Here is a 55,370-nt window from a genome sequence, read left to right on the forward strand (position 1 = left end):
ACATAGTCGTCACCGTCACGGCGGGCGCGGGTCTTGATCGCGGCCACGTCGGAACCCAGATCGGGCTCCGACATCGAGAACGCGCCCCGCACCTCCCCGGTGGCCATCCTCGGCAGGTAGTGCCGCTTCTGCGCGTCGGTGCCGTGGCGGGAAATCATGTGCGCGACGATGAAATGCGTGTTGATCACACCCGAGACGCTCATCCAGCCGCGCGCGATCTCCTCCACCACCAGCGCGTAGGTGAGCAGCGACTCGCCCAGACCGCCGTATTCCTCGGGAATGGTCAGCCCGAACAGGCCCAGCGCCTTCATGCCCTCGACGATCTCCGCCGGATAGGCATCCGCGTGCTCCAGCGCCTGCGCGTGCGGGACGACCTCCTTGTCCACGAACGAACGCACGGTCGCGAGGATCTCGGACTGCACATCGGTCAGACCGGCGGTCCGGGCGAGGCGGGCCATCACGGGCTCCTTCCGCAGGGTTACCGCGGAGTATGGACGGCCGGGCGGGTACGCGCCTATGAGGGTGCTCACGCCGTGACCGCGGTTGCCCCGTTACTGTGCCGATCGTTACCAATCCGGCCACAGTCACGGCCGAACGGCTTCGGGGCAACGGTTACGTGCCGCGTGGGGGTCGGCCTGCTTTCGGCCGAATCAGTAAAGTGCGGTTCCGGGCAACCGGTGGCTGGGAAGGAGCGTGATGAACGAGAGCTACGAACACCCGTCATTCGAGCACCAGCCGTACCCGCCGCAGGGCCCGCCGCCGGGCGCGGGTCTGGCGATCGGGTCGCTGGTGTGCTCGATCGCGGGCTTCATCGTGTGCGCGCCCGCGGCGATCGCCGGGGTCGTGATGGGGCACATCGCCTACTACCGCTCGCGCCACGGGAGGGCGACCGGCGGGGCGCTGGCGATCGCCGGGTTCGTGATCGGTTACCTGGCGCTGGCCGTGTGGGGGATCATGATCCCGCTCGTGCTGCACGAGCTCGACAAGTACGGCGCCTTCGGCTGAGAAGGCTCGCGGTGGGCGACCACCAGAACCGAGGGGGAACCCGATGACCAACCCGTCCGAGCCGCAGGACCGGCCGAACGAGACCACGGCGTACGAGCCACCGGCGACCGCCTACCCCGGCTCCTACGAGCCGCCGGCCACCGCGGACCCGGCCCCGTACGACCCGCCGGCGGGCGACGCGACGGCGTTCAGCTCGCCCGACAGCGTCAGCTCGGCGAGCGACCAGCCGACGAGCTTCGCCGCGCCGGACAGCACGGGGGCCTCGGGCGAGACCGCTTTCGCCGCGCCGGGCTCGAACGACACCGCGTCGCCGTATGCGGCACCGGGCAGCACGACCGGTGAGCAGCCGTCCCCCTACGCCGCGCCCGGCAGCCAGCCCTCGGGCGGCTTCGCGATGCCCGGCCAGCCCGAGCCCGCCGCGTACCCCGGCGTCCAGCCAGCCGGTGCGTACGCGGCCCCGGCCTACCCCGGCCAGCCGTACCCGGGCCCGACCGCCTCGTACCCGGGCGCTCTCGCTGTTCCCGGTACGCCGGCCGCCGCGCCGTACGGCCAGCCCTACCCGCAGCAGCCCTACGGCCAGCCGTACTCGCCCTACGGCCCGCAGCAGTCCAACGGCCTCGCCATCGGCGCGCTCGTCTGCTCGCTGCTGGGCCTGCTCACGTGCCTGATCGCGATCCCCGGCATCGTCATGGGCCACATCGCGCTCGCGAAGGCCAACCGCGGCGAAGCGGGCGGCCGCGGCATGGCGCTGTCGGCCGTGGTGATCGGTTACGTGATCGTGGCGCTGTACGTGGGCTTCTTCGTCACGATCGTGATCCTCGGGACCAACGGCTACCTCGACAACTGACCGGAAAAGAACACTCGCGCGGCCCGTCTGGCGAGGCGGGCCGCGCGTGCGTCACTCGGTCAGCGCGTCGCCTTCCTGGCGCGGCTGCGGCGGGCCCAAGAACCCGTTGGTCTCGGACTTGTCCAGCGCGGGCCGCTCCGGCGAAGCCGCCTCCTCAGTCGCCGATTTCCCGGCCTTCGGCGTGTTCGAGTCGAGGAACCGCAGCAGCTCCACGGGGAACGGCAGCACGAGCGTCGAGTTCTTCTCCGCCGAAACCTGCACCACCGTCTCGAGCAGGCGCAGCTGCAACGCGCCCGGGTGGTCGCTCATCGCCGCCGCGGCCTGCGCGAGCTTTTCCGACGCCTGCAGCTCACCGTCGGCGGAGATCACGCGCGCGCGGCGTTCGCGTTCGGCCTCGGCCTGGCGGGACATCGAGCGCTTCATCGACTCCGGCAGGGCCACGTCCTTGATCTCGACGCGGTCGATGTGGATGCCCCAGTCGATCGCGGGGCTGTCGATCATGATCTCGAGGCCCTGGTTGAGCCGTTCCCGGTTCGACAGCAGGTCGTCGAGGTCGCTCTTGCCGATGATGGACCGCAGCGACGTCTGGGCCACCTGGCCGACGGCCGCGCGGTAGTCCTGCACGTTGACCGCGGCCAGCACCGGGTCGACCACGTTGAAGTACACGACGGCGTCGACGCGGACCGTCACGTTGTCGCGCGTGATGCCGTCCTGGCCGGGCACCGGCATGGTGACGATCTGCATGTTCACCTTGTGCATGCGGTCCGCAACCGGTACCAGGAGGGTCAGGCCGGGCCCGCGCACCTCCGGGCGCACCCGCCCGAAGCGGAACACCAGGCCACGTTCGAACTGTTTCACCACGCGTACACCGGAGGCGAGCCAGACTCCGCCCACGACGACCACCGCGCTGAGAATTTCAACGATCATGGCAGCTCCCCGGGATCGCAGAACCCCTGGATTTTTACTGTACGCGCGCTTGGTGCCCAGGGAAATGACTCGACGTGACTGCCACGATGGTCAAGTGCCCCGACTCGTGATCCCGCCGTCGTTCGCCACCCGCGCACCGCGGGCCCTCGGAGCGGCCTGCCTGCCGTGGCTGGCGTCGCTGCCCGACCTCGCCGACCGCTTCGCCCGCGAATGGGGCCTGGAGTTCGAAAGCGAGGCGATGCACGGGTTCGTCGGCGTCGTGCAGCCCGCGCGCCGGGCCGACGGCACGCCCGCCGTGCTCAAACTCGGCTGGCCGCACGAGGAATCGCGCGACGAGCCACTCGCACTGTCCACATGGGCCGGTCGCGGTGCTGTGCTGTTGCTGGAGTCCGCGCCCGAAGAAGGCGTGCAGCTGCTGGAACGCCTCGACCACACGCGGACGCTGCACACCGAGCCGGTGCTCGAAGCCGTGGAGATCATGAGCGAGCTCGCGCGCCGGCTGGCGGTGCCCGCGCCACCGGAGCTGTCGCGGACATTGCCCGGCGAAGCCGAGCGTCTGCTGGAGGAGCTGCCGAAGAGCTGGCACGACCTCGGCGGCCCGTTCCCCCGCCGCGAGCTCGACGCCGCCCTCGACGTGTGCCGCGGCCTCGGCCCCACCGCGGGCGCGCTGCTCGTGAACGAGGACCTGCACTACGAGAACGTGCTGGCCGCCCGGCGTGAACCGTGGCTCGTGATCGACCCCAAACCGATCGCCGGCGACCTCGAGTACGGGGTGTTCTCCTTGCTGTGGAACCGGTTCGACAAATCCACAGTGGACGCCAAGCTGGCCGCCACCGGGCTCGACCCCGAGCGCGCCCGCGCGTGGACGCTGGTGCGCGCGGTGCAGAACCGGCTCTGGTTCGAGTCGGATCTGCGTGACTTCACCGATCTCGGCGACGAGCAGCCCTCCTCCGAGGCTCTGCCCGCTTTGACCGCCTGGGCCTGGGAGTCCTAGCTGAGAGGACGCTGGCAAGACACGGTTCCCTGACGCGGGCGCCGGGGCCTGCTTGCGGATAGTGTCTGCCCCATGGCTGCCGTGAACAGGGTTTTCGTGGCTCGGCTGGCGGGTCTGCCGGTGTTCGGGCCCGACGGCGAGTCGATCGGGAAGGTCCGCGACGTCGTCGCGGGCCTGCGACTCGACCAGCAGCCGCCCCGCATCCTCGGCCTGGTGGTCGAGCTCGCGACGCGGCGGCGCGTTTTCGTGCCCATGCTGCGTGTCACCACGATCGAGCCGACGGCTGTGACCCTGGCCACCGGTTCGGTGAACATGCGGCACTTCACCCAGCGCCCCAACGAGGTCCTCGTGTGCGGGCAGCTGCTCGACGCGCACGCGTCACTCGCCGGCACCGAGACGCGCGTGACGGTGGTCGACGCCGCGATGGAACCCACCCGGACGCGCGACTGGGTGCTCGCGAAGCTCGCCATCCGCGAACGCCAGACCCGGCTCGGGATCGCACGCCGCCGTGCCGCGATGCACGTGCTGGCGTGGAACGAGGTCGCCGGGCTCGGCCTGACCGACCTCACCGGACAGCCGCAAGGCGCCGGACAGCTGCTGATGCTGTTCGACACCATGCGGGCCGTCGACATCGCCGCGACCGTGCGCGACCTGCCGCTCAAACGCCGGCACGAGGTCGCCGACGCGATGGACGACGAACGCCTCGCCGACGTACTGGAGGAGCTGCCCGACGACGACCAGAAGGAGCTGCTGGCCTACCTCTCGGAAGAGCGCGCGGCCGACATCCTCGAAGCGATGAGCCCGGACGACGCCGCCGACCTGCTGGCCGAGCTGGCGCCCGCCGACCAGAGCCGGCTGCTGGCGTTGATGGAGCCCGAGGAGTCGGAGCCGGTCCGGCGGCTGCTGGCGTACTCGTCCGACACCGCGGGCGGCCTGATGACCCCGGAGCCCGTGGTGCTCACGCCCGACGCGACCGTGGCCGAGGCGCTCGCGCACATCCGCAACGCCGACCTGCCTGCCGCGCTGGCCAGCATGGTGTTCGTGTGCCGCCCGCCGACGGCGACGCCGACCGGCCGGTTCGTGGGCGTGGCGCACTTCCAGCGCCTCCTGCGCGAGCCGCCCGCTGAGCTCGTGGCGAGTGCCGTGGACACCGACCTCACGGCGCTTCGGCCCGAGGCCTCGTTGGCCGAGGTCACGCGCTACTTCGCCGCGTACAACCTGGCGTGCGGTCCCGTGGTCGACGCCGAGGAGCACCTGCTGGGCGCCGTCACCGTCGACGACGTGCTCGACCACCTGCTGCCCGACGACTGGCGCGAAACCGGCCTGCACGACGTCGCCGACGTGCCCGCCGAGGTTCACGACCAGTCCAAAGCCCACCACCAGGAGGCCGACCGTGCCTGAACTCACCTCGGGCCGCCGGCTCGACCAGCCGCGCAGCCAGGCACGGTTCCGGCTCAACATCGACCCGGACACCTTCGGCCGCTTCACCGAGCGCATCGCCCGGTTCCTCGGCACGGGCAAGTACCTGTTCTGGCAGACGCTCATCGTCATCGTCTGGATCGTGCTGAACCTGGCCGCGGTGTCGCTGCGCTGGGACCCGTACCCGTTCATCTTGCTCAACCTGGCGTTTTCCACGCAGGCCGCGTACGCCGCCCCGCTGATTCTGCTGGCCCAGAACCGGCAGGACGACCGCGACCGCGTCTCGCTGGAAGAGGACCGCACGCGCGCCGCGCAGACGAAGGCCGACACCGAGTACCTGGCCCGCGAACTGGCGGCGCTGCGGCTCGCCGTCGGCGAGGTCGCGACCCGCGACTACCTGCGCAGCGAGCTCGACCGGCTGCGTGAGGACCTCGCGATGAGCCCCAAGTCACGCAAGCCGAAGCAGGCGGCGAAATCGGACGTGCCGACCGGTACGTAACATGGGGCAGGTGACGAGTACACAGCAGCTCCCCAGCGTCGACGACGTCCGCACCGCGCTGAAGGACGTGTACGACCCCGAAATCAAAAAGCCGATCACCGACCTCGGCATGGTCAAGGACGTCGTGGTCGGCGAAGACGGCGTGGTCGCCGTCGGCATCTACCTCACCGTGGCCGGCTGCCCGCTCAAGGCGACGCTGACCGAGGACACCACCAAGGCCGTCAAGAAGCTCCCCGGCGTCGCCGACGTGCGGGTGGAGCTCGACGTGATGAGCGACGAGCAGCGCACCGAGTTGCGCAAGTCGCTGCGCGGCGACTCCGCCGAGCCGGTGATCCCGTTCGCGCAGCCGGGCTCGATGACCCGCGTGTACTGCGTCGCGTCGGGCAAGGGCGGGGTCGGCAAGTCGTCCGTCACCGTGAACCTGGCCGCCGCGATGGCCGAGCGCGGCCTTTCGGTGGGTGTCGTGGACGCCGACATCTACGGCCACTCGATCCCCCGCATGCTGGGCGCGCGCGAGAAGCCGACCAAGGTCGAAACGATGATCATGCCGCCGCAGGCGCACGGCGTGAAGGTGATCTCGATCGGCATGTTCACGCCGGGCAACGCGCCGGTGGTGTGGCGCGGCCCGATGCTGCACCGCGCGTTGCAGCAGTTCCTCGCCGACGTGTTCTGGGGCGACCTCGACATCCTGCTGCTTGACCTGCCGCCGGGCACCGGCGACATCGCGATCTCCGTGGCGCAGCTGATCCCCAACGCGGAGATCCTCGTGGTCACCACGCCGCAGCAGGCCGCCGCCGAGGTGGCCGAGCGCGCGGGCGCGATCGCGATGCAGACGCGCCAGCGCGTGGCCGGCGTGATCGAGAACATGTCGTGGCTGGAGACGCCTTCGGGCGAGCGCATGGAGATCTTCGGCTCCGGCGGCGGCCAGGCCGTGGCCGACTCGCTGTCGAAGTCCGTGGGCTCGACCGTGCCGCTGCTGGGCCAGGTGCCGCTCGACCCGCGCCTGCGCGAGCAGGGCGACGAGGGCACGCCGATCGTGCTGGCGGAGCCGGACGCACCGGCGTCGCTCGTGCTCAAGGAAGCGGCGAAGAAGCTCACCGTCCGGGCCCGCGGCCTGGCGGGGATGATGCTGAACGTCAGCCCCGCCGGCCGCTGAGCCTGGCCGTTCGAACCGCTGGGTCCGCGCCTGCGATCAGGAGGCGCGGACGGTCGTCAGGAGCGTCTTGCCGGCACCCAGCGTCACCGCGGTGGCGCCGGGCTGCGTGACGGCCCAGTCGATGTTCGCGGCGTCGCCGGGGCCGACGGCGGTGGCGGCTTCGGGGTGGCCGTCGACGTTCACGTCGACCTGCTGGTCCGAGGTGAGCACGACGCGGACGCGGTCGCCGACCTGCACGTCGACGGTGCCGGCGGGCGGGTTGACCTTGCCCTTGCTCCAGTCGAGCGTGATCAGGACATTGACGTCGGGCACGCCGGTCTGGGCGCCGCGCTTCACGTAGGTCTGGTCGCCGGCCGGGGCGTTCAGCGTGCTGCTCGGGGCCGGGGAACCGGACGGGCCGCCGGTCGTCGCGGGAGCGGGCACCGACGTGTAGGTGGCCGGCGGCTGGGTGCTGGGCTCGTCGTCCGCGGTGCACCCGACGGCCAGGACACCCGCTGCGGCGATGATTGCGGCCAGGGCGCCCGCACGGCGTGACATGTCAGAGACCTCCAGGGTCGTTATGGGCGGTTCGCCCGAGGCTACCCAGGAAGTTCGTTTCGTCTTGCGAGAGGTCGGGTCACGTCGGGCCGGCAACGCGCCACAGCCAACTCGCCCGCTCCCGGCGCCGCAAGTCGGCACGCACCCGATGCGGCATGGTCCGGCCTAGGTCACACCCTGACGGGTCGCAACCGGACGGACCCGGCGCTCAGGTGGCGTCGGGGTCGACCGGGGGCCGCTCGCCCGGCTTGAGCGGTTCGGCCTGCGGCGTGGCGCTCTGCGGCTTCACGGCGTGGGAACCGTTGGACCCGTTCGTCCCGTTCGAACCGTTCGTGGAGTTGAAGCTGTTGAGCCCCAACGGATCCGCGTCGCCGTCGAACAGGTGCTGGGTCACGACCCGCTTGGGGTCGAAGTTGCGCAGCCCGCGGAGGTCTTCCAGCGGCTTGCGGAGCTGGTCGAACTCCGGCCCCATCTCCTCGCGCAGCTGCGCGCGCGCACCGTTGGCGAACTCGCGGACCTTGCGCACGCTCTTCGCCAACCACGACGCGGCTTCCGGAAGCCGCTCCGGGCCGAGGATGAAGAGACCGGCGACGATGAGCACGAGGATCTCGCCCCATCCGACACTGTCGAACACCCGTGAACCTCCGCTCGGTGCTTCCCCCGTCAGAGTACCCGGGCCGCCCCGCGTTCCGGCAGGCCCGAAGGGCGAAGCGGGGCTTAAGACGATGTGACGTCGATCAGTCGGACCCGAGAGTCACGTCGACGACCAGCACCGCGCCGGCTCGCGCGAGCTGCACCGGCACGACCTCACCGACGTCGTGGTTGCGGACGGCCACGGTCAGCTCCGCGGAGTCACGCACCAGCCGGTCGCCGATCTTCGTGATCACGTCGCCCTCCTTGATGCCGGCGGCGGCGGCCGGACCGCCTGCCTCCACGTTCTTCACCTGCGCACCCATCGTGGACGAGCCGGCGACCGTCGAGGAGGCGTTGATGCCGATGTCCGCGTGGACGACCTTGCCGTCCTTGATGAGCGCCTTCGCGATCTTCATCGCGTAGTCGCTCGGGATGGCGAAGCCGATGCCGATGCTGCCGCCGTCGGCGCTCGACGAGCGGATCGACGAGTTGATGCCCACCAGCGCGCCGGTGGAGTCGACGAGCGCGCCACCGGAGTTGCCGTGGTTGATGGCGGCGTCGGTCTGGATGGCTTCGTAGGTCACGGGCGGCTCGCCGCTGTCGCCGCCGGCGGTGATCGGCCGGTCGAGCGCGCTGACGATGCCCGACGTCACGGAGTTCTGCAGCGCCAGCGGAGAACCGACGGCGATCACGGCGTCGCCCACCTGCAGGTCGGACGACTTGCCGATCTGCATCACCACGGGGTTGGTCACGTTGACCTTCACCACGGCGAGGTCGGTCTTCTGGTCGGAGCCGACGATCTTGGCCTCGGTGCGCGTGCCGTCGTTGAAGATCGCGGTGATCTTCACGGTCGGGTCGGCGACGGCGGTGGTGACGACGTGCTCGTTGGTGAGGATGTAGCCCTGCGGGTCGATCATCACGCCCGAGCCCTGCTCACCGGAGTCGGCGCCGGGCTTGAAGACCTCGAGCGACACGACCGCGGGCGAGACGCGCTTCGCGATGTCGGCGATCGACCCCGGCGGGCGTTCCTTCGACGCTTGGGCCTCGGAGATCGTGGCGCTGCCGGTAAGCGCCGAACCCGTGTCGGCGATCCACCAGCCGACCAGCCCGCCGACCGCACCCACCAGCAGCGCGACCACACCGAGCAGCGCCAGCGCCTTCGGCTGCACGCGACGGCCGAACAGCACCTCGGGCAGGCTCAGCAGCGCGCCGGACGGACGTTTACCGGGCTTCTCCTCGTCTTCCGCGGGCATCGCCGGGCCGGCCAGCACGGCGCCGGCCGCGGGATCACGCCACGGGTCGCGCGGGTCCGTCCACAGGGGATCCTCGGGCGCGGGCTGCTCGCCGGTCGCCTCGCGCGGGCGCTCCAGCACCACCCCCTCGGCACCCGGCGGCCGGCGGAACGCCTCCGCGAGCGACTCGGGCGTGGGCGGCGCCAGGTCGAGGTTGCCCTTGCCGTTGGTGGCGGGCGTGTAGAGCTTGTCGAACGCCCCGTCGACACCACGCGGCCGGCCGAACACCGCTTCCTGCGCCGGGTCCACGGCGGGGCGGTCGAGCGGCCGGGGTCCCAGCCGGTCGTCGCCCGCGGCAGGCGGCTGGGCGGAGTTCGCGTTCGGCTGCTCGGTCATCATTCCCCGGGGCTGAGATCAGGTGGCTGGGCGTGACGATACCCAAGCCTCGACGTCCGAGTCTGCCCAGACGACGGTGAAATGGCTGTTGCCCCGCGCTCGCCATCCGTTCTGCCGCGGTGGTCGGAGCCGCTCGCCAGGGCAGGTTGGCAGCTATCCCACTGCGGCGCCGACTCCGAGAGCTGGAGCGCCGGCGACCGTTCAGCCGACCGGCGCAGCGGGACATGGCTGTTGCCCCGCACCGCTACCTCCCCCTGGAGAAGCGGTGCGGGCGGCTCAGCGAGCCGGAACCGGGGTCAGCCGGTCGACCACCGGCGTGGCGGTGGTCGACGTCGGGGACGGAGGCGGCAGCGTCGGCTCGGAGCGGGGTACGGCCATCTGGGCGGGCAGCAGGTTGGCGTTGGGCTGCGGCACGCCGCCGGTGTCCGGGGCGCCCTCGCCGCTGTCGGCGGTGGTGCCGACGAGAGCCAGCGCGCTCAGCACCAGCCCGGAGACGACGACGCCCGCGCCTTGGGCGGCGCGTTTACGGGTGAGGGTGAAACGGCCGCCGCCGAGCACGTGGGACGAGTGCCCGAGCGGCGTGGACGAGCCCAACGGGGCAGTACCTCCGAGAACCCCCGCGTCACGCAGGCCTGCGACCCGGTCCGGGCGCTGGATGGCGACGAGCTGGCCGTCGGCCGTCATCGCCAGGTTGTCGGGAGTGCCGGGCAGTTCGGTGTGGTCCGGGATCGACCGCAGGCTCGCGAGGAAGCCGGCCGACATCGACGGCTCACCGGCGCGCTTCACGGCCTCGACGGCCTGCCGCTGGGCGGCGACCTCGGCAGCGCACCCCGGGCAGCGGGCGATGTGGGCCGACGCGCGGTCCTGCGCGCCGAGCGACAGCTCGCCGTCGACCAGGGCGACCACGACGTCGGGAAGCAAGTGCGACTCGGGGAGACCCCACCCTCGCGCAGCGGTCATACCGGCACCTTCACAGACTCGTCCCGAAGCGCACGGCGGCGCTCCAGCGACGCACGCAACGCCTGCCGGCCGCGGTGGATGCGGCTGCGGACGGTGCCGAGCTTGACACCCAGCGTGGCGCCGATCTCCTCGTACGAGAGGCCTTCGACGTCGCAGAGCACCACGGCGGCCCGGAACTCCGGAGGCAGCTCGTCGAGCGCCTCCTGCAGGTCGGGGTCGAGGTGCGTGTCGGTGTAGACCTGCTCGGGGCTCGGGTCGTCGCCGACGATGCGGTCGGTGTCGTCCGGCAGCCCCTCCATGCGCACGCGCGAGCGGCGGCGCGCCATGTCGAGGAACAGGTTCGTGGTGATGCGGTGGAGCCAGCCCTCGAAGGTGCCCGGCTTGTACGACGCGAGCGAGCGGAAGACGCGGATGAACGTCTCCTGCGTGAGGTCCTCGGCGTCGTGGCTGTTGCCCGTGAGGCGGTATGCCAGGCGATAGACGCGGTCGGCGTGTTCGCGCACGACCTCGTCCCATGACGGGGGCGTCCAGGTGGCCTCGCCCGAGTCCACGGTCACCAGCTCGGGTTCCGACTTGTCAGCGGTCTGCATCAGGGGAGCAGGCACCTCCATCTGCGACTCTCCTCTTCTGCTCAGCCAACGCTGCTCTCGGGCACGGTGTTCCCGCACGGTCGAGATTGAGTTTGTCGGGTCTCCTTATGGTTCTAGTGAGACAGGACTGAGAGCAGGCTGAGAAGTTATTTCGGCGGGCTTACCAGGGAGCCTTCGCTGATTTATCGACAAGCAACGCTAACCTTCGCGCGTGAGTTCCGGGACGCATGCGGCCTCGGCGGCCGAGCCGGTCGGCGCCGAGTACGTCGACGGGTACCTTCCCGACGACGACGTACTGGCCGCGGCGCGGGCGCGCGCGGCCGACCTGGGCTGCGCCCCGCTGGCGTCGGGGGCGGGCGCGACCTTGCGTTTCCTCGCCGCGACGCTCGGCGCGCGGGCCGTGGTGGAGGTCGGCACGGGGGTCGGGGTGAGCGGCCTGCACCTGCTGCGCGGGATGGCCCCCGACGGCGTGCTGACGTCGATCGACCTCGAGCCGGAGTACCAGCGCGCGGCGCGCAAGACGTTCCTCGAAGCCGGCATCCCGCCCGGCCGCACGCGGCTGATCGTCGGCCGAGCCCTCGACGTGCTCCCCCGGCTCACGCCCGGCGGCTACGACCTGGTGTTCATCGACGCGGCGCGCCTCGAGTTCCCCAACTACTACGAGAAGGGCGTCTCGCTGCTGCGCCGCGGCGGGATCATCGCCTTCCACAACGTGCTGGCCGGCGGCCGCGTCGCCGACCCGTCGCGGCGGGACCCCGAGACACTCGCCCTGCGCGAGGTCGCGCGGGCGATGCGGGAGGACGAACGCCTGGTCCCGGCCCTGTTGCCGGTCGGCGGCGGGCTGCTGGTGGCGGCGGTCGGCTGAGGTTCTACGTGTGCGCCAGCTCGCGGGTGCGGACGTGGACCGTGGTGCCCACGCCGACGGCGGCCGCGGCCAACGCGAGCCACACGGCCACGGCGGCGATGAGCCAGGCCCAGCCGGCTTCGCCGTAGATCACCGCGCCGACCGCGCCGCCGACGCTGCTGCCGAGGTAGTACATGAGCGTGTAGCAGCCGCCGGTCTGGCCGCGGGCGTTCTCGGGTGCCTCGGCGGCGGCCCAGCTGTTGGCGATGGCGTGGGCGGCGAAGAACGAGCAGGTCAGCACCACAAAACCGACCGCGACCATCGCCACGGATTCCGGGATGGTGAGCGCCGCGCCGACGGCCATGAGCAGCAGCGCGCCGATGATCGCGCGGCGGCGGCCGATTCTCGTCGCCAGCCGGTTGGCCGTCGCCGAGGAGACCGAGCCCAGCGCGTAGGCGAGGAAGACGAGTGACGCGATGGCCGGCGAGAGGTGCAGCTCGCCGGTGAGGCGGAAGCCCGCGGCGTTGTAGAGCGCGACGAACGAGCCCATCGCCAGCAGCGCGACGGCGTACTGGGCCAGGAGCACGGGTTTGCGCACGGCGTGGAGCAGGCCGACGCCGACGTCACGCAGGGATTGGCGGTCTTCCTGGTGCTGCCGGCCCCTCGGCAGCACCACGACGGTGACGATCGCGCAGACCAGCGAGATGCCGGCCACGACGTACAGCGCGCCGCGCCAGCCCAGCGGACCCGCGGTGAAGCCCGTCGCGAGGCGACCGGTCATGCCGCCGATGGAGTTGCCGGCGATCATCGCGCCCACGGCCGCCGCGACCCCGACCTTGCCGAGCCGTTCGACGAGGTACGCCGTGGCGACGCCCGGGAAGCCCGCGATCGCCACCCCCTGGACGGCGCGCAGCACCAGCATCACCGAGTACGACGGCACGAGCGGCAGCAGCAGCCCCAGCACCGCCGAGATCACCACCGAAGCGATGATCACCGACCGCCGCCCGACCACTTCGGACAGTGCCGCGATGGGCAGCACCGAGATCGCCAGCGCACCCGTCGCCACGCTCACCGCGAGCGACGCGCCACCGGGGTCGAGGTGGTACTGCTGCGCGAGCTGCGGCAGCACCGGCTGCGGCGCGTAGAGCAGCGCGAACGACGTGAACCCGGCAGCGGCGACGGCGACCTTGACCCGGACGGTGGTGCTGGCTGTAGTGGTCACGTCTGCCGAAAGTAAGGAGAGCTAACCAATACGTCCAATACGGTCATGCGCGATAATCCATACTGTGACGCATGAACGCCTGACTTCCCAGCTCGCACCCCACCTGCTGCTCCTCGCGACCCTGCGGAGCACGAGGAACGTCACACGCACGGCCGAGCTGCTGGGTGTGCCGCAGCCCACGGTGAGCCGTCGGCTGGCGGCGCTCGCGGAGTCGTTGGGGGCGCCGTTGACGGTGCCGGACGGGCGGGGGATCCGGCTGACGCGCGCCGCGGAGTTGCTGGCGGAGGCTGCTGAGCGGGCGTTGGCTTCCGTGGACGCCGGGGCGCGGCTGGCTCGGGAGGAGATCGAGCCGGAGAGCGGGCGGGTGGTGCTCGGGTTCCTGCATCTGCTGGGGAGGTCGTTGGTGCCGTCGTTGCTGCGGGGGTACCGGGCGCAGGTGCCGGGGGCGCGGTTCACGTTGGTGCAGGGGTCTCGGCAGGAGATGGTGGATCGGCTTGCCGGTGGCGAGCTGGATTTGGCGTTGCTGGCGCCGGTTCCTGACGATGTGGTGTTCGAGACGGCGGTGTTGGCGACGCAGCCGATTTTGCTGTCGGTGCCGGCGGGGCATCGGCTGGCGGGACGTCGTGGGGTGCGGATGGAGGAGTTGGCGGAGGAGGAGTTCGTGTTGCTGGAGCCCGGGTACGGGCTTCGGCGGATCACGGACGAGTTGTGTGCGGCGGCGGGGTTTTCGCCGAGGATTGCGTTCGAGGGGCAGGAGTCGGACACCGTGCGGGGGTTGGTGGCCGCTGGGTTGGGGGTGGCGTTGCTGCCGCATTTCGAGCCGGGGGCGCCGGCTGGGGTGGCGGAGGTGCCGATAGAGCCGCCGGTGGGGAGGACGATCGGGTTGGCTTGGCGGAGGGGGGAGCCGGTCAGTCGGGCTGTGCGGGTTTTTCGGGAGTTTGTGTTGGGGATGGATTGGTGAGGTTCTTCGGGTTGTTTGGTTCGCGGTTCTTTGGGTTCTTCGGTCCTTCGCGGGGGCGTGTTGCGTTGGGGGTGCACCCCGAAGCTGGATTGTGTTGACGGCCGGTGAGCCGTTGTCAAGGCGGGAAAGCGTGCCTTGACAACGGCTCGCCGGCCGCAAGGAGGCTTCGGATCGGGGTGCCGGGGAGGGGCTGGGTGCAGGGTCTGCCGGGTGGGTTGGCGGCGGTTGGTGAGGGTGGATGCGGCCAGGGTGCAGGGTGCGGTCGCGCGGGTGCGTGGCGGTTGGTGGGGGTGGCGCAGCCTGGGTGCAGGGTCCGCTCGGTGGATTGGCGGCGGTTGGTGAGGGTGGATGCAGCCTGGGTGCAGGGTGGGGTCGCGCGGGTGCGTGGCGGTTGGTGGGGGCGGCGCGGCCTGGGTGCAGGGTGCGGTCGCGCGCGTGCGTGGCGGTTGGTGGGGGCGGCGCGGCCTGGGTGCAGGGTGCGGTCGCGCGCGTGCGTGGCGGTTGGTGAGGGCGGCGCAGCCTGGGTGCAGGGTGCGGTCGCGTGGGTGAGTGGCGGTTGGTGGGGCGGCGCGGCCTGGGTGCAGGTTTCGTCGCGTGGGTGAGTGGCGGTCGGTGGGGGCGACGCGGCCTGGGTGCAGGGTGCGGTCGCGCGCGTGCGTGGCGGTTGGTGAGGGCGGCGCAGCCTGGGTGGGTGGTGAGTTGGGCAGGCGGGTGGCGGTTGGGTGGTGGCGAGAGCGCCCCAATGTGGCGTTCGGTGCGGTGAGCGCAACGAACGCCACATTGGGGCGAGGCGTGGGGCGGGGGGGTCAGGCCGAGTAGGAGGCGGCCAGTTCCACCAAGGTGCGGGCGGCGAAGCCCGAAGCGCCGGGGACCACGTCGTCGTACGTTTTGTCGGCGCGGGCGGGGCCGGCGATGTCGAGGTGGGCCCAGGGCAGGCCGGCCGTGAACTCGCGGAGGAAGAGGGCGGCCATGATGCCGCCGGGGCCGCCGGGGGCCTGGCGGACGTCGCCGAGTTCGCCTTCGATGCCGGGGGCGTAGTCGTCGACCAGGGGCATGCGCCACCAGGACTCGCCGGCGCGGGTGCCGGCGGCCACGACGCGGGCGGCGAGGTCGTCGTCCGTCGAGAACAGGCCGCCGGTGCGCAGGCCCAGGGAGACCTTCATGGCGCCGGTCAGGGTGGCGGCGTCGATGACGGCGTCGGGCTTGTACGTCCGGATCCCGTAGGCGAGAGCGTCGGCCATGACCATGCGGCCCTCGGCGTCGGTGTTGCCGACCTCGGTGGTGCGGCCGCCGTAGTGGCGGACGATGTCGCCGGGGCGGTACGAACCACCGGAGACGTGGTTCTCGGCGGCGGGCACCAACGCCGTCACGCGCACGGCCAGACCCAGCGCGGCGATGGCGCGCACGGAGGCGATCACGGCCGCGCCGCCCGCCATGTCGGTGCGCATGAGGTGCATGCCGTCGGCAGGCTTGACCGACAGACCACCGGTGTCGAAGGTGATGCCCTTGCCCACGAACAGCAGGTGGGTCTTGGCGCCGCGCGGAGAATACGAGAGCTCGATCAAGCGCGGCGGGGCGTCCGAACCTCCCCCGACCGCGAGCACGCCGCCGAAGCCGTTGTCCGCGAGCCACTTCTCGTCGCGCACGTGCACGGTCACCGCGGCCGAGCCGACGACCTTCGCGGTGGTGTTCGCGAGCCACGCGGGGTTCTTGATGTTCGACGGTGCGTTGGCCAGGTCCCGCGTCAGCGCGGCGGCGGCCGCCAGCTCACGTACGCGGGCGACCTCGTCCGCGTACGCCGCGGCCGAAGGGCCCACCAGCCGGACGGTCTGCACCGCGGGCTTCGGGTCCTCTGTGGTCACCACGAACCGGTAGCCGCCCAGGAACAAGCCCATCGCGAGCTCGCCGACGTGCGCAGCGGTCACGTCCTCGGGCAGCCCCACCTGGACCGTCCGCGCCGGCTGGTCCACGGAGGACACCGCGCGCGCCAGCGCCGCCCCCGCGCGGCGGTAGTCGCGCGGCTCGCCCGCGCCGAGGCCGGCGACCCAGCGCACCGCGCCGTCGGCGGGGACTTCCTGCACGTCACCCGCCTTGCCGGTCGCTTTCACCCCGCCGAGTTCCACCTCCGCGGACGAAAGCGCCAGCACCACTTGCGGGGCACCGCGCCGGAACGCGTCGGCGACCTCGATCTCGGGCAGTTTGGTCGGGACAGGCGGTAGCGAGTTACGCACAGTGAGCAACCTTCGGGCGCAGATGAACCGCGACCCCGGCCTCCATGAGGAGACCGGGGTTCGGTGAGCGGATGGGGAGGGGAGCCGGAATCAGCCGGTGACCTCCTGAAGTGCTGCGCCGAGGTCCTTCGCTTCTTCCGCGGAGAGCTCGACGACGAGACGGCCGCCACCTTCCAATGGCACCCGCATCACGAGGCCCCGCCCCTCCTTGGTCACTTCGAGGGGACCATCTCCGGTCCGGGGCTTCATGGCCGCCATAGCGTGCTCCCTCCGTCTCAACCGGCGCGCCCGGGTCGCGCACTCCCATGCCAGCCGGGTCTTGACCCCCATTGTCCCTCATCAGCGGCCGGGCGCGAACGCGGACCGATCATTTGCCGCCGTATCGGTGCTGGTATGCGCCACGCGGGGCTGAAAGACTCGGCGGAGGACCCACGATTACGCCAAGAGGAGCACCACAGTGACCACACCCGACGTCCTCCTGACCGCCGACGCCGACGGCGTGCGCACCCTGACCCTGAACCGGCCGGAGGCGTACAACTCGCTGACCGTCGAGCTCAAGGAACGGCTGCTCGCCGAGCTGCGCGCCGCGGCCGACGACGCGGACGTGCGCGCGGTCGTGCTCACCGGCGCGGGCAAGGCGTTCTGCGCGGGCCAGGACCTGAAGGAACACGTCGGGCTGCTGCAGGCGAACGACCCGGCCCCGCTGCACACGGTGAGCGACCACTACAACCCGATCGTCAAGGCCATCGTGGACATGCCGAAGCCGGTCATCGCTGCGGTCAACGGCACGGCCGCCGGCGCGGGCGCCGCGTTCGCCTACGCGAGCGACCTGCGGATCGCCGCCGAGTCGTCGTCGTTCCTGATGGCGTTCGCGAACGTCGGGCTCGGCCCGGACTCCGGCGCGTCGTGGACGCTGCAGCGGCTCATCGGCCTCGGCCGTGCCGCCGAGCTGATGCTGCTGGCCCGCACCGTCGACTCCGCCGAGGCGCAGCGCATCGGCCTGGTCGGCGAGGTCGTGCCCGACGAGGAGCTCGCCGCGCGCGCCCAGGCCGTGGCCGCGAAGCTCGCCGCCGGCCCGACGGTGGCGTACTCGAAGATCAAGCACGTGCTCGCCGTCTCCGCGCAGTCCTCTCTGGACGAAGCGCTCGCGGCCGAGGACGAGGCCCAGACCGCGCTCGGCGCCACGGCCGACCACACCGAGGCCGTGGAGGCCTTCGTCGGCAAGCGCAAGCCGAACTTCCAGGGCAAGTAGTCCGCGTGGGTGTTCCGTCCGGCCGAAAACCGGACGGAACACTCACGAGCGTTCGGCCCGGAAGCAGCCCGACACGTGGTCGTCGACCATGCCGGTCGCCTGCATCAGCGCGTAGCACGTGGTGGGGCCGAGGAACGCGAAGCCGCGCCTCTTCAGCTCCTTCGCCATGGCCTTCGACTCGTCGGTCACGGCCGGCACGTCGGCCATCGTCCGCGGCCGCTTGTGCTTCGCCGGGGCGAACGACCACAGCAGCTCGTCGAGCGGCGAATCCAGGCCCGCGATCGCGCGCGCGTTGTTGATGGCCGCCAGGATCTTCGCGCGGTTGCGCACGATGCCGGCGTCGGCCATCAGGCGCTCGATGTCGGCGTCGCCGAAGCGCGCCACCTTCGCGGGCTGGAACTTGCGGAACGCTTTGCGGAAGTTCTCCCGTTTGCGCAGGATCGTGATCCACGAAAGTCCCGACTGGAACGACTCGAGGGTCAGCCGCTCGTACAGCGCGACCTCGCCGTGCAGCGGCGTGCCCCACTCCTCGTCGTGGTAGGCCGTGTAGTCCGGCGTCGAGTTTCCCCAGGAGCAGCGCTTGACGCCGTCCTGGCCCAGCAGCTCCGTCACCGCTCACCGACCGAATAGTCCTGCACGAACTTCGCGAACCTCTTCATCGAGTGGTGCACCCCCAGCGAGAACGCCGGGCGCACCGCGGGCCAGCCGAGGCGCCCGATCAGCCCGAACGGCAGGTCGAGGTGCTCGGCCCAGACGAACGTGGAACGCGTCGGCCCGTTGGCCACGACCTGGAACGCCGCCGTGCCGCGCACGAGGCTGCCGAGGTGGCGCATGGTCACCCGCAGCGGCGGCTCCCACGCGGTGACCTCCATGGTGTCGGTGAACCCGATGCCGGCGATCCCCGTGGTGGCCGCGATCTTCGAACCGACGCTGCGCCCATTGCCTTCGAGTACACGCACGGTCGTGCCGAGCACCCACTCGCTCTGGCGCGGCCAGTCGGTGAGCGCCAGCCACGTCGTGCCCGCCGGGGCCTCGACCTCGACGGACAGGATCAGGTCACTACTCACCCGCGGGCCTCGGCTCCGGCTGGGCCGCCTCGAGCTCCGCGACGCGGCCGCGCAGCTCGTCGAGCTCCACGCCGAGCCGGCGCATCACCCAGTCCACTTCGGACATCTTGTAGCCGCGCAGCACGAGCTGGTAGCGCACGTGACGCACGTCCTCGCCCGTGATGTCCTCGGCGGGCAGGCGCGTGGGCGAGCTGCCCGGCGGCAGCGGGGCCAGCTCCTCGCCCCGGCCGAACACCACGGCGGCGAGCAGGAACACCACGGCGGCCACCAGCAGCATGACTACGAGGTAGATCAGCGCGGTCGTCACGCCACGATCGTGGCACACCGGCCCCAGGAACGTCGCGCGAGCACGACCAGACGCACCGACAGCAGTACATACGCCACCATCAGCAACACACACGGAACGGACAGGAACAGCCGCGAGACGTCCACGAAACCGGTCGCCACCACGAGAGTCAGCACCGAAGCGAGGTTCACGCCGACCGCGCCGGCGATGAAGAACCCGCACGTGCGCGCCAGGCGGACGCCGTCGACGCGGCGGCTCAGCCAGCGCGCGCAGACCAGCGCGATGAGGCCCACGGCCGGGACCACGAACACCGCGCCGTGGGAGAAGTGCGTGGCCACGCGGTACCACTCGGGCGTCGGGGTCGACAGCCGCGTCCAGTCGCCGAAGGTGAGGATCCGGGCGAAGTCCCAGGAAAGCTGCATCGCGGGCACGCCGAGCACGAGCTTCCACAGCGTGCGCACGCCGCTGTGCATGGACAGCTCCGCCTGGTAGTCGTCGGCCACCACGTCGACGCCGCCGAAGTCGGCCACCGCGCGGCGCTCGGCCTCCTCGGCCGGCCAGCCGCCTTCCCGGTACGCGTCGGCGGCGTCGTGCAGGCCGTCACGGGCTTCGGCGAGCAGGTCGTCTTTCGTCGACCGGCAGCCGACGAGCCGCCGGTCGAGGTCGGTCAGATACCCCTCGATCGCATTCACGCGGACCTCCCCCGCCGTCATGCCTCCGCCCGCAGGACGCCGCCGATCACCGTGGTGAACTCCCGCCACTCGGCTCGTTCGGCGGCGAGCGCCTGCTGCCCGGAGCGGGTGAGCCGGTAGGTGCGGCGCTTGCGCCCCGACACCACGTCCCACTCGCTGGCCAGGTAGCCGGCCCGCTCCAGCCTGCGCAGCGCCGGGTACACGGTCCCGGTCGGCAGGTCGAGCGCGCCGTCACTCCGCAGCGAGAGCGCCTCGATGATCGCGTAACCGTGCAGCTTCCGGCCGTCGAGCACAGCCAGCAGCAGCGCGTCGAGGTGCCCGCGCAACGTGTCCGCCTTCATAGGTGGGCAGTCTACTCATGTCGTCCTCGGAAGCGTAATCCCCCGTTCCGCACCGGGGACCCGGGGAAAACCCTGAGATGACCCGGATCTCATAGATTTCTCTACTACATGTAGCCGCGCTACATATACACTCGCTCGCCATGGACCCCCTACCCATAGCGCGACTCCAGTTCGCGACCACGACGTCGTTCCACTTCTTGTTCGTGCTGCTCACGCTGGGTCTGGTGACCGTGACCGCGGTCATGCAGACACGCGCGACGATCAGCGGCACCCCGCAGATGCTCCGCATGACCCGGTTCTGGGGCCGGCTGTATGTGATCAATTACGCGCTGGGCATCGCAACCGGAATCGTGATGGAATTCCAGTTCGGGCTCACCTGGACCGGGCTCTCCGCATTCGCCGGCGACGTATTCGGCGCGCCGCTCGCGATCGAGACGCTGGTGGCGTTCTTCCTCGAGTCGACTTTCCTGGGGCTGTGGATCTTCGGCTGGGGCCGGCTCGGCAAGTGGCTGCACCTGGCGCTGATCTGGCTGGTCACGCTCACCGCATACGCGTCGGCCCTGTTCATCATGGTCGCCAACTCGTTCCTGCAGAACCCGGTCGGCAGCCACCTGCAGGGCGGCGTGCTGCGCCTCGACGACTTCGGCGCGCTGCTCACCAACCCCGCCCTCGTGGCCTCGCTGCCGCACGTCATCGGCGGCGCGCTGATGACCGGCGGCTTCTTCGTGACCGGCGTGAGCGCCTACCACTTCCTCAAGCGCACCGCGGAGGTCGACTTCTTCTCCCGGTCGATGCGGTTCGGCGTGGTCACGGCGCTGATCGGCAGCATCGTCACGATCAACCAGGGCTTCGAGCAGTTCGGCGAGCTCGCGAAGTACCAGCCGGACAAGCTCGGCGAGAGCGCCGTCGGGGTGCCGCTGGCGGCGATGATCGGGATCGGGTTCGTCGCGCTGCTGTGCTCGCTGGCCGGCACGATCCTGCTGATCCGCAACTGGCTGATGCGCGCGCGGTTCCTGCACTACCTGATGGTCCCGGCGATCGCGCTGCCGTTCGTGGCTGCGATCTGCGGCTGGCTCGTGCGGGAGATCGGCCGCCAGCCGTGGCTGATCTGGGGCAAGCTGCGCACGGCCGACGCGGTCGCCGCCGTGCCCGGCGGCCAGGTCTTGTTCTCCTTCATCGCGTTCGGCGTGTTGTTCGCGGCGCTCGCCGTGGCCGACTGGGTGCTGCTCTCGCGGATCGCGCGGCGCGGGCCGGAGCCGGAACAAGCGCCCGTCGAGCCCGAACTTCCCATACTGAGCGGAGTCTGACGATGACGACCATCTGGTGGGGTGTGCTCGGGCTGCTGCTCGGCGGGTACTTCGCGCTGGCCGGCTACGACTACGGCGTCGGCTTCCTGCTCCCCGGCCTCGGCCGCGACGAGGCGAAGCAACGGCGGGCGCTGGGTGCGCTCGGGCCGTTCTTCCTGGCCAACGAGGTGTGGCTGATCGCCGCCGTCGGGGTGCTGTTCGGTGTGTTCCCGCACCTGGAGGGCCGCGTGTTCGCCGGGGCGTACGTGCTGGTGGTGGCGCTGCTGCTCGGGCTCGTCACGTTCACCGCGTCGGTGCAGCTGCGCAGCCGCAGGCCCGACTCGCGCCGCGGGCCCTGGTCGTTCGGCATCACGGCGGGCGCGCTCGTGACCACGCTGGCGTGGGGCCTGTTCCTGGGCAACCTCGTGCTCGGCCTGCCGGTCGACGCCCGGGGCAACCCCGTCGACGACGTGCTCGCGCTCTTCGACCCGTATGCCGTGTTGTGGGGGCTCGGGTTCGTGGCGCTGTTCGGGCTGCAGGCGGCGGTGTTCCTCACCGTGCGCGGGCCGGCGGAGCTCACCGGCCGGGCCGCGCGGTTCGCGAAGACGTTCGCGACGCCGGTCGGCACGTTCCTCGTCGTGGCCACGGCGTGGGGCGCGCTGGCGGTGTCGGGGATCTCGTGGGCCGCGATCGTGGTGACAGCGGTGGCGTTCGCGGCGTTCGGGACCGTCCTGTTCGGACTGCGCGCCAAGCGGTACCGGCTCGCGCTGCCCGCGGCGATGCTGCTGTCGGCGACCCCGGCGCTGGTGGTGGGCGCGCTGCGGTTCCCGACGATCCTGGTGTCCACTTCGGACCCCGGGTACGCGCTGACCGTTTCCGACGCCTTCACCGCACCCGAGACGGCGGGGCTGCTCGCGTGGTTCGCGGTGCCCGTGCTGGTGGTGCTGGTGGTCGTGCAGTGGCTGACCTGGCGGGCGAACCGCGGGCCCGTCGACCGGCAGTCGTTGCTGCACTTCTAGAGGGGGACGAAATGCCGTCACTGCCCGGCTTGCGCCGGTACCTGATCCTGCTCGGAATCCTCGGCGCGTTGACCGCCGGCGTGGTCCTGCTCCAGGCCGAAGGCCTCGCGACGTTGCTCACCGGTCGCGGCCTGGGCGTCACGCTCCTCGCCGCTGTGGGCGCGCGCGTGCTGCTCACCCTGGGGCAAGGCGTCGTCACCGGCCGGTTCGCGGCCGACGCCCAGGCCGGACTTCGCCGACGGTTGCTCGGGTCGACGGCCGACGCCGGCGTGGTCACGACGCAGGTCACGAAGGGCGTCGACGCGACCACGGCGTACCTCACCGGCTACCTGCCGGCGCTCGTCGCGTCGGTGCTCGTGCCGGTCGCCGTGGTGGTGCGGCTGGTCACGACCGACCTCACGTCGGCGCTGATCGTGGTGGCCACGCTGCCGTTGATCCCGGTGTTCGCGGCGCTGGTCGGGGCTCGCGCGAAGGCGCGAACGGAACGGCAGTGGGCGCTGCTCACGCGGCTGGGCGGGCACTTCCTCGACGCCGTGCGCGGCCTGCCCACGTTGAAGCTCTTCGGCCGCGCCCGCGCGCAAGCCCAGCACGTGCGCGCGATGGCCGACGCCCACGCCGATGCGACGCTGGGCACGCTGCGCGTCGCGTTCCTGTCGTCGCTGGTCCTGGAACTCGTGGCCACGCTGTCGATCGCGCTCATCGCCGTGCCCATCGGGTTCCGCCTGCTGGAAGGCTCCCTCACCGCGCACACCGCCATGCTGGTGCTGGTGCTGGCGCCCGAGGCGTACCTGCCGCTGCGTGCGGCGGGCGCGAAGTTCCACGCGGCGGCCGAAGGCCTCACGGCGTTGCGCAAAGCGCTGGCCACTCCCCGGCCGGCCCGGCGCGGCGGCACGGTGACCCGGCCGGCGGGGCCGCCGGAGATCGAGCTCGCCGGTGTTTCCGTGCGCTACGGCGAGGTCGCCGCACTGTCCGAAGTGGACCTCGTGATCGGCCGCGGTGACCACGTCGCCGTCACCGGGCCGAGTGGTTCCGGGAAGTCGACGCTGCTGGCCGTGCTGCTCGGGTTCGTCACGCCGACGAGCGGGCGGGTGCTCGTGGACGGGGTCGACCTGCGGTCCCTCGACCACCCGGCCTGGCTGCGGGACACGGCCTGGCTACCGCAGCGGCCGACGTTGTTCAGCGGCACCGTCGCGGAGAACATCGCGCTGGGTTCCGGAGCCGACGTGCCCGCCGCAGCCCACGCTGCCGCGCTCGACGACGTGGTCGCCGAGCTGCCCGAGGGCTACGCGACGCGCATCGGCGAGCTGGGCGCGGGATTGTCGGCGGGGCAACGGCAACGCGTCGGCCTCGCCCGCGCGCTCGCCCGCACCGAAGCCGGGCTGGTGCTGCTCGACGAACCCACCGCCCGGCTCGACCGGCGCACCGAACAGGCGGTGCTCGACGGGACCCGGCAGCTGCTTCCCGGCCGCACGGCGTTGTTCGTCGCGCACCACCCCGCGTTGACCGCGATGGCCACGCGTGCCGTCCCGCTCGTGGGCGGCCGGATACCGATGGGGGTCCGATGAACGTCGCACGACTGCTCCGGGCCGCGTTGCTCGCGGCCGGGGCCGAGGTCTCCGGGCTCGCGCTGACCGGCACGGCGGCGTGGCTGCTCATGCGGGCGGCCGAGCGGCCGCCGCTCGCCGCGCTGACCGTCGCGATCGTGGCGGTGCGCGTGTTCGCGCTGGCCCGCGGTGGCTTGCGGTACGCGGAGCGCCTGGCCGGGCACGAGGTCGTGCTGCGCTACCTCGGCGCGCTGCGGGCCCGGGTGTACGCGGCGCTCGTGCCGCGGCGCGTCGCCGAACACTCCGGTGCCGACCTCGTGACGCGGCTGGTGTCCGATGTGGACGCGGTGCAGGACGCCGTGCTGCGCCTGGCGCTTCCGGCCGCGGTGGCGGGAAGCGTGGGCCTGGCGCTGGCCGCGGTCACGGCGTTCGTCAGCGTCCCGGCTGCCACGGTGCTCGTGGCCGGCCTGTTCGTCGCCGGTGGACTGCTGCCGTGGCTGGCCGCGCGGGTCACGGCGACGAGCCAGGCCCTCACCTCGCCTGCTCGGCAGGAGCTGGCCGAGCGCACGGTCGAGCTGGTCACCGGCCGCCACGAACTGGTGGCCTACGGCGCCGAACCCCAGGCCGTCGCGGCCGCCGGCACCGTGATCCAGGGGATCGCCGCGCGGGCCCGCAGCGTGTCGGCCCGGCTGTCGGCGCTGACCGCGGCCGGCGCCTTCATCCAGCTCGCGACGACCGCGGCCGTGGCTCTCCTGGCCGGCTCGAGCCTCCCGGTCACCGCCGCGTTGACCCTGGTTGTGCTGGCACTGTTCGAGATCGTCCTGCCCCTGACCGCCGCGGCCCAGCGCGCGCCGGAGCTGCGGACATCGCTGGGCCGCGTGCGCGAGCTGCTGGCGACCACTCCGCCGGAAACTCCCGAACACACCGGACCCGGTCACCTGAAGCTGGAGAACGTCACAGTCCACCACCCCGGCCGGCAACCCGCCCTCCAGGGCATCGACCTCGACCTCCCGCCGGGCACCCGGCTGGGCGTGCTCGGCCCGTCAGGCGCCGGCAAAACCACCCTGCTCCACGTCCTGCTCGGCCTGACCGCACCCACGTCCGGCCAGGCCACAGTGGACGGTCAGCCGATCCAGGGCCCCAGCCCCCGGGTGGTCTCCGGCGCCCTCGCCGACGCCCACGTCTTCGCCACCACCGTCCGCGAAAACCTCCTCGTCGCCGCGCCGGGAGCGACCGACGAAGACCTCCGCGCCGCCTGCGCCGTCACCGACCTCGACGTCGCCTGGGACCGCGACGCCACCACGCTGTCCGGCGGCCAGCGCCAGCGCCTGGTCCTCACCCGCGCCGTCCTCGCCGCTCCGCCGGTCCTCGTCCTCGACGAGCCGGTGGAGGGCCTCGACGAAACCCACGGCGACGAGGTCCTCGCCCGCGTCCTCGCGAACGCGAAGGGGACCGTCGTCCTCGTGACGCACCGCCCTGAGCACCTCGGAAGCTTCGACCGCGTGCTCAGCCTCGAGGACGGACGGCCCGCACCTGCGCCATCGGTGGCCGGTCCAGCACCGGGATCTCGCTGACGTCGGGCAGCCACTCCCCCGACACCTGCACGAACTGCGTCAGCCGCGCGTCGGCGTCGGTCGGCACGCCGCAGCGCGCCAGGGCCGTGCCGAGGATCTGCCGAGCCATCACGCCCAGCTGCAGCAGCGAGCGGTTGCGGTGCTTGCGGACGCCGAGGTTGACCTGGGCGAGCCCGTCGAGGCCGTAGCGCTCCTCGGCGTCCAGCAGCAGGCCGATCTCCACGCCGTAGCCGCCGGCGAAGGGCACGGACTCGAAGAACTCGCGCGTGCCCGCGTACTCGCCGCCGAGCGGCTGCACGAGCTCGCCCAGCGCCGGGCGCAGCGCGGACAGCACGGGCCGGGCGAGCAGCTCCGTGACGCGGCCGCCGCCGGTGCTCTCCAGCCGCAGCGGACGCCGGTAGAAGCCCTTGACCAGGTGCACGCCGGGTTCGGTCAGCAGCGGCCCCAGCAGCGCCGGCACGAACGCCGGGTCCGGGTCCACGAGGTCCGAGTCCAGGAAGACCACGAGGTCGCCGGTCGTCGCGGCCAGCGAACGCCACAGCACCTCGCCCTTGCCGGAGCGCGGCGGGAGGTCGGGCAGCACGTCCTCGCGGCGCACGACGCGGGCTCCGGCGGCGGCAGCGACCTCGACGGTGGCGTCGGTGGAGCCCGAGTCGACCACTACCAGCTCGTCGACCACGGTGCCGAGCAGCGGCCGCACCGACGCGACGACGTCACCGACCGTTCGCTCCTCGTCCAGGGCCGGAAGCACCACCGAAACCGTGCGGTCACGCTTGGCCGCCAGGATGTCGGCGGGCGTCCACGCGGGTTCCTGCCAGGTGCGACGTTCGAACCAGCTCATCGGCCGATCGTGCCATGCTGGTGCCACCGACCTGTCCGCCGGAGGGAGACCCCTTGCTGCCCCTGCTCGTCCGTTTCGTGCTCGGCCCACTGGTCCGCGCGATCTACCGCCCCGAGGTCGAGGGCGTGGAGAACGTGCCGGCCGACGGACCGGTGCTGCTCGCGGCCAACCACCGCGCGGCACTGGACACCGGCGTGATCACCTTCACCACGCCGCGCAAGGTGCGCTTCCTCAGCAAGGCCGAGTACTTCACCGGCACGGGCCTGAAGGGCCGCTTCATCGCCAGCTCACTCGACGCGCTGGGCTACATCCCCGTCGAGCGCGGCAGCGCATCCGCCGGCCTCGCCGCGCTGGAAGCCGGCCGCCGCGTGCTCGAAGACGGCGGCGTGTTCGCCATCTACCCCGAGGGCACCCGCTCGCTCGACGGCCGCCTGCACCGCGGCCACACGGGCGTCGCGACGCTCGCGCTGTCCACCGGCGCGAAGGTCGTGCCCGTCGCGCTGTGGGGCACCGAAGGCATCCAGCCGAACGGCTCGAAGATCCCGCATGTGTGCAAGATCAAGATCAAGTTCGGCGCCCCGCTCGACTTCTCGCGCTACGAGGGCCAGGACTCGTCGTCGGCCATCCGCCGCTCCGTGACCGACGAGGTCATGTACTCGATCCTCGAGATCTCGGGCCAGGAGTACGTGGACACCTATCACAAACGCCCGAGCGAGGGCGCCGCCTGAGTGGTCAGTTCCACTTCGGGGGCGCCGACGGCGTGTAGTCCGCGAACCGGTCCAGCAGCGCCGACGCGTCGGAGTCGACCAGCACCAGGTCGCGGTAGTCGGCGCTCAGGAACCCTTCGGTGACCATGTGGTCGGAGAAGATCACGAGCGGGCTGTAGTAACCGCCGACGTCGACCAGGCCGATGGGCTTCGCGTGCAGGCCGAGCTGGGCCCAGGTCCACACCTCGAACAGCTCCTCCAACGTCCCGGCGCCGCCGGGCAGCGCGAGGAACCCGTCGGACAAGGCGGCCATCTTGGCCTTGCGCTGGTGCATGTCGGGGACCACGTGCAGCTCGGTGAGGCCCGCGTGCGCGACCTCGACGCTGGACAGCGCCTCGGGGATCACGCCGATCACCTCACCGCCCGCGGCCAGCGCGGCGTCGGCGACCACGCCCATGGTGCCGACGCTCGCACCGCCGTACACGAGGCCGATACCGCGCTGGGCCAGCAGCTTGCCCAGTTCGGCGGCGGCCTCCGCGTACGCCGGGGAGAAGCCCATCGAGGACCCGCAGAAGACGCAGACCCGGCGCAACGAACTCATCAGTGGGTGTCCTCCCAGGCCTGGTACGACTCCTCGACCACGCGCACGGCGTCGTCGATGTCGTCGGTGAGGTGCAGCAGGTCGAGATCCTTCTCGCTGATCTTGCCACCGTCGAGCACCGACTTCGAGATCCAGTCGTAGAGCCCGCCCCAGTACTCGGTGCCGAACAGCACCACCGGGAACTTCGTCACCTTCTTGGTCTGGACCAGCACCAGCGCCTCGAACAGCTCGTCGAGCGTGCCGAAGCCACCGGGCAGGCAGATGAAGGCCTGCGAATACTTGATGAACATCGTCTTGCGCGCGAAGAAGTAGCGGAAGTTCACGCCCAGGTCGACCCACGGGTTCAGGCCCTGCTCGAACGGCAGCTCGATCCCGAGACCCACGGAGAAGCCGCCGGCCTCGTTCGCGCCGCGGTTCACGGCCTCCATCGCGCCCGGCCCGCCCCCGGTGATCACGGCGAAGCCGGCTTCGGCGAGCGCACCGCCGATCTTGCGGCCCAGGTCGTACTCGGGGTCGTCGCGCTTGGTCCGGGCGGAGCCGAACACGGTCACCGCGCGCGGCACCTCCGCGAGTGCGCCGAAGCCCTCCACGAACTCGGCCTGGATGCGCAGCACCCGCCACGGGTCGGTGTGCACCCAGTCACTCGGGCCGCGGGCGTCCAGGAGCCGCTGGTCGGTGGTGCTGCCCTGGTCACGACGGTCGCGCCGAAGCACGACCGGGCCCTTGTGGCGCTCCACCGGGCGCTCGGGGTACTGGCCGTCCGGAAACTCAGACTGTTCACTCACCAACCCAGCCTACGGGCCGTCCCGCCAGGCAGAACCCCAGCGTCGCCACCATCGGGCGACGCCGGTGACGGCGAGGTGAACGGTCCCTTGTGGACCACCGGTCCACACCTACCAACGGCCGGTTCACGGCAAGTCCCGACGAAAGTAGCGCCGCGTACTGCGGGCCGGCAAACGCCCTGATATTCAAGGGTTTTTCGCGGTTGATTAATGCCCAGGTAATGCTTTCCTGGTCCGTTCGGAGCATTGACCAGCCCTGTGACGACTCCTTTACTCACGGTGATCATCCCCGTCCCCGAAGGGAACCCGATGACCGGCAGAAGAGGGATCACCGCAGGCCTGGCCACCGCCGGGCTGGCCCTGTCCGCGCTCACCATTCCGGCGGCGCCCGCGTCGGCCGCACCCCCACCGGCCGACCCCCTGGCCCTGGCGGCGACCGCGTCCGACCAGGCCACGAGCCTGTCCGCGCTGCGTTCGAGCGCCGACGAAGCGTTCCACCGCGTCGGCACCACCACCGGCGAGGGCGGGCTCTACTACAGCGCGTACGAACGCACCTACCGCGGGCTGCGCGTGGTGGGCGGTGACGCCGTGGTCGTCGCCGACGGCACCGGGCGGATCCGCGACACGACCGCGGCCGACACGGCACCGCTGTCGGTCCCGACGACCGCGACGCTCGACGCCGCGCGCGCCGCCGGCACCGCGCGCAAGCAACTGCCCACTGTGGACGGTGTGGCCAAGCCGGACCTCGTCGTCCTCGCCGGGAAGCAGCCGAAGCTCGCCTACGAGGTCGTGGTCACCGGCCGCACCGCGAAGGCGCCGAGCAGCCTGCACGTGTTCGTCGACGCCGCCACCGGGGCCGTGCTCGACCAGCGCGACGACTGGAAGTCGGAGGCGGGTGACCGGGAAGAGGGCACCACGGCGGCGGCACCGCTCGCCGCGGCCGGCAACAGCTTCTACGCCGGCAACGTCAGCATCGACACCACGGGCTCCGGCTCGTCGTTCTCGATGCGCGACCCCGGCCGGCCCGGCATCAGCTGCGGGCGTGAGGGCGGCTCGGTGTTCACCGGCCCCGACGACAGCTGGGGCAACGGCAGCGGCACCGATCTCGAAACCGCGTGCGTCGACGTGCTCTACAGCGTGCAGACCGAGTGGACCATGCTGCACGACTGGCTCGGTCGCGACGGCATCAACGGCACCGGCGGCGGCTACCCGGCCTCGGTCGGGCTCGACGACGTGAACGCCGGCTGGGACGGGCGCTCCACGCACTTCGGGCACTCGTCGGACAACCAGCGCCAGGCCACGTCGATGGACGTCGTCGGGCACGAGTTCGGCCACGGCATCTTCCAGACGACCCCGGGCGGCGCCGGCGGCAGCACCGAGAACGGCGGCCTGAACGAGTCGACCGGCGACATCTTCGGCGCGCTCACCGAGGCGTACGCGAACAACCCGAAGGACCGGCCCGACTACGAGGTGGGCGAGGGCGTGAACCTCGACGGCCAGGGCCCGATCCGCTACATGTACAACCCGTCGCTGGTGCGCGACCCCAACTGCTACTCGACGTCGCTGCCGCCCGAGGTGCACGCCGCCGCGGGACCGCAGAACCACTGGTTCTACCTGCTGGCCGAGGGGTCCGCGCCGGTCGGCAAGCCGGCGAGCCCGACGTGCAACGGCACCGCCGTGACCGGCCTCGGCATCCAGAAGGCCGGCAAGATCTTCTACAACGCGCTGCTGAAGAAGACCTCGTCGTGGAACCACCGCGCCGCCCGCAAGGCGACGCTGGAGACGGCCCTCGCGCTGTACCCGGACAGCTGCACGGAGTTCAACACCGTGAAGGCGGCGTGGGACGCGGTGAGCGTGCCCGCGGCGACCGGCGAGCCGACGAGCTGCGGCACGACCACCCCGCCGGCCGACTGCGCCGCGGTCTCCAACGGCACCGACGTCGCGATCCCCGACGCCGGGGCGACCGTGGCCAGCAGCGTCACCGTGGCGGGTTGCAGCCGCAACGCGTCGGCGACGACGCGCGTCGAGGTGCACATCGTGCACACCTACGTCGGCGACCTCGTGCTCGACCTCGTCGCGCCCGACGGCACCGCGTACCGGCTGAAGAACTCCGGCAACGACTCCACCGACAACATCGACACCACCTACACCGTGAACGCGGCCGCCGAAGCCGCCAACGGCACCTGGCAGCTGCGCACCCGCGACGTCGCCCGCGTCGACACCGGCCGGATCGACTCCTGGACGCTGACCGTCTAGCCCGCCCGGAGGCCGTCGCTCCCCGGGGCGGCGGCCTCCCTCCTGGAAGGGGAAACCCTTGTTGTGGAAGAAGAAAACCATCGCCGGCCTGGCGACACTGGCGTTCGCGGTGGGCTCGCTCGCGCAGCCGTCCGTCGCGGCGGCCGCGGTGGCGCCCGACATCTCCCTCGCCGACATCAAGACCCACCTCGGCCGGCTGGAGACCATCGCCCGCCAGAACGGCGGCAACCGCTCGGCCGGCGGTGGCTACGCGGCCTCGGTGTCCTATGTGGAGGGCGAGCTGCGCGCCGCCGGCTACACCGTGATGCGCCAGACGTGCACGAGCTGCGCCGGACGCACGCAGAACCTCGTCGCGGAGTGGCCGAAGGGCGACGCGAACCGCGTGCTCATGCTGGGCGCGCACCTCGACAGCGTCAGCGCCGGGCCGGGCATCAACGACAACGGCTCCGGCAGCGCGTCGATCCTCGAGGTCGCGCTGACGCTGGCGCGGACCGACCCGGCGATGGCCCAGCGCGTGCGGTTCGCCTGGTGGGCCGACGAAGAGTCGGGCATGCGCGGCTCGAAGTTCTACGTGAACAGTCTCTCGGCGGCCGAGCGCGCGAAGATCACCGCGTACCTCAACTTCGACATGATCGGCTCGAAGAACTGGGGCTACTTCGTCTACGACGACGTCGCTTCGATCAAGAACGTGTTCGACAGGTACTTCGCGTCCGTCGGGATCCAGACCGAAGGCGACCGCGAGGGCGACGGGCGCTCGGACCACGCTTCGTTCAAGAGCGCGGGCATCCCCGTCGGCGGCCTGGCCACCGGTGCGGGTGACGTGAAGACCGCCGCGCAGCAACGCAAGTGGGGCGGGACGGCGGGGGCGGCGTTCGACAACTGCTACCACCGCGCGTGCGACACCGTCGCGAACATCCCGGACGCGCCGCTGGAGCGCAACAGCGACGCGATCGGGTACGCGGTCTGGCAGCTGGCGACCACGTGACCACGAGGCCGGGTCGGCGGCGCGGCGTCACCGACCCGGCCCGCTGAAGAAGAACGTCCGTGCCCACCATGCTTGTCCGGATCGCTTGTCCGGATCACCGCGGCCGCCGCGCTGGCCGCGGTCAGCGACACGAACCGGTACCGGGTCTCGTTCACCGCGTTGCTCATGCCTGAGCAGCCAGGCTTCGCGGAATGGCGGCCGGGGCATCGTGACCGAGTTCGACCACCGGGGCACCACGGACGTTGTCTGCGAGTACCTCGAGGACCGCGACGGTGAGCAGGTCCCGATGGTGGCGTTCCGCTGCTCGCGCCGTCGCCGTCGTCATCGGCAGCAGCGCCGAGCCGGCCCCGGCCGGGAGCGGCGCGCCGCAGCCACCACGAACAGTCCGGTGAGCACCCTGTCCGGCGCACGTAGCCAACCCAGTCTTAGATGGTGTCGCCTATCGTCGAGCTCAACAAAAAAGGGAGTGGTGATGGCGACGGACACGGGGCGAGCCGGCGAAGCCGGGGCACTTGTCGGGGCCGCGGTACGAGCAGCGCGGACGCGATCGGGGCTGTCCACACGAGATCTTGCCGCGCGCGCCGGCATCAGCCAGCCCTTCCTGAGCCAGCTGGAGCGAGGGCTGCACGCACCGTCGGTCAACACCTTGTACCGGCTCGCCGAAGCGCTGGCCGTCTCCCCCGCCGACCTGCTGCCCGCGCTGCCGGCCTCGCCGATCCGCGTGGTGCGGGCGGCGGATCGCCGGCTCGACGCCCTGAACGAACGCCCCGAGACGGCGTACTCGAGGACTGCCCGCAGCTCGGGCGCCATCGCCGAGATCATCGAGTACATCGCGGAGCCGGGCCAGGACATCGACGGCTGGTTCTGGCGGGACAGCGACGAGGCGCTGATCGTCCTGGAAGGCCGGCTGCGAGTCGACTTCGAGGGCGAGGAGTCCGTGCGGCTCGATCCGGGCGACTGCCTGTTCCACCCCGGCGCGACCCGGCACCGCTGGGCCCGGGTGGACGAGGACAGGTTGCGTGTGGTGCTGATCGTCGCCGGCGATAGGTGACACCAATCGAAACGGGGCATTCTCCGGTTGGTTACATGTCCGCAACACAGGTCACCACACTGGTGAACCTGGTGCGCGGAGGCGGCCGCCCCGCGCTCGATGCGAAAGGTCGGTGCCACCATGTCCGGTCCCCACTCCGGCACCCTGCAGGTCCCCCTCATCGACATCAGCCGCTGGCCCGGCGGGTCCGCGTCCGACCGGGCCGCGATCGCGGCGGCGGTCGACGAGGCGGCCCGAACGGTCGGCTTCATGCAGATCCTCGGGCACGACATCCCGGCCGAGGCGGCCGACGGGCTCGCCACGGCGATCGACGCGTTCTTCTCCCAGCCTGCGGACGAGAAGCGACAGTGGCGCCCCGCGACCCCGGAGACCAACCGCGGCTACACCCCGCCCCGCGCGGAGAAGGTGAGCCTCAGTCTCGGTGTGACCAGCCCGGAAGACCTGTTCGAGGCGTTCAACGTCGGCGCCGACGTGACTGCGGCCGGGGCGCCGGAGCTGCCCGGCGACCACTACCCGGCGAACATCTGGCCACCCGTGCCCGGTTTCCGGGAGCGGGTGGCGGAGTGGATGACCCACGCCGGCGCACTGGCCCACCGGCTCACCGACATCTTCGCGCGCGCGCTCGGCCTCGAGGAGGACTTCTTCGCCACCCGCACGACGCACTCGATCGACGTGCTGCGGATGAACAACTACCGGCTGCCCGAGCAGGAGACGGTGGTGGACCGGGGTCAGATGGGCATGGGGGCGCACACCGACTACGGCATCGTCACCGTGCTGTGGGCCGACGCCGTGCAGGGGCTGCAGATCCTCGACGGCGACGGGGCATGGCACGACGTGTTGCCGGCCGACGGCGCGCTGCTGGTCAACCTCGGTGACGCCCTGGCCCGCTGGACGAACGACCAGTGGCGCTCGACCCTGCACCGGGTGCTGCCACCGACCGACGGCGCGGGCCGGTTGATCCCGCGCCGGTCGGCCGCCTACTTCCACGACGGCAACTTCGACGCCGTCATCGAGGTCTTGCCCCAGTGCGTGCCCGAAGGCGAGCAGCCGCTCTACACGCCGACCACCGTGGCCGACCACATCGCCGCCAAGCTCGCCGGGTCCCGCGCTCTGCGGCCGAACGCCGCGGCGGAGCGCGAGGCCGCCCGCCTCAACGCCGCCGCGGCCCGCTAGGAGGCCCGCATGTCCCCCACCGAGAACGGGGTCCGCCACCCCACCGACCAGGTGCCGCCGACGGGCCGGCTGCTGCTGCTGGGCCTGCAACACCTGTTCATCATGTACACCGGCTGCATCGCGGTCCCGCTCATCTTCGGGGCGGCCGCCGGCCTGTCGCACGACACGATCGCGCTGCTGGTCGACGCCGACCTGCTCGTGTCCGGGGTCATCACGCTGATCCAGAGCGCAGGGGTGGGCCGGATCCTCGGGGTCCGGCTGCCCATCGTGGCGGGCGCCACGTTCACCCTGATCACCCCCATGATCCTGATCACCAAGGGCTACGGGCTGCAAGCGGTGTACGGCTCGATGCTGCTCGCGGGGATCTTCGGCCTCGTCATCGCGCCGCTGTTCGCGCGGGTGGTGCGGTACTTCCCGGCGATCGTCAGCGGCACGGTGATCACGGTGATCGGGCTGTCCCTGATCGGGGTCGGCGTGCAGATGGTCGCCGGGAGCGACAGCACCGCGACGGACTACGCGTCGGTGCCGCGGCTGGCGCTGGCGGCCGGAGTGATCCTGGTCATCGTCGCGTTCATGCGGCTGTTCAAGGGAATCCTCGGCCAGGCCGCGGTGCTGATCGGGCTCGTGCTGGGCACCGCGGTGGCGGTGCCACTCGGTTTCGTGAACCTGGCCGGGGTGGCCGGTGCCCCGTGGTTCGGGTTCCCGATGCCGTTCCAGTTCGGCGCCCCGCACTTCCCGATCGCCGCCGTGCTCTCGATGTGCGTGGTCATGCTGGTGACGTTCACCGAGTCCACGGCCGACATGCTGGCGGTCTCGGAGATGGTCGGCAAGCCGCTCAGCAGGGGCGACCTCGCCCGCGGCCTGGCCGCCGATGGGCTCTCCGGAGTGCTCGCCGGAATCATGAACTCGTTCATCGACACCGCCTACGCCGAGAACGTCGGCCTGGTCGAGATCACCCGCATCCGCAGCCGGTGGATCACGGCGGCGACCGGCGTCATGCTGATCGTGCTGGGCTGCGTGCCCAAGCTCGGGGCGGTGGTGGCGTCGCTGCCGGACCCGGTGGTGGGCGCGGCGGGGCTGGTGATGTTCGCGATGGTGTCCGCGGTCGGGATCAGGGTGCTCAAGAAGGTCGACTACGCCGACAACCACAACCTGCTGGTGGTCGCCCTGTCGATCGCGGTCGGCATGGTGCCGGTGGTGGCGCCGTCGATCTACACGCACCTGCCGCAGGGCCTGCAGATCGTCTTCGGCAGCGCCATCACCAGCACCGCGCTGTGCGCGTTCGTGCTCAACGTGTTGTTCAACCACACGCGGGGGAGCGGAAAGCGCGCCCCTGCCGCCGGCGTGGAGCAAGCGTCGCGGGCGGCGTGAGCCAGAGGCGGCCTGGCGCGGGACTCGCGCCAGGCCGCCGCGGCCGAGCGTGCGCGCGAGGGGGTCCCGGCCAACCGGCAGTGCGGGCGGCACCTCGACGGTCGAGGTCCACTCCACCGACTGGCCGCGCGTGAGCGATTCCTCGATGTATCCCACCGCCGGCAAGGGGGCCGATGCCGGCCAAGACCGAGGTTCCATTGGGGCCGGGGGTCGGGATGCGGCCCCCGACCAGGGAAGTACCAGCGGTGGCCGAGCGGCATGCCGGCGCCGTATCGGTATAGGCCCAGGTAGTGGAAGGGGTTGTCGCCGGTGGAGGCGCCAGTGCCGCGTTGCCGCTGTTGAGGTGTAGCGGTAGCTCGCAGCCGATGCCTCCGCAGCGGAGACAAGAGCGACAACGCTGCCCTGGTAGTCGGTGACGACGTAATCCGTCAGAGTGGAGCGTCTTCGGATTGCCGGCGTCGTCGTAGGTGCGCGAGAGTTTGTCCTTCCTCCAACCCGTCCCACTTGTCCAGACCACTGACTTGTCTAGACCACCCGTTCGTAGGTAGTCAACTGCTCCGTTCGCCGCTTACCGTTCCCCGGAACGCCGCGTGCTGGGACAGCGTTGTCGCGAGACGGGAGCCGGTATGTTCGGTCGCAAGTCACGGATGTTCGGCGCGGTGCTGGCCGCCGCGCTCGCCTTGCCGTTGGCGGGGCTCACGGGGACTGCCGGTGCGTCGGCGCAGGCCGACACGTGCGCGGTGAAGTCGAAGCCCGCCGGGAAGGTGCTGCAGGGTTACTGGGAGAACTGGGACGGCGCCGCCAACGGTGTGCACCCCGGCCTCGGCTGGGTCCCGATCACCGACGCGCGCATCAAGTCCCACGGCTACAACGTGATCAACGCGGCCTTCCCCGTCATCCGCTCCGACGGCACGGTGCTGTGGGAAGACGGCATGGACGCCGGCGTGAAGGTGGCGACCCCGGCCGACATGTGCGCGGCGAAGGCCTCGGGCGCCACGATCCTGATGTCCATCGGCGGCGCGGCGGCGGGCATCGACCTGTCCTCGTCGACGGTGGCGGACAAGTTCGTGAGCACGATCGTGCCGATCCTCAAGAAGTACAACTTCGACGGCATCGACATCGACATCGAGACCGGCCTGACCGGCAGCGGGAACATCAACTCGCTCTCGGCTTCGCAGTCGAACCTCATCCGCATCATCGACGGCGTGCTCGCGCAGATGCCGTCGAACTTCGGCCTCACGATGGCACCCGAAACCGCTTACGTGACCGGCGGCAGCGTCACCTACGGCTCGATCTGGGGCTCGTACCTGCCGATCATCAAGAAATACGCGGACAACGGCCGCCTGTGGTGGCTGAACATGCAGTACTACAACGGTTCCATGTACGGCTGTTCGGGCGACTCGTACGAGGCCGGCACCGTGCAGGGCTTCACCACGCAGACCAACTGCCTCGCCAAGGGCCTGGTCGTGCAGGGCACGACGGTGAAGGTACCGCTCGACAAGCAGGTGCCCGGCCTCCCGGCCCAGCAGGGCGCGGGCGGCGGGTACCTGGCGCCGAACCTCGTCTCGCAGGCCTACGGCGCCGTTTCGGGCCTCAAGGGCCTGATGACCTGGTCCATCAACTGGGACGGCTCGAAGAACTGGACGTTCGGCGACAACGTCCGCTCGCTCGAAGGCCGCTGAAATCCGGCGCCGGGGCCCGAAACACCAGGCCCCGGCGCCGGAACCGCTACCGGGAACCCGCTGGGCGCGCTTCCGTGTGGCGCAACGAATCCGGCTTCCGTTGACGACGCTGATAACGTGCCCCGACAAAGTCGAGCAGAGGAGACGACGTGTTCGGGCGCAAGCGAAATAAGGGACAGCGCGGTGGGCCCGTGACGTTCAACGCCGAAGCCGGACTCCTCAGCGTGCGGGTCGGCGACGAGAACGGCCGCCCGCTCCCGGGCACGCAGATGGTGATGCTGCACAAGCGCACCCAGCGGCAGACGAAGGCCGTCGCGGACGAGTTCGGCCTGGCGGTGAGCACCTTGTCGGCCGGGACGTACGCGGTGTCCGTGAGCGCGCGCGGCTACCGGCCGCAGAACAGCACCGTCGAGGTCGTGAGCGGCGACCACACCTCCCTCGAGGACCTGCGGCTCGTGCCGGACGAGAACCGCCAGCTGCCCGACCCGGGCGAATGGGTGCTCGACCCCGACCACACGGCCATCCGGTTCATCGCGCGGCACATCGGGCTGTGCGAGGTCCACGGCCGGTTCCGGAGCTTCGAGGGCAGCATCGTCGTCGGCAAGCAGATCGAGGACTCCACCGTCGAGGTCGTGATCGACGCCGCGAGCATCGACACCTCGGCCGACAAGCGCGACGACCACCTGCGGTCCCCGGACTTCCTCGACGTGCGCCGCTTCCCGCAGATCCGCTTCCACGGGCACCGGTTCCGCCGCGCGCCCGGCGACCGGTGGAGCATCGACGGCACGCTCAACCTGCACGGAGCCAGCCGCGGCGTGCGGCTCGACGCCGGCTACCTGGGCCTGCGGACCTGGAACGGCGACCGGCTCGGCGCCGTCGCCACGACCGAGCTGCACCGCGAGGACTTCACGATCAACTGGCAGCAGACGCTGGCCAAGGGCCTGGTCATGGTGGGCTCGACGATCGAGATCCAGCTCGACATCCAGGCCGTTCGCGCGGGAACCTGACCTGCCGCTCGGCCGCGGCACCGAGTCACGGCGAGCGGTGGCGGGCGGCCGGGTGTCAGCCCAGGAACTTGCGCAGGACGTCGGCCACCTGGCGGATCTCCGCCACGTGAACGTGTTCCTGCTGCGTGTGCGCGAGGCTCGGGTTGCCGGGGCCGAAGTTCACGGCCGGCATGCCCAGCGCCGCGAAGCGCGCGACGTCGGTCCAGCCCAGCTTCGCGGCGGCGCGGCCACCGGCGGCGGCCACGAGCTCGGCGGCCGCCGGGGCCGAAAGACCGGGCAGCGCGCCCGGCGACAGGTCCGTGAGCGTCACGTCGTAGCCGTCGAAGACCTCCCGCACGTGGGCTTCGGCCTGCGCGGGGTTGCGGTCCGGCGCGAAGCGGAAGTTGACCGTGAGCACGGCGGCGTCGGGCACGACGTTGCCGGCCACGCCGCCGGAGATCTTCGTGGCCTGCAGGCCTTCGCGATAGGTGAGGCCATCGATGTCGACCACGCGCGGCGCGTACTCGGCGAGCCTGCGCAGGGGCTCGGCCAGCGCGTGGATCGCGTTCTCGCCCATCCAGGCGCGGGCGGTGTGCGCGCGGGTCCCGCTCGTGCGGATCTCGACGCGCAGCGTGCCCTGGCAGCCGGCCTCGATCGTGCCGTTGGAGGGCTCGCCGACCACGGCCAGGTCGCCGGCCAGCCACTCGGGCAGCTCGCGCTCGATGCGGCCGAGGCCGTTCTTGACCGCTTCGACCTCTTCGTTGTCGTAGAAGACGAAGGTGATGTCGTGCTTCGGCTCGGGCAACGTCGCGGCGAGGTGCAGGAACACCGCGTCGCCGCCCTTCATGTCGACGGAGCCGAGTCCGTGGAGCAGCTCTTCGTCGCCGGAACCGGTGCGGCGCGACGGGAGGTTGGCGTTCTCCGGCACGGTGTCGAGGTGCCCGGCGAGGATCACGCGCGAGCCGCGGCCGAGGTTCGTGCGCGCGAGGACGGCGTCGCCGTTGCGGACCACCTCGAGGTGCGGCGCCTGCTCGGTGAGCGCGGCCTGCACGGCGTCGGCGAGCCGGCCCTCCTCGCCGGAGACGCTGAACGCGTCGACGAGGGCGGCGGTGAGGTCGGCGGGGTCGGCGCGCAGGTCCAGCGAGGTCATACCGGCACCGTACCGACCCGGCGCGAGGGCTACCGTGAGGGACGTGCGCACGCGAAGCTCCCTGGTCGCTCTCGGCGGCGTCCTCCTGTCCCTGGTCCTGACCGGCTGCGGCTCCGAGGCGGGCCCCACGCCCGGCCCGAACCCCGGCTCGCCGGGCCCTGACGCCCTGCCGATCAAGCTCGACGCGCTGTCCGCCGACGCCTGCTACACGAGCCCGCAGACGCAGCTGCCGAAGGGCTGCGAGAAGTTCGTCACGGAGGTCGGCGGCACGGCCGCGTCGGTGCACGAGCGCGCGGCGGCCGGCAAGACCGTCGACGTGGCGCTCGACCACGCGGCGGCCGCGCTCGACCAGGGCGTGAGCGCGTTCCGCGGGGCGGGCTGCACCACCGTGCCGAGCCCGGGTGGCGCGTGCACGCAGGCGCTGATCACCATCTCGGGTGCGCTCACGTCGGTGAAGAAACTCGTGAACCAGCAGGCCACCACGGGTTGAGGCGTGTGGCTCGACTACCGTGACCGGCGTGAGCGAGCAGACCCCTGACCCCGAAACGACCGGCGCCGTCGGCGTCGGGCTGGCCACCGTCGCCTCCGACGGGACGGTGCTGGACACCTGGTACCCGCACCCGAAGCTGACCGGCACCGGCGCCAGTGGCACCGAGCGGCTGTCGGCCGAGGAGACCACCGAGCTGCTCGGTGACGCCGCGGCGGCACTGCTCGGGCCCGACACCGACCGCGGTGTCGAGGTCGTCGCGGTGCGCGTGACGATCGGCAGCCTGGCCGCCGCCCCCGCCGACGCGCACGACGCCTACCTGCGGCTGCACCTGCTGTCGCACCGGCTCGTGCAGCCCCACGGGCAGAACCTCGACGGCATCTTCGGCAAGCTGGCCAACGTCGTGTGGACGAGCCACGGCCCGTGCCCCGTCGAAGGCTTCGAGCAGACCCGGCTGCGGCTGCGCTCGCGCGGCCCGGTGGCCGTGTACGGCGTGGACAAGTTCCCGCGGATGGTCGACTACGTGCTGCCCACGGGCGTGCGCATCGCCGACGCCGACCGCGTGCGCCTGGGCGCGCACCTCGCGTCCGGCACGACCGTGATGCACGAGGGCTTCGTGAACTTCAACGCCGGCACGCTCGGCGCGTCCATGGTCGAGGGCCGGATCTCGGCCGGTGTGGTCGTGGGCGACGGCAGCGACGTCGGCGGCGGCGCGTCGATCATGGGCACGCTCTCGGGCGGCGGCAAGGAGGTCATCGCGATCGGCGAGCGCTGCCTGATCGGCGCCAACGGCGGCGTGGGGATCTCCCTCGGCGACGACTCCGTGATCGAGGCCGGGCTCTACATCACGGCCGGCACGAAGGTCGTCGTGGACGGCAAGACCGTGAAGGCGCGGGAGATCTCGGGTATTTCGGGTGCGCTCTTCCGGCGGAACTCGGCGACGGGCGCGGTGGAGGTCGTGTCGCGCACCGGCGTCGGGATCGAGCTGAACGAAGCGCTGCACGCGAACTGATCCATTGCGGAACGGGGCGCGCTCCACCAGGGGCGCGCCCTTTTCGTCACAGGTCACGGCCATTGTGCCTGCGCGTTCACTTACCATTCATGTTGTGACCACCGAATCGTTGCCCTCCTCGACCCGCCGCCGCGCACCTGAGCCGACGACTCCGGCCGAGCTCGGCCTGCCCGACGAGCCCGCGAAAGCCGGCCCCCGGGACCCGGCGGCCACCCACATCCGGGCCAAGCTGGACCACGAGCTGCGCGAGCTGCTGGCCCGCGAACCCGGCACCCGCAGCGGCGCGGATCCCGAAGACCTGCACCAGATGCGCGTCGCCCTCCGGCGGATGCGCAGCGTGCTGAAGACCTCCGGAGCGCTACTCGGCGAATCCGCCGAGCCCGTGCGCGTCGAGCTGGGCTGGCTCGGCCAGTCCCTCGGCGAGGTCCGCGACTACGACGTGCTGATCGGCCACCTGCGTGAGGTGATCGCCGCCTTCGAGGTCCGAGACCAGCCCGCGGGCCGCCGCCTGGTCTCGAAGTTCGTCACCGAACGCGGCGCCGCCCGCCGGCGCCTGACGCGCGCCCTGTCGAGCTCCCGCTACTCCGTGCTGCTCCAGCGCATCGCCCAGCTCACGCGCACACCGGACCAAGAACTCGACCCCACGCCGCTCGGGTCGAGCAGCCTCGCCACCGACGTCCGCAAGCCTTACCGCCGGCTCCTCAAGGCCGTGCGCGCCCTGCCCACGGAGCCGCCGGACGACGACCTGCACGCCCTGCGCATCTACGGCAAGAAGCTGCGCTACACCGCCGAGGTGGCCCGCTCGTCGGCGAAGAAAAAGCAGGCCGCCGCCCTCGCCGACCTGGTGAAGGCGACCCGCAAACTCCAAACGGTCCTCGGCGACCACCAGGACGCGGTGGTCGCGGCGGAAAAGGTGCGCTCGGTGCTGCCCGGCGCCGACGGCGAGGTCTGCTTCATCGCGGGCCGCATCGCCGAGCACGAGCTGCTGAAGCGCACCGAGGCCCGGGCGGCCTGGCCGGCGGTGTGGGCCCGGATCGACAAAGCGGCCCACGCGGCTCTCTGACCGAACCCGGCCGGATCACTCCGCCGTGATCGACCAGACGTAGCCGTCCGGGCGGATCAGGACCCGGCGGCCCGCCGCGGCTTCGTAAGCGGCGTACGCGTGGCCGCCCACGTCCACCAGGTCCGAGCCCGAAGCCACCGACCCGGCAGGCAGGATCCGGTACCCCGGGACCTCCGACGAACCGACCGAGCCCGAACCGAAAACCAGCTCCGTCGCGTGCGGCCCCCGGAACAGCTCGAACAACCGCACCGGCTTCCCGTTCGCATCCACCAACGGCGCATCCGGAGCCCGGTCCCCCGCCCGCAGCGAACCGAAACCAGAAGCGGCCAGCGGCCCGCCCCGGTACCCGACATCCAGCTGCTGCGTCTCCGACCCCCGGCGATGCGCGTCCTCATCCCCGTCGGCGTACTTCTCCAGCAAGGCCGTCGAAACCCCCAGCACCCGCGCCGCCACCGCGCGCCGCTCGGGTTCGTAGCTTCCCAGCAACTCGGCGGAGCCGGCGGCCAGCTTCCAGCCCAGGTTGTAGGCGTCCTGGACCCCGGTGTTCAGCCCCTGCCCACCCGTCGGCGGGTGGACGTGCGCGGCGTCGCCGGCCAGGAACACCCGCCCGGCGCGGAAGGAAGCAGCGAGGCGGATGTTCGGCCGCCACACCGTCGACCAAGCGAGGTCGAACAGCCGAATCCCGCCGCCCGACACCGAATCCAGCCGCGCCTGCAACGCCGGCAGCGAAGTCTCCACCGCCAGGTCCCCGTCCCCCAGCGGTGCCCCGAACTGGAAGTGCGGGGTGCCGGCCAGCGGCGTGAACGCCACCCCGCTCATCGGCGACGAAGCCGGCGCGAACCAGTACGACGAGTCGCGCGAAAGCCCCGAAGCCTGGACGTCGCCGAGCAACATCCGGATCGACTCGTCCGTGGTGCCCTCGAACGGGATCCCCAGCGCCTTGCGCACGAAGCTCTTGCCGCCGTCGGCACCGACCAAGTACGCCGCCTCCACCGTCTCCCCCGTCGACAGCGAAGCGGTCACACCCGAAGCAGTCTGCGTGAAGCCCACCAGCCCGACCCCGAGCTCCACCCGCACCCCGAACGACGACAGCCGCTCCCGCAGGATCCCCTCCGTCTGCGACTGCCCCAGGAACCAGATGTTCGGGTACGGCACGGCGGGCGTCGGCTCGACGGTGTCGCTGATCCAGCGCTCCTGCACGAACTCGCCGCCCAGGTAGACCTTCATCGGGTACTGCGGCGAGCCCGCGGCCAGCACCGCGTCGAGCACGCCGAGATCCTCGAAAACCTCCAGCGTGCGGGGCTGCAGCCCGTCGCCGCGGGAGCCGTTGAAGAACGTCTCGGCCTTGTCGATGAGCCGGACGGCGACGTCGCGTCGGGCCAGCTCGATGGCCAGTGTGAGGCCGGTCGGGCCCGCTCCCGCGATCAGCACCGTGGTGTCCATGTCCCCTCCAGTGAATTAGAATTCAGTGAATCTGAATTCAGCATGCGCGCTGCTAGCGTTCCTGTCAAGGGAGGTGCCGAGATGACGGCGACGAGCCGCAAGGAGAAGGCCGCCGAGACGGAGACCGCGCTGAAGGAGGCCGCCAAGCGCGTGTTCGCGCGCAAGGGCTACCTGAACACGAAGATCACCGACATCACGGCGGAAGCCGGCCGGGCGGCGGGCTCGTTCTACAACCACTTCGCCGGCAAGGAGGAGCTGCTCGAAGCGCTCCTGGGCGACCTGGCCGCGGCGGGCGACGAGGAGGCGGCCTCCGAGGGCCACCTGTCGGACTTCAGCGACCCCGAGGCCGTGCGCTGGCACGTGCGCCAGTACTGGGACTTCTACAAGGAAAACGCGGCCACGATGCAGGCACTGCGCCAGGCGTCGATGGTCCACGACGGGTTCGCGAGCACGCTCGCGAGCTTCGGCGTCACGCAGGCGGCCGACATCGCGGGACACCTCGAGCGCGTCACGGCCGCGGGGTACGAGCTGCCCGCGTCGACACAGCTGAGCATCGTGATGATGTACCAGCTGATCGACAACTTCGCGCAGATGTGGCTGGCCGCGCCGGCGCCCACGGGCTGGACGGCGCCGAGCGACGAAGAGGCCGTCGAGGCGCTCACGAGGTTCGTCTACCGGGGTTTCACGGGACGCGATTTCTGAGCGGGCGCACCGAAGTGCGCCCGCCCGGGAATCAGGAGTTCAACCGCTCCGCGGCGGCGTCGATGCGCTCGTCGGTGGCGGTCAGGGCCACGCGCACGTGGTTGCCGCCGGCCGGGCCGTAGAACGTGCCCGGCGCCACGAGGATGCCGCGCTCGGCCAGCCACGCGACGGTGTCCAGCGCCGGCTCGCCGCGCGTGGACCAGAGATACAGCCCGGCTTCGGAGTGGGAGATTTCGAAACCGTTGTCCTGCAACGCTTTCCGCAACACGAGCCGGCGGCGCAGGTACCGCTCGCGCTGCGCGGCCACGGCCTCGTCGTCGGTCAGGCCGGCCACCATGGCCTCCTGCACCGGACGCGGCACGATCATCCCGGCGTGCTTGCGGATCTCCAGCAGCTGCTTGACCAGCCGGGGATCGCCGGCGATGAAGCCGGCGCGGTAGCTCGCGAGGTTCGCCGACTTCGACAGCGAGTGCACTGCCAGCAGCCCGTCGAGCCGTCCACCGTGGACGGACGGGTGCAGCACCGACACGGGCTCGGCGTCCCAGCCGAGCGAGAGGTAGCACTCGTCCGACGCCACGATCACGTCGCGCTCACGCGCCCACTCGACGACCTTGCGCAGGTGCTCGACCCCGAGCACCTTGCCGGTCGGGTTCGACGGCGAGTTGAGCCAGATCAGCGCCGGACGCTGCGGACCGAGCTGCGTGAGCCCGTCCGCGCGGGCGACGTCGGCGCCCGCCAGCAGCGCGCCCACCTCGTAGGTCGGGTACGCCAGCTCGGGGATCACCACCGTGTCGCCCTGACCGAGACCGAGCAGCCGCGGCAGCCAGGCCACGGCTTCCTTCGACCCGATCGTCGGCAGCACCGCGTCGGGCTCGAGACCCTCGACGCCGTAGCGCCGGCCCAGCGCCTCCACGGCGGTGGTCCGCAGGGCGGGCGTGCCGTGAGTGGCCGGGTAGCCCGGGATCTCCGAGACCGACGCCAGCGCGTCGCGGATCGAGGCCGGAACCGGGTCCACAGGCGTGCCGACGGAGAGGTCGACGATCCCACCGGGATGCGCCTGCGCGCGGGCCTTGACCTCGGCGAGGGAATCCCAGGGGAAGTCGGGCAGGGGGCGGGCCGTCATTCGCCCTGCGGGGGCAGCGCCTTGATGAAGGCGGGGTCGTGGCTGGTCTTGCCGACCTTGGAGGCACCGCCGGGCGAGCCCAGCGTGTCGAAGAAGTCGACGTTGGCCTTGGTGTAGTCGGACCAGTTGTCGGGGACGTCGTCCTCGTAGTAGATCGCCTCGACCGGGCAGACCGGTTCGCAGGCGCCGCAGTCGACGCACTCGTCGGGGTGGATGTACAGCATCCGCTCGCCCTCGTAGATGCAGTCCACGGGGCACTCGTCGATACACGCCTTGTCGAGCACGTCGACGCAGGGCTCGGCGATCACGTAGGTCACTGCGTACTCCTGCTTTTCTCTGCTTAGCCAGTCCCTGCGGACATTACGCGCTTCCTGAGGCACCGGTAGTGCTTAGGCAACCCTTAGCCATACCCCTGGTATGGGGTCGAATGTCCCGCTCAGCGGTCCCGGCGGCGGGGCTTCGGGGCGTTGCGCGCGTCGCCGGTGATGGTGAAGCCCGGACCGGAGGGCTTGGTGTCGCCCTCACGCTTCTCCTTGAGGGTGCGTTCGAAACCGTCGGCGATCTCGTCGACCACGTCGTCGTTGTGCTTGTCGTCCCTGCGCACGTAGCTCATCGGTTCTCCCTGCGAAAATGGGGTACCACCTCAAGCACAATCTAACCGTGAACGACTCGGAAAAGCTCGAACTCGTGTGCTCGCGGGCCTGGCCCCCGGTGGTCGACGAACCCCTCGGCGACTGGCGCCTGCGCTGGGCCGACGGCTTCACCGGGCGCGCCAACAGCGCACTCGCCGTGGGCGATCCCGGCCGGAGCGTGGCCGTCGCGTTGGAGGCCGTCTGTGACTTCGCCCACGATCGGGGGATCCCGGCGGTCGTCCAGGTGATCCAGGACAGCGCCATCGAACGTGAGGTGGCCGCCGCCGGCTGGCGCGAGTGGACCGAACACGCCGCGGGCTACCAGGTGTCGGTGCTCGTCGGGCCGCTGCCGGCCGGGTCGGCGCAGGCCGCCGAGGTCCTCGACGAGCCGACGCCGGCGTGGTGGGAGCTGACGGCCGACAACCCGTCGCCGGGCGCGGCCGAACGCCACGTGCTGAGCACGGGCAAGGTGGGTTATGGCGTGGTCGACGTGGACGACGCTGCCGGGGTCACCGCCGGAGCCGTGCGCGGTGCCATCGTGGACGGGTGGCTGCACGTGTCGCGGCTGGCCGTGCGGCCGGAGTTCCGCCGACGTGGGCTCGCGTCGGCGCTCATGTTCGCGCTGGCCGGCTGGGGCCGCGCGCACGGCGCGGAGAGGTGGGTGCTGCAGGTGGCGGTGGGCAACGACGGCGCGTTGAAGCTGTATTCCGCGCTCGGCTGTACGGAGCACCACAGGTACCGCTACTGGGGCCCCGGTCCCTCCGCGTGCGAGGATCCGCAGTCGTGAAGATCGTCGTTTTGGTCGGTGGAGTCGGTGGCGCGCGCTTCCTGCTCGGCGTGAAGACCGCACTCGGGATGCCCGCGATCGGCGAGCCGGAGAGCCCGTCGCCGCACGAGGTCACGGCGCTGGTGAACACCGGCGACGACGTGTGGATGCACGGCCTGCGCATCTGCCCCGACCTCGACACCTGCATGTACACCCTCGGCGGTGGCATCGACACCGAACGCGGCTGGGGCCACGCGGGCGAGACGTGGGTCGTCAAGGAGGAGCTCGCCGCGTACGGTGCCGAGCCGACGTGGTTCGGGCTGGGCGACAAGGACATCGCGACGCACCTGATCCGCTCGCGGATGCTGCGCGCGGGCTACCCGCTCTCGGCCGTCACCGAGGCGCTGTGCGACCGCTGGCGCCCGGGCGTGCGGCTGCTGCCGATGTCGGACGACCGCGTGGAGACCCACGTCGTGATCGACGACCCCGACCAGCCGGAGCAGCAGAAGGCGATCCACTTCCAGGAGTGGTGGGTGCGCTACCGGGCCGACCGCCCGGCGCACTCGATCGTCTCGGTCGGCGCCGACGAGGCCAAGCCCGGGCCGGGGGTGCTCGAGGCGCTCGGCGAGGCCGACCTGGTGCTGTTCGCGCCGTCGAACCCGGTCGTGAGCGTCGGGACGACGCTCGGGGTGCCGGGTGTGCGCGAGGCGCTGCGCAGGTCGAAGGCCAAGGTCGTGGGCATCTCGCCGATCATCGGCGGCAAGGCGCTGCGCGGCATGGCCGACGCGTGCCTCACGGCGATCGGTGTCGAGACCTCCGCCGAGGCCGTCGGCCGGCACTACGGCGCCCGCTCCGACGGCGGGGTGCTGGACGGCTGGCTCGTCGCCGAGGAGGACCACGACGTGACGGTGCCGGGTGTCGACGTGCGCGCGGTGCCGCTGCTGATGTCCGATGTGGACGCGACCGCCGCGATGGTGCGGGCGGCCTTCGACGTTGCGGGAGTTTCCGGTGTCTGATTCGGCCAAGCCTGAGTTCAGCGATCACGCCTCGGCGAAGGTCGAGATCCTGCCGGTGACCGGGCTGCCGGAGTTCCGGCCCGGCGACGACCTCACCGGCGCCATCGTCGCGGCCGCGCCGTGGCTGCGGTCCGGTGACGTCGTGGTGGTGACGAGCAAGGTGTTCTCGAAGGTCGAGGGCCGGCTCGTGCGCGTGCCGAGCGACCCGGAGGCCCGGGACGCGGCGCGGCGCGAGCTGATCGACCAGGAGACGGTGCGGGTCGTCGCGCGGGTGGCGCGCACGGTGATCACGGAGAACCCGCTGGGGATCGTGCAGGCCGCGTCGGGGATCGACGCGTCCAACGTGCAGGGTGACGAGGTGGCGCTGCTGCCCGCGGATCCGGACGCGTCGGCGCTCGCCCTGCGCGGCGGCCTTCGCGAGCGGCTCGGGGTCGAGGTCGCCGTGGTCGTCACGGACACGATGGGCCGCGCGTGGCGCGTCGGGCAGACCGACGCGGCGATCGGCGCTTCGGGCCTGCGCGTGCTGCACGCGTACGCGGGGCAGGTCGACTCGCAGGGCAACGAGCTGGCCGTCACGGAGATCGCGGTGGCCGACGAGCTCGCCGCAGCCGCGGACCTGGTGAAGGGCAAGCTCGGCGGACTGCCGGTGGCGGTCGTGCGCGGCCTGCAGCTCACCGACGACGGCTCCACGGCACGGAAGCTGATCCGGCCCGTCGACGAGGACCTGTTCCGCTTGGGCACCAACGAAGCGCTGGCGCAGGGGCGGCGCGAAGCCGTGCCGCACCGGCGTTCCGTGCGCACGTTCTCCGACGCGCCGGTGGATCCGGCGGTGGTCCGGCGCGCGGTCGCGGCGGCGCTGACCGCGCCCGCGCCGCACCACACGCACCCCGTGCGGTTCGTGTGGCTGCGAGACGCGGGGTTGCGCGCGAAGCTGCTGGACGCCATGCGCGAATCGTGGCGCGCGGACCTTTCGAGTGACGACTTCACGCCTTCGCAGATCGAGAAACGCTTGTCGCGCGGGGACATTCTGTACCGCGCGCCCGAGGTCGTGATCCCGTTCCTCGTGGCCGAGGGCGCCCACACCTACCGCGACCAGCGCCGCAACGACTGCGAGCACACGATGTTCACGGTCGCCGCCGGTGCCGCGGTGCAGGGTCTGCTGGTCGCGTTGGCGGCGGAGGACCTGGGCTCGTGCTGGATCGGGTCGACGATCTTCGCGGCCGACCTCGTGCGGTCGACGCTGGGCCTGGACTCACGCTGGGAGCCGCTGGGTGCCGTCGCGATCGGGCACCCGCTGGAGACGCCGCCGGCCCGTTCGCTGGGCGAGCCGGGAGAAGGGCTGGTCGAACTGTGAGCTTGCATGCGGACGCCGTGACGGTTCTTTCGGCGTGGACTCCTTCGCCGGGCTCGCAGGAATCGCTGCGCCAGGCGTTCCTGGGTTTCCTGGCGACGAGGGAAGACACCGTGCAGCGCTCGTGCGAGGCGGGGCACCTCACGGCGTCGGCCGTGGTCCTGGACTCGACGGGTACGCGGGTGCTGCTGACGCTGCACCCGCGCGTGGGCCGCTGGCTGCAGCTGGGTGGGCATTGCGAGCCTTCCGACGCGTCGGTCGCCTCTGCGGCTCTGCGCGAAGCGACGGAGGAGTCGGGCATGACGGGCCTCGAGATCGGCGCCGAGCCGGTGCACCTCGACGTCCACCCGATCACGTGCTCCCTCGGCGTGCCGACGCGGCACTTCGATGTGCGCTACGTGGTCCGCGCGCCGGCCGGAGCGCGGCCCGTCCGCAGCGACGAATCCGACGACCTGCGCTGGTGGCCCGTCGACGCCCTGCCCGCGGGGTCGGAGGATCTGGCCGAACTCGTGAGCGCGGCCGTTTCGTCCCGTTAGGGTGGCAGGCATGCCTCCTGTGCTCGCCAACCCGCACATCCACACCGGCGACGGCGGTTTCGTGAGCGGCTGGGTCGTGGCCGTGGGGTTCGGGGTGGCGATCGTGCTGGTCGTGGTGGGTGTGATCGTCAGCCTGCGCGGGAAGCGCCGGCGTTAAGGAGGTTCCGCGGTGACCGTGAGCTACGACAGCGCCTCTTCGGTGCCGCCGTTCGAGCAGGTGCGCTCGTCGATCGCCGCGCAGATCAACGAGGGCACCCTCGCCGTCGGCACCAAGCTCCCCACCGTCCGGGCGCTGGCCTCGGACCTGGGCGTCGCCCCGAACACCGTGGCGCGCGCCTACCGGGAACTCGAGGAAGCCGGCCTCATCGAAACGCGCGGACGGGCCGGGAGCTTCGTGGGGGCTTCGGGGGACGAGTCGCGTTCGCGGGCTCTTTCGGCGGCTGCCGATTATGCAGCAGTGACGCGCCAGCTGGGACTGTCGGCGGACGAGGCGCTCGCCATCGTGACGGCCGCGCTGCGCTGACCACTCCGGTTTCGTCCAGCCCCGGACGGCCACTCCCCCTACGATGACCATGGGCCGGGGAGAGGGGACCTTTGTCGTGAACGCCATTCAGCCTTGGCATCTCATCATCTTGTTGCTGCTCGCGGGCATCGTCGTGGCCATTGTCTTGGGTGTGCGGGCTTCGAAGAAGCGGCGGCAACCGCCGATTCCTCCGCCTTGGCAAGGGATACAGCAGCCGGGGTACCAGGGTTATCCGGGCTACCCGGGTTATCCGCCTGGGCAGGCGGGGTATCCGGGTTATCCGCAACAGCCCGGCTATCCGCAGGGGCAGCCAGGACCGCAATCCGGGTATCCGCAACAGCCGGGGTATCCGACGGGCCAGCCCGGCTTTCCGCAGCAGCAGCCTTCGGCGCCCGGCCAGTACCCGCCGCAGCCGTATCCACCGCAGCAGCCGGGTCAGCAACCGCCGTCCGGATTCGGGAACTGAAAAGGAGACTCAGCCGTCGTGTTGCGTTTTGTGCTCCCAGCACTGTTGATCATCGTGCTGGTGGTCATCCTCGTGCTGAAGTTCACCGTGGGGCGGAAGCCGAAGCAGCAGTCTGGGCCGCAGTACCCGCCGCCACAGCAGCAGTTTCCGCAGCAGCAGCCGATCCAGCCTGGGCAGTACCCGCAGCAGCCGGGATACCCCGGGCAGCAACAGGGTCAGCAACAACCGGGCCAATATCCGCAGCAGGGTTATCCGGCGCAGCAGCCGAATCAGCAGGCCGCGCAGGGCTGGCAGCCCTACCCCTCACAGCAGCAGCCAGGCCAGCAGTACCCGAACCAACAGCCGAACCACCAGCCGGGCCAGGGGCAGCAGCCGCCCCGGTAGGTCACATCGCGCGGTAGTCGCGGAGTTCGATGCGGGGCCCGAAGCGCGGTGCGCGGGCCCCGCCGATCTCCAGGTACCGGATGGCGCGCTGGCGTTGCGGGGCGTAGGGCGCGAGGAGCTCGGCCATGGCCTCGTCGTCGATGCGGCGGCCCAGCAGCGTGTGGCCGACCATGTTCGGGATGTTGTAGTCCCCGAAGCTGACCGCGTCCGGGTCGCCCCAGGCGCGTTGGGCGATTTCGGCGGCAGTCCACACGCCGATGCCCGAGACCTTGCGCAGCAGGGCCCGCCCCTCGGAACCCCGCAGCGCCACGGCTTCCTCCAGCCGCGGAGCCACGCGGGCGGCGTTGATCAGCGCCGTCCGGCGTTTGAGGTCCACGCCGATGCGGTGCCAGTTCCAGTCCACAATGGACCGGATCGCGATCGGCGACGGTGGCACACGCAACGAAGCCGGCCCCGGTCCCGGCGCGGGCGTACCGAACCAGCGGCACAGCTGCGCCCACGACCGGATCGCCTCCTTGCCCGAGACCTTCTGCTCCAGCACCGCCAGCACGAGCGAGTCCCACACGCGCCGCGTCGAGCCGAGGCGCAGGCCGGGGGCGTCGTGGCGCGCGCGGGCGACCACGGGGTGGTGCGCGACGAAGCCGGTGTCGTCGTCCTCCGCGCCCAGCAACGCCGGCACGCCGTCGAGCAGGAACTCCGCGCCGGGGCCCCACGCGTCGGCCTCGACGACGCCGTCGGGCCGGCGCAGCAGAGCCAGCGTGCCCTCGCCGCACGGCGTGTTGGCGGCCAGCCACCAGACGCCGCGCTCACCGCGGAAGTTCAGCGAACCGCGCCCACGGCCGAGCGGGCCCAGCACCGCGGCCAGGTCCAGCGGGAAGGGCGGTCGCCACTCGATCATGCGTCGCTCGAGAACCGGATGCCGCCGTCGGGCAGGGTGACGCCGGGCCAGACGCGGGCGCCGTCGAGGAGCTCGCAGCCCGCGCCGACGGACGCGCCGTCGCCCAGGACCACGCCACGCAGCACGGCGCCCGCCCCGACGAACGCGCCGCGGCCCAGCACCGAACGCTCCACAGTGGCCCCGGCCTCGACCACGGCTTCGTCGAACACGACCGAGCCGTCGACCGTCACGCCGTCGCCGATCACGGCCTTCTCGCCGATCGTCGTCCCGCCCGTCAGCTGAGCCGACGAAGCCACGGAAGCGCCGCCGAGCACCAGCGACTCGCCGGTCGGGCCCGCCAGCGCGGACGTCGGCGCGATGCCGCGCACGAGGTCGGCGCTGCCGCGCACGAACGCCTCGGGCGTGCCGACGTCGAGCCAGTACGAGGAGTCGACAAAGCCGTGCAGGTGCGCACCGGCTTCGAGGAGCCCGGGGAACGTCTCGCGCTCCACCGACACGCGGCGGCCCGCCGGGATGGTCTCGACCACCGAGCGGCGGAAGACGTAGCAGCCTGCGTTGATCTGGTCCGTCGGCGGGTCGGGCGTCTTCTCGAGGAAGGCCTGAACGCGGCCGTGCTCGTCCGTCGGGACGCAACCGAAGCGGCTCGGGTCGGCGACGCGCTGGAGGTGGAGGGTGACGTCGGCGCCGGTGTCCACATGGGTCTGGAGCTGGTGGCGCAGGTCGGCGCCGGAGAGGATGTCGCCGTTGAAGATGATCGCGTGGTCCGCGCGCAACCGGTCGTACACGTTGCGGATGGCGCCGCCGGTGTCGAGCGGCTCGTCCTCGACCACGTACTCGAGCTCGAGACCGAGGGCCGCCCCGTCGCCGAAGTACTCCTCGAACACTTCGGCGCGGTAGGACGTGCCGAGCACGACGTGGCGGATCCCGGCCGCGCGAATTCGCGAGAACAGGTGACTCAAGTAGGGGGTTCCGGCCGTCGGCAGCATCGGCTTCGGCGCGGACAGGGTGAGCGGCCGCAGGCGGGTGCCCTTGCCCCCGACCAGCACGACGGCGTCGACCTCGAGCTCGGACGTCACAGAAAACTCCTCTTGTATCACGCACCGCTGAGCGACAAGCCGTGGGAAACGCTGACGACTGCGCCCCCGAGGGCCTACCCTAGACAGGAAACAGATGGGCCTTTCCCCAGAGGCCCCGGGTCAGTCGGGAGGCCGAGGGGATGGACCCCCGCGATCGCGCGGACGCTCTGCTCGCACGCGCACGTTCCCGCGGCGCCTTCGTGGTGACGCCGGACAACATGACGTCGCCGATGGACGCCTCCAACACGCAGCAGATCCCGAGATCCGTGGTCTCGGAGCTCGACCAGCAGGATCCCGACACGACGACGCAGCTGCCGGCGTCGTTGATCGAGGAGAACGACGAGCACCCGCTGGCGAAGCCGAGCACGACCACGCCGCTGGAGGTGCCGGCCGCGCAGGTGACCACGCCGCTGGTGCCGCGTCCGCAGGCCGCGCCCGTGCCGAGCCCCCTGCGGGAGCCCGCCGAGGAAGAGCTGACCGGGCTGGTGCCGACGATCAAGCAGAGCAGCGGCCGGTCGAACCTCTCGCGGCGCCTCGACGGGCTGTGATCACGCGCCTTCGAGCTTGACGCGCACGGCCAGCCCGAGCTTCACCGCCGCGAGCACGGGCTTCCACAGCGCGCCCTGGTGCCGGTCGGCGAGGTAGCGGTAGGCGCTGGCGTGGTGCGCGCGCAGCATCTTCTTCGACACGCGCGCCGTCGACACGCCGCCGATGTGCATCACGCTCGACGAGGGCGCGTAGACGTTCAGCCAGCCGGCCTTCGCCAGCCGGTCGCCGAGGTCGACGTCTTCGAAGTACATGAAGTAGCGCGTGTCGAAGCCGCCGACCGAGTCGAACGCCTCGCGCCGGAACAGCTGGCACGAGCCGCTGAGCCACTCCGACGTGCGCTCCTGTGGCGTGGCGTTCTCCTGGCGGTACTGGCGCGTCCACGGGTTGCCCGGCCAGACCTTCGAGAACACGGCGTGCCCGATCCCCCGCCCGAACGACGGCAGCAGACGCGCGGACGGGTAGACGGTCCCGTCGAGGTCGTGGATCAACGGCCCGAACGCACCCCCACGCGGCCACCGCTTCGCGACTTCCAGCAGCGCGTCCAGCGACCCCGGCTCCCACTCCAGGTCGGGGTTGACCACGACGACCCACCCGTAGCTGTCGTCGAGCGCCGCCACGCCGCGGTTGGCGGCCGTGCCGTACCCGACGTTCTCACCGATGCTGACCAGCCGCACGTTCTCGCGCTCCGCCGCCTTCTCGGGCCCGCCGTCCGTGGACGCGTTGTCCGCGACCACCACGCGGACGTCCCGGTCGGTCGCCTTTTCCAGCGTGTCGAGGAACTTCTCGAGCATGTCGCCGGGAAAGTAGGTCACGGTCACGACGGCCAGATTGTCGCCGTAGCTGCGCTGCTCAGTCACGGCACCCATTGTCCCCCGCTCACACACGGCTACGGTGAGGACCCACGCAGTGTCAACCTCCCCGGTCAGCGCGCGCCGCTCTTGCGCGCATCACGGCGCCGCTGGCGTCCGGCCGCGGCGATCGTCCCGCGAGGTGCTGAATAGAGCACATCCCCGGCGTTAACGTAAAAAGTGTTCGGGTTTCTGTTGTGCGGCCCCCAACCTGTCGACCCGCGAAGCAACAGCACGCTCCCTCGTGCCGGGTGCCGCCCCTTGAACCAGGTGTCCTGGCGATAGCCGGTCACTCGCCAACGGATCACAGCCTTGGCTCCACGCCGAGCGTGCTGGTAGACCTGTTCGACGATGGCGATGTCCGCCTGACCCTGCAGATTCGACCGGATGGCCTGCAGGTTTCGCCAATGCACATCCAGCCGCCTGTCATGCGCGCGGCGCACCCAAACCGCGAGCACTACGACAGCCGCCAAAGGCAACGTACAGATCAGGAAACCGATGACATTCGCCAAGACTTTGACAAACAAGAACCCTCCCCGGTGATGTTTGACAACGGGGAGTCAATCGGTCCCCGTCCGACCGCGTCAACGGCGGACCAGGAGTTCCGGGCCAGGAAACCTTCCGGAACAGGACACAACTCCGGTCAGTGCATTCGGCGGTGCCGGTCCCACGCCTTCTCGTACGCCTCGCGGTGGCGTTCCGCCGTGGTGGCCCAGGAGAAGTCCTTGGCGCGCTGCTGGGCGGCCGCGGAGAGGAAGGCGCGGCGGGACGGGTCGGCGAGGAGTTCGGTGATCGCGGCGGCCACGTCGCCCGCGCCGACGCCGCAGTAGGCGACGGCGTCGCCGCCGACTTCCGGCAGGGAGAGGCGGCGGGTGGTCAACACGGCGGCGCCGCAGGCCATGGCCTCGAGCACGGGCAGGCCGAAGCCCTCGCCCAGGGACGGGTAGGCGACCAGTTCGGCCCCGCCCAGGAAGCCCGCGAGGGTCCCGAAGGGCAGGTATCCGGCGCGGATCACGCGCAGGCGGTGGGGCACGGCGTCCAGCGCGCGTTCGACCTGGGTGTCCCAGCCCGGCTGCCCGGCGAGCACCAGAGCGGGTGCGTCCGGCCGGCCCGCGACGGCCCGGGCGTAGCCGCGGATCAACGCCGGCACGTTCTTGCGCGGCTCCAGCGCCCCGAGGAACGCGATGTACGGCGTGCGCCCGATGCCGACGGCCGCGCGCGCCGCGGCGACCTCCTCCGGGGACGGCGGGTGAAAGCGTTCCGTGTCCACGCCGTGGTGGATGATTTCCAGTTCCGCGTGCCGCACCGGGGTCACGCGGCCCAGCTCCAGCGCCGTCGCCTGGCTCGGGACGACGCACAGCGTCGCGCGGCGCAGGGCGGCCACGGTCCACGCGCG

Annotated in this window: 62 protein-coding genes (1 of these 62 running past the window's edge); 34 read left to right on the top strand and 28 right to left on the bottom strand. The window is 71.4% G+C overall.

Features of this window, described 5'->3' with window-relative positions:
- The coding region (locus AB0K15_RS21375; protein WP_364052957.1) for an acyl-CoA dehydrogenase family protein at positions 1–458 on the bottom strand (458 nt) is incomplete at its 3' end.
- Between the two features lie 238 nt (positions 459–696).
- Here AB0K15_RS21375 and AB0K15_RS21380 point away from each other — a divergent pair.
- Both AB0K15_RS21380 and AB0K15_RS21385 read left to right on the top strand, forming a co-directional pair.
- Complete coding sequence (locus AB0K15_RS21380) at positions 697–1,005, top strand: DUF4190 domain-containing protein (protein ID WP_285970319.1); 309 nt, start codon at positions 697–699, stop codon at positions 1,003–1,005.
- Between the two features lie 43 nt (positions 1,006–1,048).
- Complete coding sequence (locus AB0K15_RS21385; RefSeq protein WP_364052960.1) at positions 1,049–1,852, top strand: DUF4190 domain-containing protein; 804 nt, start codon at positions 1,049–1,051, stop codon at positions 1,850–1,852.
- A 51-nt stretch (positions 1,853–1,903) separates the two neighbouring features.
- Here AB0K15_RS21385 and AB0K15_RS21390 read toward each other — a convergent pair whose 3' ends face one another.
- Positions 1,904–2,779 (bottom strand): slipin family protein, encoded by an 876-nt coding sequence (locus AB0K15_RS21390; protein ID WP_364052963.1) that lies wholly within the window; start codon positions 2,777–2,779, stop codon positions 1,904–1,906.
- A gap of 106 nt (positions 2,780–2,885) precedes the next feature.
- Here AB0K15_RS21390 and AB0K15_RS21395 point away from each other — a divergent pair, with 106 nt between their 5' ends.
- The 4 genes from AB0K15_RS21395 (at position 2,886) to AB0K15_RS21410 (ending at position 6,847) form a co-directional block, all read left to right on the top strand.
- Positions 2,886–3,773 carry an aminoglycoside phosphotransferase family protein gene (locus AB0K15_RS21395; protein WP_364053823.1) on the top strand — a complete coding sequence of 296 codons (888 nt, stop codon included), beginning with the start codon at positions 2,886–2,888 and terminating at the stop codon, positions 3,771–3,773.
- A 72-nt stretch (positions 3,774–3,845) separates the two neighbouring features.
- Positions 3,846–5,174: a CBS domain-containing protein gene (locus AB0K15_RS21400; RefSeq protein ID WP_364052966.1), complete on the top strand. Its 1,329-nt coding sequence runs from the start codon at positions 3,846–3,848 to the stop codon at positions 5,172–5,174.
- Complete coding sequence (locus AB0K15_RS21405) at positions 5,167–5,691, top strand: DUF1003 domain-containing protein (RefSeq protein ID WP_364052969.1); 525 nt, start codon at positions 5,167–5,169, stop codon at positions 5,689–5,691. The genes AB0K15_RS21400 and AB0K15_RS21405 overlap by 8 nt, the downstream gene beginning before the upstream one ends.
- 10 nt (positions 5,692–5,701) lie before the next feature.
- Complete coding sequence (locus tag AB0K15_RS21410) at positions 5,702–6,847, top strand: P-loop NTPase (RefSeq protein WP_364052972.1); 1,146 nt, start codon at positions 5,702–5,704, stop codon at positions 6,845–6,847.
- A 36-nt stretch (positions 6,848–6,883) separates the two neighbouring features.
- Here AB0K15_RS21410 and AB0K15_RS21415 read toward each other — a convergent pair whose 3' ends face one another.
- From AB0K15_RS21415 to sigE, 5 genes are all read right to left on the bottom strand, one after another.
- Positions 6,884–7,384, bottom strand: a complete 501-nt coding sequence (locus AB0K15_RS21415) for a hypothetical protein (protein ID WP_364052975.1) — start codon at positions 7,382–7,384, stop codon at positions 6,884–6,886.
- A gap of 208 nt (positions 7,385–7,592) precedes the next feature.
- A complete protein-coding gene (gene tatB / locus AB0K15_RS21420; protein WP_364052978.1) occupies positions 7,593–8,018 on the bottom strand; it encodes a Sec-independent protein translocase protein TatB in 426 nt (141 codons plus the stop codon).
- 103 nt (positions 8,019–8,121) lie between these two features.
- A complete protein-coding gene (locus AB0K15_RS21425; protein ID WP_364052981.1) occupies positions 8,122–9,645 on the bottom strand; it encodes a trypsin-like peptidase domain-containing protein in 1,524 nt (507 codons plus the stop codon).
- Positions 9,646–9,921: 276 nt separating this feature from the next.
- Complete coding sequence (locus tag AB0K15_RS21430) at positions 9,922–10,605, bottom strand: zf-HC2 domain-containing protein (protein WP_364052984.1); 684 nt, start codon at positions 10,603–10,605, stop codon at positions 9,922–9,924.
- Positions 10,602–11,216: an RNA polymerase sigma factor SigE gene (gene sigE, locus AB0K15_RS21435; protein WP_364052987.1), complete on the bottom strand. Its 615-nt coding sequence runs from the start codon at positions 11,214–11,216 to the stop codon at positions 10,602–10,604. The genes AB0K15_RS21430 and sigE overlap by 4 nt, the downstream gene beginning before the upstream one ends.
- 190 nt (positions 11,217–11,406) lie before the next feature.
- Here sigE and AB0K15_RS21440 point away from each other — a divergent pair, with 190 nt between their 5' ends.
- Positions 11,407–12,060 (top strand): O-methyltransferase, encoded by a 654-nt coding sequence (locus tag AB0K15_RS21440; RefSeq protein ID WP_220246413.1) that lies wholly within the window; start codon positions 11,407–11,409, stop codon positions 12,058–12,060.
- 4 nt (positions 12,061–12,064) lie between these two features.
- On the opposite strand, the gene AB0K15_RS21445 is transcribed toward AB0K15_RS21440, so the two are convergent.
- Positions 12,065–13,261, bottom strand: a complete 1,197-nt coding sequence (locus AB0K15_RS21445; RefSeq protein WP_364052991.1) for an MFS transporter — start codon at positions 13,259–13,261, stop codon at positions 12,065–12,067.
- Positions 13,262–13,325: 64 nt separating this feature from the next.
- Between AB0K15_RS21445 and AB0K15_RS21450 the strand changes: the two genes are divergently transcribed.
- The gene (locus AB0K15_RS21450) at positions 13,326–14,222 is read left to right on the top strand and encodes a LysR family transcriptional regulator (protein ID WP_364052994.1); all 897 of its coding nucleotides are present in this window, start codon (positions 13,326–13,328) and stop codon (positions 14,220–14,222) included.
- Positions 14,223–15,028: 806 nt separating this feature from the next.
- On the opposite strand, the gene AB0K15_RS21455 is transcribed toward AB0K15_RS21450, so the two are convergent.
- Together AB0K15_RS21455 and AB0K15_RS21460 are read right to left on the bottom strand one after the other, a co-directional pair.
- A complete protein-coding gene (locus AB0K15_RS21455) occupies positions 15,029–16,453 on the bottom strand; it encodes a leucyl aminopeptidase family protein (protein WP_364052997.1) in 1,425 nt (474 codons plus the stop codon).
- Between the two features lie 90 nt (positions 16,454–16,543).
- A complete protein-coding gene (locus AB0K15_RS21460; protein ID WP_005155393.1) occupies positions 16,544–16,711 on the bottom strand; it encodes a DUF3117 domain-containing protein in 168 nt (55 codons plus the stop codon).
- Positions 16,712–16,910: 199 nt separating this feature from the next.
- Between AB0K15_RS21460 and AB0K15_RS21465 the strand changes: the two genes are divergently transcribed.
- Positions 16,911–17,705: an enoyl-CoA hydratase-related protein gene (locus AB0K15_RS21465; protein ID WP_364053000.1), complete on the top strand. Its 795-nt coding sequence runs from the start codon at positions 16,911–16,913 to the stop codon at positions 17,703–17,705.
- Positions 17,706–17,747: 42 nt separating this feature from the next.
- Here AB0K15_RS21465 and AB0K15_RS21470 read toward each other — a convergent pair whose 3' ends face one another.
- From AB0K15_RS21470 to AB0K15_RS21490, 5 genes are read right to left on the bottom strand one after another with little or no spacing between them, the layout of a single operon-like run.
- Complete coding sequence (locus AB0K15_RS21470) at positions 17,748–18,317, bottom strand: DNA-3-methyladenine glycosylase I (protein ID WP_364053003.1); 570 nt, start codon at positions 18,315–18,317, stop codon at positions 17,748–17,750.
- Positions 18,314–18,772: an SRPBCC family protein gene (locus AB0K15_RS21475; protein ID WP_364053006.1), complete on the bottom strand. Its 459-nt coding sequence runs from the start codon at positions 18,770–18,772 to the stop codon at positions 18,314–18,316. The genes AB0K15_RS21470 and AB0K15_RS21475 overlap by 4 nt, the downstream gene beginning before the upstream one ends.
- Positions 18,765–19,079, bottom strand: a complete 315-nt coding sequence (locus tag AB0K15_RS21480; RefSeq protein ID WP_360603028.1) for a DivIVA domain-containing protein — start codon at positions 19,077–19,079, stop codon at positions 18,765–18,767. Before AB0K15_RS21480 ends, AB0K15_RS21475 begins: the two co-directional genes overlap by 8 nt.
- Positions 19,076–19,750 carry a permease prefix domain 1-containing protein gene (locus AB0K15_RS21485; RefSeq protein WP_360603030.1) on the bottom strand — a complete coding sequence of 225 codons (675 nt, stop codon included), beginning with the start codon at positions 19,748–19,750 and terminating at the stop codon, positions 19,076–19,078. Before AB0K15_RS21485 ends, AB0K15_RS21480 begins: the two co-directional genes overlap by 4 nt.
- Positions 19,751–19,767: 17 nt before the next feature.
- Positions 19,768–20,091, bottom strand: coding sequence for a helix-turn-helix transcriptional regulator (locus AB0K15_RS21490; RefSeq protein ID WP_220246405.1), 324 nt, complete (start codon positions 20,089–20,091; stop codon positions 19,768–19,770).
- A 140-nt stretch (positions 20,092–20,231) separates the two neighbouring features.
- Between AB0K15_RS21490 and AB0K15_RS21495 the strand changes: the two genes are divergently transcribed.
- Genes AB0K15_RS21495 through cydC form a run of 4 tightly spaced genes read left to right on the top strand, consistent with a single transcriptional unit; the run spans position 20,232 to position 25,514 of the window.
- Positions 20,232–21,398 carry a cytochrome ubiquinol oxidase subunit I gene (locus AB0K15_RS21495; RefSeq protein WP_364053011.1) on the top strand — a complete coding sequence of 389 codons (1,167 nt, stop codon included), beginning with the start codon at positions 20,232–20,234 and terminating at the stop codon, positions 21,396–21,398.
- 2 nt (positions 21,399–21,400) lie between these two features.
- The gene (locus AB0K15_RS21500; protein WP_364053014.1) at positions 21,401–22,396 is read left to right on the top strand and encodes a cytochrome d ubiquinol oxidase subunit II; all 996 of its coding nucleotides are present in this window, start codon (positions 21,401–21,403) and stop codon (positions 22,394–22,396) included.
- A gap of 11 nt (positions 22,397–22,407) precedes the next feature.
- On the top strand, positions 22,408–23,961 hold the full coding sequence (gene cydD, locus AB0K15_RS21505; RefSeq protein WP_364053017.1) for a thiol reductant ABC exporter subunit CydD: 1,554 nt from the start codon (positions 22,408–22,410) through the stop codon (positions 23,959–23,961).
- The gene (gene cydC / locus AB0K15_RS21510; protein ID WP_364053020.1) at positions 23,958–25,514 is read left to right on the top strand and encodes a thiol reductant ABC exporter subunit CydC; all 1,557 of its coding nucleotides are present in this window, start codon (positions 23,958–23,960) and stop codon (positions 25,512–25,514) included. Before cydD ends, cydC begins: the two co-directional genes overlap by 4 nt.
- Here cydC and AB0K15_RS21515 read toward each other — a convergent pair.
- On the bottom strand, positions 25,447–26,355 hold the full coding sequence (locus tag AB0K15_RS21515) for a glucosyl-3-phosphoglycerate synthase (RefSeq protein WP_364053023.1): 909 nt from the start codon (positions 26,353–26,355) through the stop codon (positions 25,447–25,449). The two genes, cydC and AB0K15_RS21515, sit on opposite strands and share 68 nt — an antisense overlap.
- Before the next feature lie 53 nt (positions 26,356–26,408).
- On the opposite strand from AB0K15_RS21515, the gene AB0K15_RS21520 reads away from it, so the two are divergent.
- Positions 26,409–27,083, top strand: coding sequence for a lysophospholipid acyltransferase family protein (locus AB0K15_RS21520; protein WP_364053026.1), 675 nt, complete (start codon positions 26,409–26,411; stop codon positions 27,081–27,083).
- Between the two features lie 4 nt (positions 27,084–27,087).
- Here the strand turns inward: AB0K15_RS21520 and AB0K15_RS21525 are convergent, their stop codons facing one another.
- Both AB0K15_RS21525 and AB0K15_RS21530 read right to left on the bottom strand, forming a co-directional pair.
- Entirely contained in the window at positions 27,088–27,663 is a 576-nt protein-coding gene (locus AB0K15_RS21525) for a TIGR00730 family Rossman fold protein (protein ID WP_364053029.1), read from the bottom strand.
- Positions 27,663–28,448, bottom strand: coding sequence for a TIGR00730 family Rossman fold protein (locus AB0K15_RS21530; protein ID WP_354871266.1), 786 nt, complete (start codon positions 28,446–28,448; stop codon positions 27,663–27,665). Before AB0K15_RS21530 ends, AB0K15_RS21525 begins: the two co-directional genes overlap by 1 nt.
- Positions 28,449–28,754: 306 nt before the next feature.
- On the opposite strand from AB0K15_RS21530, the gene AB0K15_RS21535 reads away from it, so the two are divergent.
- The 7 genes from AB0K15_RS21535 (at position 28,755) to AB0K15_RS21565 (ending at position 37,970) form a co-directional block, all read left to right on the top strand.
- Positions 28,755–30,701, top strand: a complete 1,947-nt coding sequence (locus AB0K15_RS21535) for a M4 family metallopeptidase (RefSeq protein WP_364053032.1) — start codon at positions 28,755–28,757, stop codon at positions 30,699–30,701.
- Positions 30,702–30,759: 58 nt separating this feature from the next.
- On the top strand, positions 30,760–31,686 hold the full coding sequence (locus tag AB0K15_RS21540) for a M28 family metallopeptidase (RefSeq protein WP_364053035.1): 927 nt from the start codon (positions 30,760–30,762) through the stop codon (positions 31,684–31,686).
- Between the two features lie 472 nt (positions 31,687–32,158).
- Entirely contained in the window at positions 32,159–32,737 is a 579-nt protein-coding gene (locus tag AB0K15_RS21545; RefSeq protein WP_364053038.1) for an XRE family transcriptional regulator, read from the top strand.
- A gap of 120 nt (positions 32,738–32,857) precedes the next feature.
- The gene (locus tag AB0K15_RS21550) at positions 32,858–33,910 is read left to right on the top strand and encodes a 2-oxoglutarate and iron-dependent oxygenase domain-containing protein (protein ID WP_364053041.1); all 1,053 of its coding nucleotides are present in this window, start codon (positions 32,858–32,860) and stop codon (positions 33,908–33,910) included.
- Positions 33,911–33,919: 9 nt separating this feature from the next.
- Complete coding sequence (locus tag AB0K15_RS21555) at positions 33,920–35,281, top strand: nucleobase:cation symporter-2 family protein (protein ID WP_364053044.1); 1,362 nt, start codon at positions 33,920–33,922, stop codon at positions 35,279–35,281.
- 626 nt (positions 35,282–35,907) lie between these two features.
- Positions 35,908–36,963, top strand: a complete 1,056-nt coding sequence (locus AB0K15_RS21560; RefSeq protein ID WP_364053047.1) for a chitinase — start codon at positions 35,908–35,910, stop codon at positions 36,961–36,963.
- Between the two features lie 191 nt (positions 36,964–37,154).
- Positions 37,155–37,970 carry a YceI family protein gene (locus AB0K15_RS21565; protein WP_364053050.1) on the top strand — a complete coding sequence of 272 codons (816 nt, stop codon included), beginning with the start codon at positions 37,155–37,157 and terminating at the stop codon, positions 37,968–37,970.
- Positions 37,971–38,025: 55 nt separating this feature from the next.
- Here AB0K15_RS21565 and dapE read toward each other — a convergent pair whose 3' ends face one another.
- Positions 38,026–39,099 (bottom strand): succinyl-diaminopimelate desuccinylase, encoded by a 1,074-nt coding sequence (dapE, locus tag AB0K15_RS21570; RefSeq protein ID WP_364053053.1) that lies wholly within the window; start codon positions 39,097–39,099, stop codon positions 38,026–38,028.
- Positions 39,100–39,142: 43 nt separating this feature from the next.
- On the opposite strand from dapE, the gene AB0K15_RS21575 reads away from it, so the two are divergent.
- The 3 genes from AB0K15_RS21575 (at position 39,143) to AB0K15_RS21585 (ending at position 41,661) form a co-directional block, all read left to right on the top strand.
- Positions 39,143–39,589, top strand: coding sequence for a hypothetical protein (locus AB0K15_RS21575; protein WP_364053056.1), 447 nt, complete (start codon positions 39,143–39,145; stop codon positions 39,587–39,589).
- A 28-nt stretch (positions 39,590–39,617) separates the two neighbouring features.
- On the top strand, positions 39,618–40,598 hold the full coding sequence (gene dapD / locus AB0K15_RS21580; protein WP_364053059.1) for a 2,3,4,5-tetrahydropyridine-2,6-dicarboxylate N-succinyltransferase: 981 nt from the start codon (positions 39,618–39,620) through the stop codon (positions 40,596–40,598).
- A 94-nt stretch (positions 40,599–40,692) separates the two neighbouring features.
- Positions 40,693–41,661, top strand: a complete 969-nt coding sequence (locus AB0K15_RS21585) for a CHAD domain-containing protein (RefSeq protein WP_364053062.1) — start codon at positions 40,693–40,695, stop codon at positions 41,659–41,661.
- Between the two features lie 15 nt (positions 41,662–41,676).
- Here AB0K15_RS21585 and AB0K15_RS21590 read toward each other — a convergent pair whose 3' ends face one another.
- Positions 41,677–43,104, bottom strand: a complete 1,428-nt coding sequence (locus AB0K15_RS21590; protein WP_364053065.1) for an FAD-dependent monooxygenase — start codon at positions 43,102–43,104, stop codon at positions 41,677–41,679.
- An 81-nt stretch (positions 43,105–43,185) separates the two neighbouring features.
- On the opposite strand from AB0K15_RS21590, the gene AB0K15_RS21595 reads away from it, so the two are divergent.
- Positions 43,186–43,806 (top strand): TetR/AcrR family transcriptional regulator, encoded by a 621-nt coding sequence (locus tag AB0K15_RS21595; RefSeq protein ID WP_364053068.1) that lies wholly within the window; start codon positions 43,186–43,188, stop codon positions 43,804–43,806.
- Positions 43,807–43,837: 31 nt separating this feature from the next.
- Here the strand turns inward: AB0K15_RS21595 and dapC are convergent, their stop codons facing one another.
- The 3 genes from dapC to AB0K15_RS21610 all read right to left on the bottom strand — a co-directional run bounded on the left by dapC (position 43,838) and on the right by AB0K15_RS21610 (position 45,542).
- Entirely contained in the window at positions 43,838–44,929 is a 1,092-nt protein-coding gene (dapC, locus tag AB0K15_RS21600) for a succinyldiaminopimelate transaminase (RefSeq protein ID WP_364053071.1), read from the bottom strand.
- Positions 44,926–45,246 carry a ferredoxin gene (gene fdxA, locus AB0K15_RS21605; RefSeq protein WP_220246384.1) on the bottom strand — a complete coding sequence of 107 codons (321 nt, stop codon included), beginning with the start codon at positions 45,244–45,246 and terminating at the stop codon, positions 44,926–44,928. Before fdxA ends, dapC begins: the two co-directional genes overlap by 4 nt.
- Before the next feature lie 119 nt (positions 45,247–45,365).
- Positions 45,366–45,542 (bottom strand): hypothetical protein, encoded by a 177-nt coding sequence (locus AB0K15_RS21610; protein WP_364053075.1) that lies wholly within the window; start codon positions 45,540–45,542, stop codon positions 45,366–45,368.
- A gap of 47 nt (positions 45,543–45,589) precedes the next feature.
- On the opposite strand from AB0K15_RS21610, the gene AB0K15_RS21615 reads away from it, so the two are divergent.
- The 8 genes from AB0K15_RS21615 to AB0K15_RS21650 all read left to right on the top strand — a co-directional run bounded on the left by AB0K15_RS21615 (position 45,590) and on the right by AB0K15_RS21650 (position 50,603).
- Positions 45,590–46,348, top strand: a complete 759-nt coding sequence (locus AB0K15_RS21615) for a GNAT family N-acetyltransferase (RefSeq protein ID WP_364053078.1) — start codon at positions 45,590–45,592, stop codon at positions 46,346–46,348.
- The gene (gene cofD / locus AB0K15_RS21620) at positions 46,345–47,343 is read left to right on the top strand and encodes a 2-phospho-L-lactate transferase (protein ID WP_364053081.1); all 999 of its coding nucleotides are present in this window, start codon (positions 46,345–46,347) and stop codon (positions 47,341–47,343) included. The genes AB0K15_RS21615 and cofD overlap by 4 nt, the downstream gene beginning before the upstream one ends.
- On the top strand, positions 47,279–48,697 hold the full coding sequence (locus AB0K15_RS21625; protein WP_364053084.1) for a coenzyme F420-0:L-glutamate ligase: 1,419 nt from the start codon (positions 47,279–47,281) through the stop codon (positions 48,695–48,697). The genes cofD and AB0K15_RS21625 overlap by 65 nt, the downstream gene beginning before the upstream one ends.
- Positions 48,694–49,230, top strand: a complete 537-nt coding sequence (locus AB0K15_RS21630) for an NUDIX hydrolase (protein WP_364053087.1) — start codon at positions 48,694–48,696, stop codon at positions 49,228–49,230. The genes AB0K15_RS21625 and AB0K15_RS21630 overlap by 4 nt, the downstream gene beginning before the upstream one ends.
- 10 nt (positions 49,231–49,240) lie before the next feature.
- Entirely contained in the window at positions 49,241–49,387 is a 147-nt protein-coding gene (locus AB0K15_RS21635; RefSeq protein WP_364053090.1) for a hypothetical protein, read from the top strand.
- A gap of 12 nt (positions 49,388–49,399) precedes the next feature.
- On the top strand, positions 49,400–49,753 hold the full coding sequence (locus AB0K15_RS21640; protein ID WP_364053093.1) for a GntR family transcriptional regulator: 354 nt from the start codon (positions 49,400–49,402) through the stop codon (positions 49,751–49,753).
- A 76-nt stretch (positions 49,754–49,829) separates the two neighbouring features.
- The gene (locus tag AB0K15_RS21645; RefSeq protein ID WP_364053096.1) at positions 49,830–50,219 is read left to right on the top strand and encodes a hypothetical protein; all 390 of its coding nucleotides are present in this window, start codon (positions 49,830–49,832) and stop codon (positions 50,217–50,219) included.
- Positions 50,220–50,237: 18 nt separating this feature from the next.
- A complete protein-coding gene (locus tag AB0K15_RS21650) occupies positions 50,238–50,603 on the top strand; it encodes a hypothetical protein (protein WP_364053099.1) in 366 nt (121 codons plus the stop codon).
- A 1-nt stretch (position 50,604) separates the two neighbouring features.
- Here AB0K15_RS21650 and AB0K15_RS21655 read toward each other — a convergent pair whose 3' ends face one another.
- Complete coding sequence (locus AB0K15_RS21655; protein WP_364053826.1) at positions 50,605–51,498, bottom strand: DNA-3-methyladenine glycosylase 2 family protein; 894 nt, start codon at positions 51,496–51,498, stop codon at positions 50,605–50,607.
- Complete coding sequence (locus AB0K15_RS21660) at positions 51,498–52,577, bottom strand: NDP-sugar synthase (protein WP_364053102.1); 1,080 nt, start codon at positions 52,575–52,577, stop codon at positions 51,498–51,500. Before AB0K15_RS21660 ends, AB0K15_RS21655 begins: the two co-directional genes overlap by 1 nt.
- Positions 52,578–52,717: 140 nt before the next feature.
- Between AB0K15_RS21660 and AB0K15_RS21665 the strand changes: the two genes are divergently transcribed.
- Positions 52,718–53,125: a hypothetical protein gene (locus AB0K15_RS21665; RefSeq protein WP_285970370.1), complete on the top strand. Its 408-nt coding sequence runs from the start codon at positions 52,718–52,720 to the stop codon at positions 53,123–53,125.
- Here AB0K15_RS21665 and AB0K15_RS21670 read toward each other — a convergent pair whose 3' ends face one another.
- The 3 genes from AB0K15_RS21670 to AB0K15_RS21680 form a co-directional block, all read right to left on the bottom strand.
- Positions 53,126–53,983: a glycosyltransferase family 2 protein gene (locus AB0K15_RS21670; protein WP_364053105.1), complete on the bottom strand. Its 858-nt coding sequence runs from the start codon at positions 53,981–53,983 to the stop codon at positions 53,126–53,128.
- 65 nt (positions 53,984–54,048) lie between these two features.
- A complete protein-coding gene (locus AB0K15_RS21675; RefSeq protein WP_364053108.1) occupies positions 54,049–54,501 on the bottom strand; it encodes a hypothetical protein in 453 nt (150 codons plus the stop codon).
- A gap of 116 nt (positions 54,502–54,617) precedes the next feature.
- Positions 54,618–55,370, bottom strand: partial view of a glycosyltransferase family 1 protein gene (locus tag AB0K15_RS21680; RefSeq protein ID WP_364053829.1) — the 3' portion only. 378 nt of this gene lie beyond the right edge of the window; 753 of the gene's 1,131 nt are visible here — the last part of the coding sequence; its start codon lies off the right edge, out of view; its stop codon occupies positions 54,618–54,620.

The sequence above is a fragment of the Amycolatopsis sp. NPDC049253 genome (genome assembly GCF_040678995.1).
GTDB lineage: Bacteria > Actinomycetota > Actinomycetes > Mycobacteriales > Pseudonocardiaceae > Amycolatopsis.

Excerpts from the sequence above, each read along its gene's own strand:
- AB0K15_RS21610 (WP_364053075.1), bottom strand. The coding sequence starts at position 45,542 with ATGAGCTACGTGCGCAGGGACGACAAGCACAACGACGACGTGGTCGAC.
- AB0K15_RS21590 (WP_364053065.1), bottom strand. The coding sequence starts at position 43,104 with ATGGACACCACGGTGCTGATCGCGGGAGCGGGCCCGACCGGCCTCACA.
- AB0K15_RS21400 (WP_364052966.1), top strand. The coding sequence starts at position 3,846 with ATGGCTGCCGTGAACAGGGTTTTCGTGGCTCGGCTGGCGGGTCTGCCG.
- AB0K15_RS21635 (WP_364053090.1), top strand. The coding sequence starts at position 49,241 with ATGCCTCCTGTGCTCGCCAACCCGCACATCCACACCGGCGACGGCGGT.
- cydC (WP_364053020.1), top strand. The coding sequence starts at position 23,958 with ATGAACGTCGCACGACTGCTCCGGGCCGCGTTGCTCGCGGCCGGGGCC.
- dapE (WP_364053053.1), bottom strand. The coding sequence starts at position 39,099 with ATGACCTCGCTGGACCTGCGCGCCGACCCCGCCGACCTCACCGCCGCC.
- AB0K15_RS21545 (WP_364053038.1), top strand. The coding sequence starts at position 32,159 with ATGGCGACGGACACGGGGCGAGCCGGCGAAGCCGGGGCACTTGTCGGG.
- AB0K15_RS21385 (WP_364052960.1), top strand. The coding sequence starts at position 1,049 with ATGACCAACCCGTCCGAGCCGCAGGACCGGCCGAACGAGACCACGGCG.
- AB0K15_RS21430 (WP_364052984.1), bottom strand. The coding sequence starts at position 10,605 with ATGACCGCTGCGCGAGGGTGGGGTCTCCCCGAGTCGCACTTGCTTCCC.
- AB0K15_RS21490 (WP_220246405.1), bottom strand. The coding sequence starts at position 20,091 with ATGAAGGCGGACACGTTGCGCGGGCACCTCGACGCGCTGCTGCTGGCT.
- AB0K15_RS21380 (WP_285970319.1), top strand. The coding sequence starts at position 697 with ATGAACGAGAGCTACGAACACCCGTCATTCGAGCACCAGCCGTACCCG.
- AB0K15_RS21415 (WP_364052975.1), bottom strand. The coding sequence starts at position 7,384 with ATGTCACGCCGTGCGGGCGCCCTGGCCGCAATCATCGCCGCAGCGGGT.
- AB0K15_RS21515 (WP_364053023.1), bottom strand. The coding sequence starts at position 26,355 with ATGAGCTGGTTCGAACGTCGCACCTGGCAGGAACCCGCGTGGACGCCC.
- cydD (WP_364053017.1), top strand. The coding sequence starts at position 22,408 with ATGCCGTCACTGCCCGGCTTGCGCCGGTACCTGATCCTGCTCGGAATC.
- dapC (WP_364053071.1), bottom strand. The coding sequence starts at position 44,929 with ATGACGGCCCGCCCCCTGCCCGACTTCCCCTGGGATTCCCTCGCCGAG.
- AB0K15_RS21500 (WP_364053014.1), top strand. The coding sequence starts at position 21,401 with ATGACGACCATCTGGTGGGGTGTGCTCGGGCTGCTGCTCGGCGGGTAC.
- AB0K15_RS21495 (WP_364053011.1), top strand. The coding sequence starts at position 20,232 with ATGGACCCCCTACCCATAGCGCGACTCCAGTTCGCGACCACGACGTCG.
- AB0K15_RS21550 (WP_364053041.1), top strand. The coding sequence starts at position 32,858 with ATGTCCGGTCCCCACTCCGGCACCCTGCAGGTCCCCCTCATCGACATC.
- AB0K15_RS21390 (WP_364052963.1), bottom strand. The coding sequence starts at position 2,779 with ATGATCGTTGAAATTCTCAGCGCGGTGGTCGTCGTGGGCGGAGTCTGG.
- AB0K15_RS21535 (WP_364053032.1), top strand. The coding sequence starts at position 28,755 with ATGACCGGCAGAAGAGGGATCACCGCAGGCCTGGCCACCGCCGGGCTG.
- sigE (WP_364052987.1), bottom strand. The coding sequence starts at position 11,216 with ATGGAGGTGCCTGCTCCCCTGATGCAGACCGCTGACAAGTCGGAACCC.
- AB0K15_RS21460 (WP_005155393.1), bottom strand. The coding sequence starts at position 16,711 with ATGGCGGCCATGAAGCCCCGGACCGGAGATGGTCCCCTCGAAGTGACC.
- AB0K15_RS21425 (WP_364052981.1), bottom strand. The coding sequence starts at position 9,645 with ATGACCGAGCAGCCGAACGCGAACTCCGCCCAGCCGCCTGCCGCGGGC.
- AB0K15_RS21595 (WP_364053068.1), top strand. The coding sequence starts at position 43,186 with ATGACGGCGACGAGCCGCAAGGAGAAGGCCGCCGAGACGGAGACCGCG.
- AB0K15_RS21560 (WP_364053047.1), top strand. The coding sequence starts at position 35,908 with ATGTTCGGTCGCAAGTCACGGATGTTCGGCGCGGTGCTGGCCGCCGCG.
- AB0K15_RS21665 (WP_285970370.1), top strand. The coding sequence starts at position 52,718 with ATGGACCCCCGCGATCGCGCGGACGCTCTGCTCGCACGCGCACGTTCC.
- AB0K15_RS21555 (WP_364053044.1), top strand. The coding sequence starts at position 33,920 with ATGTCCCCCACCGAGAACGGGGTCCGCCACCCCACCGACCAGGTGCCG.
- AB0K15_RS21625 (WP_364053084.1), top strand. The coding sequence starts at position 47,279 with ATGTGGACGCGACCGCCGCGATGGTGCGGGCGGCCTTCGACGTTGCGG.
- AB0K15_RS21525 (WP_364053029.1), bottom strand. The coding sequence starts at position 27,663 with ATGAGTTCGTTGCGCCGGGTCTGCGTCTTCTGCGGGTCCTCGATGGGC.